This window comes from Sandarakinorhabdus sp. (assembly GCF_031430775.1).
In the GTDB taxonomy this organism is placed as follows: Bacteria; Pseudomonadota; Alphaproteobacteria; order Sphingomonadales; family Sphingomonadaceae; genus Sandarakinorhabdus.
In genome coordinates, this window is the sequence record NZ_JANPCD010000076.1 from 1 (window position 1) to 43,431 (window position 43,431).

The 43,431-nt window shown below is 61.7% G+C and carries 39 protein-coding genes, 1 tRNA gene and 1 pseudogene; 20 read left to right on the plus strand and 21 right to left on the minus strand.

Translation table 11 applies throughout. The features are described from left to right. Both RMQ73_RS04215 and RMQ73_RS04220 read left to right on the plus strand, forming a co-directional pair. Window positions 1–756 (plus strand): FAD-dependent oxidoreductase (locus tag RMQ73_RS04215; RefSeq protein ID WP_310496801.1); only part of this gene is annotated, 756 nt, incomplete at its 5' end. Between the two features lie 42 nt (window positions 757–798). Next, a complete protein-coding gene (locus tag RMQ73_RS04220) occupies window positions 799–2,175 on the plus strand; it encodes a class II 3-deoxy-7-phosphoheptulonate synthase (protein ID WP_310496803.1) in 1,377 nt (458 codons plus the stop codon). Between the two features lie 98 nt (window positions 2,176–2,273). Here the strand turns inward: RMQ73_RS04220 and RMQ73_RS04225 are convergent, their stop codons facing one another. Genes RMQ73_RS04225 through RMQ73_RS04235 form a run of 3 tightly spaced genes read right to left on the minus strand, consistent with a single transcriptional unit; the run spans window position 2,274 to window position 4,152 of the window. Continuing rightward, window positions 2,274–2,909, minus strand: a complete 636-nt coding sequence (locus RMQ73_RS04225; RefSeq protein ID WP_310496804.1) for a DUF1109 domain-containing protein — start codon at window positions 2,907–2,909, stop codon at window positions 2,274–2,276. Next, window positions 2,899–3,432 (minus strand): sigma-70 family RNA polymerase sigma factor, encoded by a 534-nt coding sequence (locus RMQ73_RS04230; protein WP_310496806.1) that lies wholly within the window; start codon window positions 3,430–3,432, stop codon window positions 2,899–2,901. Before RMQ73_RS04230 ends, RMQ73_RS04225 begins: the two co-directional genes overlap by 11 nt. Before the next feature lie 42 nt (window positions 3,433–3,474). Next, window positions 3,475–4,152 carry a DUF1223 domain-containing protein gene (locus RMQ73_RS04235; RefSeq protein WP_310496807.1) on the minus strand — a complete coding sequence of 226 codons (678 nt, stop codon included), beginning with the start codon at window positions 4,150–4,152 and terminating at the stop codon, window positions 3,475–3,477. Between the two features lie 141 nt (window positions 4,153–4,293). On the opposite strand from RMQ73_RS04235, the gene RMQ73_RS04240 reads away from it, so the two are divergent. Both RMQ73_RS04240 and RMQ73_RS04245 read left to right on the plus strand, forming a co-directional pair. After that, complete coding sequence (locus RMQ73_RS04240) at window positions 4,294–5,067, plus strand: SDR family NAD(P)-dependent oxidoreductase (RefSeq protein ID WP_310496808.1); 774 nt, start codon at window positions 4,294–4,296, stop codon at window positions 5,065–5,067. A gap of 9 nt (window positions 5,068–5,076) precedes the next feature. Next, window positions 5,077–5,868: an enoyl-CoA hydratase-related protein gene (locus RMQ73_RS04245; RefSeq protein WP_310496809.1), complete on the plus strand. Its 792-nt coding sequence runs from the start codon at window positions 5,077–5,079 to the stop codon at window positions 5,866–5,868. A gap of 37 nt (window positions 5,869–5,905) precedes the next feature. Here RMQ73_RS04245 and RMQ73_RS04250 read toward each other — a convergent pair whose 3' ends face one another. The 5 genes from RMQ73_RS04250 to RMQ73_RS04270 form a co-directional block, all read right to left on the minus strand. Continuing rightward, window positions 5,906–6,358 (minus strand): hypothetical protein, encoded by a 453-nt coding sequence (locus RMQ73_RS04250; RefSeq protein ID WP_310496810.1) that lies wholly within the window; start codon window positions 6,356–6,358, stop codon window positions 5,906–5,908. Window positions 6,359–6,369: 11 nt separating this feature from the next. Then, complete coding sequence (locus tag RMQ73_RS04255; protein ID WP_310496811.1) at window positions 6,370–6,780, minus strand: nuclear transport factor 2 family protein; 411 nt, start codon at window positions 6,778–6,780, stop codon at window positions 6,370–6,372. A gap of 89 nt (window positions 6,781–6,869) precedes the next feature. Further along, window positions 6,870–10,001 (minus strand): efflux RND transporter permease subunit, encoded by a 3,132-nt coding sequence (locus RMQ73_RS04260; protein ID WP_310496812.1) that lies wholly within the window; start codon window positions 9,999–10,001, stop codon window positions 6,870–6,872. Then, complete coding sequence (locus tag RMQ73_RS04265; protein WP_310496813.1) at window positions 9,998–11,206, minus strand: efflux RND transporter periplasmic adaptor subunit; 1,209 nt, start codon at window positions 11,204–11,206, stop codon at window positions 9,998–10,000. Before RMQ73_RS04265 ends, RMQ73_RS04260 begins: the two co-directional genes overlap by 4 nt. A gap of 103 nt (window positions 11,207–11,309) precedes the next feature. Continuing rightward, a complete protein-coding gene (locus RMQ73_RS04270) occupies window positions 11,310–12,143 on the minus strand; it encodes an ABC transporter permease (RefSeq protein WP_310496814.1) in 834 nt (277 codons plus the stop codon). 71 nt (window positions 12,144–12,214) lie between these two features. Here RMQ73_RS04270 and RMQ73_RS04275 point away from each other — a divergent pair, with 71 nt between their 5' ends. After that, a complete protein-coding gene (locus RMQ73_RS04275) occupies window positions 12,215–12,736 on the plus strand; it encodes a GcrA family cell cycle regulator (RefSeq protein ID WP_310496815.1) in 522 nt (173 codons plus the stop codon). A gap of 74 nt (window positions 12,737–12,810) precedes the next feature. After that, window positions 12,811–14,301 (plus strand): NAD(P)/FAD-dependent oxidoreductase, encoded by a 1,491-nt coding sequence (locus RMQ73_RS04280; protein ID WP_310496816.1) that lies wholly within the window; start codon window positions 12,811–12,813, stop codon window positions 14,299–14,301. 24 nt (window positions 14,302–14,325) lie between these two features. Here the strand turns inward: RMQ73_RS04280 and RMQ73_RS04285 are convergent, their stop codons facing one another. Then, window positions 14,326–15,645 (minus strand): acetamidase/formamidase family protein, encoded by a 1,320-nt coding sequence (locus RMQ73_RS04285; RefSeq protein ID WP_310496837.1) that lies wholly within the window; start codon window positions 15,643–15,645, stop codon window positions 14,326–14,328. 142 nt (window positions 15,646–15,787) lie between these two features. Here RMQ73_RS04285 and RMQ73_RS04290 point away from each other — a divergent pair, with 142 nt between their 5' ends. Beyond that, window positions 15,788–16,558, plus strand: a complete 771-nt coding sequence (locus RMQ73_RS04290; protein ID WP_310496817.1) for a DUF2189 domain-containing protein — start codon at window positions 15,788–15,790, stop codon at window positions 16,556–16,558. A gap of 9 nt (window positions 16,559–16,567) precedes the next feature. Here the strand turns inward: RMQ73_RS04290 and RMQ73_RS04295 are convergent, their stop codons facing one another. Continuing rightward, window positions 16,568–17,113 carry a hypothetical protein gene (locus RMQ73_RS04295; protein WP_310496818.1) on the minus strand — a complete coding sequence of 182 codons (546 nt, stop codon included), beginning with the start codon at window positions 17,111–17,113 and terminating at the stop codon, window positions 16,568–16,570. Next, window positions 17,113–18,873 carry a class I poly(R)-hydroxyalkanoic acid synthase gene (locus RMQ73_RS04300; RefSeq protein WP_310496819.1) on the minus strand — a complete coding sequence of 587 codons (1,761 nt, stop codon included), beginning with the start codon at window positions 18,871–18,873 and terminating at the stop codon, window positions 17,113–17,115. Before RMQ73_RS04300 ends, RMQ73_RS04295 begins: the two co-directional genes overlap by 1 nt. 129 nt (window positions 18,874–19,002) lie before the next feature. Between RMQ73_RS04300 and RMQ73_RS04305 the strand changes: the two genes are divergently transcribed. The 5 genes from RMQ73_RS04305 (at window position 19,003) to RMQ73_RS04325 (ending at window position 24,501) form a co-directional block, all read left to right on the plus strand. Continuing rightward, window positions 19,003–20,211: an LL-diaminopimelate aminotransferase gene (locus RMQ73_RS04305; RefSeq protein WP_310496820.1), complete on the plus strand. Its 1,209-nt coding sequence runs from the start codon at window positions 19,003–19,005 to the stop codon at window positions 20,209–20,211. A gap of 2 nt (window positions 20,212–20,213) precedes the next feature. Continuing rightward, window positions 20,214–21,503, plus strand: a complete 1,290-nt coding sequence (locus RMQ73_RS04310; protein ID WP_409049829.1) for a homoserine dehydrogenase — start codon at window positions 20,214–20,216, stop codon at window positions 21,501–21,503. A 62-nt stretch (window positions 21,504–21,565) separates the two neighbouring features. Further along, window positions 21,566–22,558 (plus strand): class II fructose-bisphosphatase, encoded by a 993-nt coding sequence (gene glpX / locus RMQ73_RS04315; protein ID WP_310496821.1) that lies wholly within the window; start codon window positions 21,566–21,568, stop codon window positions 22,556–22,558. 7 nt (window positions 22,559–22,565) lie between these two features. Beyond that, entirely contained in the window at window positions 22,566–24,341 is a 1,776-nt protein-coding gene (recJ, locus tag RMQ73_RS04320; RefSeq protein WP_310496840.1) for a single-stranded-DNA-specific exonuclease RecJ, read from the plus strand. Between the two features lie 84 nt (window positions 24,342–24,425). After that, window positions 24,426–24,501: transfer RNA gene (locus RMQ73_RS04325), tRNA-Glu, on the plus strand. A 157-nt stretch (window positions 24,502–24,658) separates the two neighbouring features. Here the strand turns inward: RMQ73_RS04325 and RMQ73_RS14225 are convergent. Beyond that, the gene (locus RMQ73_RS14225; RefSeq protein ID WP_409049830.1) at window positions 24,659–24,901 is read right to left on the minus strand and encodes an HGGxSTG domain-containing protein; all 243 of its coding nucleotides are present in this window, start codon (window positions 24,899–24,901) and stop codon (window positions 24,659–24,661) included. After that, complete coding sequence (locus RMQ73_RS04330; RefSeq protein WP_310496822.1) at window positions 24,801–25,535, minus strand: hypothetical protein; 735 nt, start codon at window positions 25,533–25,535, stop codon at window positions 24,801–24,803. The genes RMQ73_RS14225 and RMQ73_RS04330 overlap by 101 nt, the downstream gene beginning before the upstream one ends. A gap of 82 nt (window positions 25,536–25,617) precedes the next feature. On the opposite strand from RMQ73_RS04330, the gene RMQ73_RS04335 reads away from it, so the two are divergent. Next, window positions 25,618–25,908, plus strand: a complete 291-nt coding sequence (locus tag RMQ73_RS04335; RefSeq protein WP_310496823.1) for a hypothetical protein — start codon at window positions 25,618–25,620, stop codon at window positions 25,906–25,908. Between the two features lie 39 nt (window positions 25,909–25,947). Continuing rightward, a protein-coding gene (locus RMQ73_RS04340; RefSeq protein ID WP_310496824.1) for an IS5 family transposase occupies window positions 25,948–26,714 on the plus strand; the annotation gives its coding sequence in 2 pieces (ribosomal slippage) (window positions 25,948–26,272 and window positions 26,272–26,714; 768 coding nt in all). Between the two features lie 140 nt (window positions 26,715–26,854). Here RMQ73_RS04340 and RMQ73_RS04345 read toward each other — a convergent pair. From RMQ73_RS04345 to RMQ73_RS04355, 3 genes are read right to left on the minus strand one after another with little or no spacing between them, the layout of a single operon-like run. Beyond that, window positions 26,855–27,946 carry a JAB domain-containing protein gene (locus tag RMQ73_RS04345; protein WP_310496825.1) on the minus strand — a complete coding sequence of 364 codons (1,092 nt, stop codon included), beginning with the start codon at window positions 27,944–27,946 and terminating at the stop codon, window positions 26,855–26,857. A gap of 17 nt (window positions 27,947–27,963) precedes the next feature. After that, window positions 27,964–28,302 (minus strand): hypothetical protein, encoded by a 339-nt coding sequence (locus tag RMQ73_RS04350; protein ID WP_310496826.1) that lies wholly within the window; start codon window positions 28,300–28,302, stop codon window positions 27,964–27,966. 49 nt (window positions 28,303–28,351) lie between these two features. Next, the gene (locus RMQ73_RS04355; RefSeq protein WP_310496827.1) at window positions 28,352–28,849 is read right to left on the minus strand and encodes a hypothetical protein; all 498 of its coding nucleotides are present in this window, start codon (window positions 28,847–28,849) and stop codon (window positions 28,352–28,354) included. A gap of 582 nt (window positions 28,850–29,431) precedes the next feature. Between RMQ73_RS04355 and RMQ73_RS04360 the strand changes: the two genes are divergently transcribed. Beyond that, a complete protein-coding gene (locus RMQ73_RS04360; RefSeq protein WP_310496828.1) occupies window positions 29,432–32,062 on the plus strand; it encodes a hypothetical protein in 2,631 nt (876 codons plus the stop codon). A gap of 117 nt (window positions 32,063–32,179) precedes the next feature. Here RMQ73_RS04360 and RMQ73_RS04365 read toward each other — a convergent pair whose 3' ends face one another. The 5 genes from RMQ73_RS04365 to RMQ73_RS04385 form a co-directional block, all read right to left on the minus strand. Then, window positions 32,180–33,130 (minus strand): AAA family ATPase, encoded by a 951-nt coding sequence (locus RMQ73_RS04365; RefSeq protein ID WP_310496841.1) that lies wholly within the window; start codon window positions 33,128–33,130, stop codon window positions 32,180–32,182. Continuing rightward, window positions 33,123–34,064 (minus strand): toprim domain-containing protein, encoded by a 942-nt coding sequence (locus tag RMQ73_RS04370; protein WP_310496829.1) that lies wholly within the window; start codon window positions 34,062–34,064, stop codon window positions 33,123–33,125. The genes RMQ73_RS04365 and RMQ73_RS04370 overlap by 8 nt, the downstream gene beginning before the upstream one ends. Window positions 34,065–34,276: 212 nt before the next feature. After that, window positions 34,277–34,456, minus strand: coding sequence for a helix-turn-helix domain-containing protein (locus RMQ73_RS04375; RefSeq protein ID WP_310496830.1), 180 nt, complete (start codon window positions 34,454–34,456; stop codon window positions 34,277–34,279). Between the two features lie 108 nt (window positions 34,457–34,564). Further along, window positions 34,565–35,341, minus strand: a complete 777-nt coding sequence (locus RMQ73_RS04380; RefSeq protein WP_310496831.1) for a hypothetical protein — start codon at window positions 35,339–35,341, stop codon at window positions 34,565–34,567. 40 nt (window positions 35,342–35,381) lie between these two features. Further along, the gene (locus RMQ73_RS04385; RefSeq protein ID WP_310496832.1) at window positions 35,382–36,524 is read right to left on the minus strand and encodes a site-specific integrase; all 1,143 of its coding nucleotides are present in this window, start codon (window positions 36,522–36,524) and stop codon (window positions 35,382–35,384) included. Window positions 36,525–37,096: 572 nt separating this feature from the next. On the opposite strand from RMQ73_RS04385, the pseudogene RMQ73_RS14230 reads away from it, so the two are divergent. From RMQ73_RS14230 to RMQ73_RS04410, 5 genes and pseudogenes are all read left to right on the plus strand, one after another. Next, window positions 37,097–37,804, plus strand: a pseudogene (locus RMQ73_RS14230) (chemotaxis protein CheB); the annotation flags it as partial. A gap of 144 nt (window positions 37,805–37,948) precedes the next feature. Then, complete coding sequence (locus tag RMQ73_RS04395; protein ID WP_310496834.1) at window positions 37,949–40,618, plus strand: CheR family methyltransferase; 2,670 nt, start codon at window positions 37,949–37,951, stop codon at window positions 40,616–40,618. An 18-nt stretch (window positions 40,619–40,636) separates the two neighbouring features. Beyond that, entirely contained in the window at window positions 40,637–41,029 is a 393-nt protein-coding gene (locus tag RMQ73_RS04400) for a response regulator (protein WP_310496835.1), read from the plus strand. Between the two features lie 179 nt (window positions 41,030–41,208). Further along, window positions 41,209–41,871: a hypothetical protein gene (locus RMQ73_RS04405; protein ID WP_310496836.1), complete on the plus strand. Its 663-nt coding sequence runs from the start codon at window positions 41,209–41,211 to the stop codon at window positions 41,869–41,871. 20 nt (window positions 41,872–41,891) lie between these two features. After that, the coding region (locus tag RMQ73_RS04410; RefSeq protein ID WP_409049831.1) for a WD40/YVTN/BNR-like repeat-containing protein at window positions 41,892–43,431 on the plus strand (1,540 nt) is incomplete at its 3' end.

Below are 43,431 nucleotides of genomic sequence, written 5' to 3' on the forward strand. Positions count from 1 at the left end.
ATCAACCGCTCCGACACCATCCTGCGCGGCTGGGAACCGGCGCTGGCCGACCGTCTGCTGACCATCTCGATGGCCAAGGGCATAAATTTCCGTCTCAACTGCCGGCTTGAACGGCTTGAAAAACTTGACGACGGCATTCGCGTGCATTTCACCGACGGCAAGACACTGGACACCGATGTCTTCCTCTGGGCCGTGGGCCGCAGCCCCAACATCGAAGGGCTTGGCCTTGAGGCTGCCGGCATCGCGCTGACGCCCGGCGGCGCCATCGCCGTCGATGCCGACAGCCAGACCAATGTACCGCACATCCATGCCGTGGGCGATGTCACCGACCGCATCCAGCTGACGCCCATCGCCATCCGCGAAGGCCATGCATTGGCCGACCGGCTGTTCGGCACGCGGCAATGGCGCGTCGATCACAGCCAGGTGCCCAGCGCGGTGTTTTCCAACCCGCCATTGGGCAGCGTCGGCCTGACCGAGGCGCAGGCGCGCAACACTTACGGCCAGGTGCGAGTGTTCACATCGGATTTTCGGCCGATGAAGAACGTGCTCGCCGGCCGCAATGAACGCGCGCTCTATAAACTCATCGTCGATGCCGCATCGGACAAGGTTGTGGGCGCCCATATGATCGGCCCGGATGCGCCGGAAATCCTGCAAGCCGTCGCCATCGCCGTGCGCGCCGGCCTGACCAAGGAACAGTTCGACGATACCGTGGCGCTGCATCCGACCATGAGCGAGGAACTGGTGCTGATGCGCTGATGCTTGCATCGCAGCGTCAAACGCCGCAAGGAACGCCCCGTCATGACCAAAAACTGGACCCCCGATAGCTGGCGCGGCTTTGAGGCACGCCAGCTTCCGCAATATCCCGATGCGGCGGCATTAGCCGCCGTCGAGCAGGAACTGCGCTCCTACCCGCCGCTGGTGTTTGCCGGCGAGGCGCGCGACCTCATCACCAGCCTGGCGGACGTGGAGGCCGGCAAGTCGTTCCTGCTGCAAGGCGGCGACTGCGCCGAAAGCTTTGCCGAATTTCACCCGAACACCATCCGCGATACCTTCCGCGTGCTGCTGCAAATGGCGGTGGTGCTGACATTCGGCTCCAAGATGCCGGTGATCAAGGTCGGCCGCATGGCAGGCCAGTTCGCCAAGCCCCGTTCAGGCGATTTCGAGGAAATCGACGGCGTTTCGCTTCCCAGCTACCGGGGCGACAACGTCAACGACATCGAGTTCACGCCCGAAGCACGCACCCCCAACCCGCAGCGCATGATGCGCGGTTACCTGCAATCGGCCGCGACGCTCAATCTGCTGCGCGCCTTTGCCAGTGGCGGCTATGCCAATCTGCACCAGGTCCACAAATGGAACCTGGATTTCACCGGGCGTTCCTTGTGGTCCGACCAGTATCGCACGCTGGCCGACCGTATCGGCGAAGCGCTGGATTTCATGGAAGCCTGCGGGATTTCGCCCGAAACCGTGCCGCAGCTTAAAGGCACCAGCTTTTACACCAGCCATGAGGCGCTGCTGCTCGGCTACGAACAGGCGATGACGCGGCAGGATTCGCTGACCGGCGACTGGTACGACACATCGGCGCATATGTTGTGGATCGGCGACCGCACGCGCTTTGCAGGCTCGGCCCATGTCGAATTCCTGCGCGGCGTCGGCAATCCGCTTGGCCTGAAATGCGGCCCGACGACCGAGCCCGACGACCTTTTGCGCCTGATCGACATCCTCAACCCCGGCAATGTGCCCGGCAAGCTCACGCTCATCACACGCTTTGGCCATGACAAGGTGGAAGCGCATCTGCCGCGCCTGATCCGTGCCATCAAACGCGAAGGCAAGCGCGTCATCTGGTCATGCGATCCGATGCACGGCAACACCATCAAGGCAGTCGGCGGTCTCAAGACCCGGCCATTCGACCAGATACTGACCGAGGTGAAGGCGGTGTTTGCCGTGCACCGCGCCGAAGGTAGCCATGCCGGCGGCATCCATCTGGAAATGACCGGGCAGGATGTCACCGAATGCACCGGCGGCGCCATCGCCATTTCCGACGCTGGCCTGTCCGACCGTTATCAGACACAGTGCGATCCGCGCCTGAATGCCAGCCAAGCGCTGGAAATGGCGTTTCTGATTGCCGAGGCACTCAAGGGCGAGCGCGAAGCCCTCAAGGCGGCGCAAGCCGCCTGAGAAACAGGTGCAACAGGCGGCGCGGGGCCGCCTGAGAAACAGGCGCAACAGGCGGCGCAGGGCCGCCCAAACTTGGCGAGAGCGCGAGGCGGCGCGGGCTACCAGCGCAACAGGCGGGGCAACAGCCCCCAGCCGACCAGCGCCAGCAGCGCCATCGACCCGCCGTACCAGACAACGACATAAAGCGGGTCGTTGTGCGGGCAGGACAGCACAAAGGCCAGGCCGCCCGCCGCCGCCGCTGCCAGCCCGGCCGACAGCCCGGTACGCGCCAGCAGCGTCGGCGCACTCCGCCCCGCCAGCCAACCGACCAACACCAGCATCGGCAGCCCGGCCGTCAGCGTCTCCAGGACACAGCCCAGCCCCTCCGCCGGCATCAACCGCGCTGCAAGGTCGCCGCGACCTGCCGCATCGATCAGCCAGCCGCTCAGCAGCAGCGTGATCACCAGGCCAGCAAGACTGGCCCTGAAACGCGGCAGGCGACCCGCGGGGTACAGACCCATCACCAGCGCAGCGCCCGATAGCAGGAAAATCGCCAACAGTCCGGCCAGTTTCCACCAGAATGCCATGTCATGCGCCGCCAGCGGCATGTCGGGGCGCATGCCCAGCATCAGCACGACCAGTAGCAATTCCACTGCGCCAAAGCCCAGCAGCAGCAGCATGTCGCGCCGCCGCGACCGCGCGGAAACCGGTTTCAGGTCGCCGACAAGCGTATCGATGAACGGGTCACTGGCCATCCTGGCCTCCTTCGACCATGGCGGACAGGCGTCCCAGTCCGCGATGAATATTGACTTTGACAAGGCTGGGCGATTGGCCGCTGATCGACGCGGCTTCCTCGATGGAAAATCCCTGCAACTTCACCAGCCGAATCGCCTGCGCCTGCGCTGGTTTCAGCCGTTCCAGCAATGCCGTCAGCAGGGTCGCCGACATCACGGCAGCGCCATGGTCCGGCACGCCGTGGACATCGTTCAGTTCGCTTTCCGGCGCCCGGCCCATGGCGCGCAGCCGGTCGATCCAGCGATAGCGCGCAATCGCGGCCGCCCAGGGCAGGAATGGCCGGCCCGGTTCGAATGTGTGGCGCTTTGTGTGGATGGCCATCAGCACGTCCTGCACCGTGTCCTCGACCTGCGCAGGTGGCAGCCGCCGGCCAAGGAAGCGTACCAACCACGGGCGCAAAGCGGCAAGCAACTGGCGATAGGCAGCCGCATCGCCGCGCTGCGCCGCTGCCATCCACTCACCCCAAGGATCACCGTCGGCCAAATGCCAGATCCCTTCAAAGCCGCGCCAGACAGGGGTATCCCATCAGCCGCGCGCTGCCGCAAGGATGGGTCCACCCTTGCCCGACTGGACAATGGCCGCCGTCACCAGCCCAGCCGAAGGCGCCGCTGGCAGGACAAAGCGCACGGGCCTGCCGTTCCAACGGCCCAATTTGACCAGTTGCTTGACAATATTGCGGTGCGGCAACGTGCGGCCGCCATTTTCCCCGGCGCGGATCGGCACATTTTCGGACCTTGGGTCATAACGGACCAGCCAGACATCGCCGGTCCCTTTGCCCATGGCGACGGCAATCTCTCTGGACGTCACCTGAAGCTGCGGCGCGCCGGCCGCCGGCCGGGAGGCGGCAATCGCATCGCCGAACTCGCGTGCATCGCGGCCCACGACCGTCTTTCGGCCTCCCACATACACTTGCGGCGTCCAGACCTGGTCTCGGCCCTGGGCGCGGGCATAGTCCCATTGCCGCTGGGTAAATTGCGGCTTGGCAAAGCTGTCCTTCCAGCCAAGCTGGTCCCAATAGGTGACACTAAACGACAGCGGCAGCAGATCGGCACGATCGGCCACGGCATTCAGATTGGCATTGGCCGGCGGGCATGATGAGCAGCCCTGGCTCTGGTATAGCTCAACAACCACCAGAGGGGCGCTGGCCCATGCCGGTGCATTGGTCAGCAGCAACGCCGTCAGCAGGGGGAACAAACACTTCATGGCAGGCGTCCTTGCGAACTGTCTTGATGCCGGGAATACGCCGTCCGCATCATGCAGGTTACAAGCACCCTCTTCATTGCCACAGATGCGCACCGCCGAAGGCAGGCGCAGTCAAGTGCATCCAGAACCAAAGGTGCCGCAATGACCTATCCCCTGCCCAATGCCGCCCATGACCTGTCCGGACAGGTCGCGCTTGTTACCGGTGCATCATCGGGCCTTGGCGCCCGCTTTGCGCGGGTGCTCGCCGCTGCCGGTGCCCATGTCGCAGTCTGTGCGCGCCGCACCGACAAGCTGGACGCGCTGGTCGCAGACATTGCCGCTGCCGGCGGTACGGCGCAGGCCTTTGTGCTGGACGTTGCCGACCAGGACCAGTGCCTGACCATAATCGACAAGGTCGAAGCCGCACTCGGCCCCGTGACCATCCTCGTGAACAACGCCGGCATCCCCGATGCCCAGCGCGCCCATAAGATGACCCCCGAACTGGTCAATCAAGTGCTGGCGGTGAATTTCACCGGGCCATGGCTGTTGTCCACGGCGCTTGGCGCAAGGCGCATCGCCGATGGCAGGCCGGCGCGCATCGTCAACATCGCCTCGATGGCCGCCTATGAATATCAAGGGCATGGCGCGGCGCTGTATTCCACCACCAAGGCTGCCGTGGTGCGGATGACCGAGGCGCTGGCGGTCGAATGGGCGCGTTATCCGATCAACGTCAACGCTATCGCGCCGGGTGCCTTTTCATCGGAAATGATGGACGGCATGCTGGCGCGCATGGGCGACATCAGCCAGTCGTTCCGCCGCAAACGGCTGGGCGATCCGGCACAGATGGACTCGACCTTGCTCTATCTCGTCTCGCCAGCATCGGACGCGGTCACGGGCACTGTCATCAAGATCGATGATGGCCAAGGTAACAGGTAGGGGCCTGCAATGATTTATGAAACCATCACAATAGACCGCCAGGGCGCCGTCGAATGGCTGACGCTGAACCGTCCCGAAGCGCTGAACAGCATCAACTTGCAGATGGTGCATGATCTTGGCGACTATTTCGGCCGCAAGTTCAACGATGGCGACACGCGCATCATCGTCATGCGCGGCGCCGGCAAGGCCTATTGCGCCGGGCTGGATATCAAGGCGCAAGGCCGCGAAACGGCCCCGTTCGGCGGCGGCTTCGGATTTCAGGGCTATCTTGCCGATGTCTATGTCCGCATGCGCCGCTGCCCGCAGCCGATCATCAGCCTGATCCATGGCCCCGCCTGCGGTGGCGGGCTGGCGTTCGCACTGGCCAGCGATATCCGCATTGCCGGCGAAACTGCGCGGTTGAACGCCGCCTTCATCAAACTGGGCCTGTCATCCTGCGACATGGGCGTCAGCTACTTCCTGCCCCGCATCGTCGGGGCATCCGTGGCGGCCGAACTGATGATGACGGGGCGGTTCATCCATGCGCCGAGGGCGCTCGCCACCGGACTGGTCAGCGAAGTTGTCCCCGATGACCAGTTGGCGGCCGCGGTTCAACCCTATCTTGAGGAGATGCTGGCGGCTTCGCCCATCGGGCTGCGCATGACCAAGGAAGGACTGGCCATGGCGATCGACGCCTCCAGCCTTGAAGCGGCCATGGCCATCGAAAATCGCAACCAGTTGATGTGCGCAGCATCGGAGGATTTTCGCGAAGGGCTGCGCGCTTTCCTGGAAAAACGCCCGCCGGTCTGGAGCGGCCGCTGAGCAAGCAGTCGCACCGCGTGGAAACACTCTGGCCGGACTATTCGGGAAGCTGATTCGGCAGCCGGGCCGCTAGGCCGATCGGGTCATTGGCCGACAGGCGCTGCCAGCGCTCCGTCGCATAGGCCGTGCAGAACCGGCGCTCGCCCAAATCGGGCGAGATTCGCTGCTGGCTGGCAGGGCGTCCGCTGCGGACGGTGCCGGCGGCGAAGTCCGCAACAATCCGCACTGGGCCTTTGCGGGTTTCGACCACGCCGCACAGGCCAAGGCGGCCTTCGCTGTCCACCCCCATGATCGGCGCGAGAATGGCGCCATCGCCGATGCCGGCGCGGGCCACCAGATCACCGGCGATCGTCAAGGCGCGGCGTTCCGGCGCAGCATCATCGGCGCAACCGGACAGGCATGACAGGATCAGCAGGGAAGCAAGGCCAAAGCGCATCATGGAGCCGGCATAATGCGCGCCGCGCCTGCCCGCCGCGTGGCGCAAAGTCACATCCAGCCGGCTCAGCCAGACATCTCCGCCAGCATTTCGCCCATCATCTGGTGGACCAACTGGATGGCCTTGAGCGGCCGCACCATCACCTTGAAATGCGTGATCTGGCCATCGTCATTCCAGGTGATCATGTCGATGCCATTGACCTTGATCCCGCGCACGACATTCTCGAACTCGATGATCGCCGAATTGTTACCCAGCCACTCGCCAGTGTAGGCAAACCCTGGCCCGCCCAGCACCTTGTCGGCGCTGGCCAGATATTTGAACACGATGTCCCTGCCCCTTTGCTGCGTGTGGACAACCGGGCTTTCGAACACCGCATCCGGATGCAACATTTCCCACAGCGTCTTGTGGTCTGGCGCCGCCACATAGGCATGCCAACGGGCCAGATTGGCATCAGACGAAGACAGTTCATCAGGCATGGGCGACACTCCGGACCGTGTTGCCGCACATTAGCGCGAAACACCGGGCATTGGCCCCTGCTGCTTGCGGGAGGGGCACCGCACCGGCGTTATTCGGCCGCCTCTGATCGAAATGCTGTCCCGCCCGGAAGTTCCGCCACATCGCCGGCACCGCGCCGGACACGCAGCCGCGCCGACAGGCCTTCGATGCCGAGATACACAACCGGCGTGATGAACAAAGTCAGCACCTGGCTGATGACCAGGCCGCCAAGCACGGCGATACCCAAAGGCTGGCGCAATTCGGCGCCCGCGCCAACGCCGAGCGCCAGCGGCGCCGCGCCTGCCATGGCGGCAAAAGTCGTCATCATGATCGGCCGGAAGCGTTTCTCGGCAGCTTCGCGGATGGCGTGCACGGGAGTCCAGCCATGCTTGCGCTGCCCGGCAAGTGCGAAATCGATCATCATGATGGCGTTCTTCTTGACGATACCGATGAGCAACACGACACCGATGATGCCGATGACATCCAGCGGCATGCCAAACAGCCACAAGAACGCCACCGCACCAATGCCGGCCGCCGGCAGGCCGGACAGGATGGTCAGCGGATGTGCGAAGCTTTCGTACAGAACGCCCAACACGATATAGATGACGATGATTGCTGCCAGGAACAGGATCGGCATCGAACTGGTCGATGCTTCGAATTGCTGGGCATTGCCGCCAAGCGCACCGTTGATGCTCGCAGGCTTGCCCAGTTCTTCGGACGCCTGCTCGATCAGCGGCTTGGCCTGCGAAAGTGCCAGGCTCTTTGCAAGGTTGAACGACAGTGTCACGGCCGGCAACTGGCTCTGATGCGACACCACTGTCGGTGCGCCGCGAATAGTCACGCTGGTCACGGCCGATAGCGGCACCAGATTGCCCGACCGGTCGTTGCTGCCATTGCCGCGCACCAGCAGGCGCCCGATACCATCAGGGGTCATCTGCTCCGACGGGCTGATTTCCATGATGACCTGATAGTCTTCGGCATCGGTATAGATGGTCGAGATCTGCTGGTTGCCATAGGCGGCATAGATCGTCTCGCGGATGGTCTGCACGGGCACGCCCAGCCGGGCAGCGGCATCGCGGTCGATTTCGACAAAGGCCTCGCGCGCGCCTTTTTGATAGTCGGTGGACACATCCTCGAAGCCGGGGACAGTGCGCAACTTCGCCTCCAGCCGAGGTGCGAAATCATACAGCACGTCCTTGTCGACCGCAGACAATGTGTACTGGTAGTTGGTGGAACTGGGCCGGCCGCCGAACTGCAAATTCTGCGGGGCATTGGGATAGACCGCAAAACCCGGAATGCCCGACAATTTCTTGCGCAACCGGGCCTGCACGACATCGATGTCATCGCGCTCGGCGCGTGGTTTCAGCGGTGCGAACATGCGGCCACGACTGGCCCCCTCACCGCCCACAATCGAGTTCACCCGCTCTACCGCCGGGTCGGCGAGCAGGATCTTCGCGGCCTGATCCTGCTTTGCCAGCATGGCGGAATAGGTGATATCGGGTGCCGATTCCGTCCCGATGAAGATCAGTCCGGTATCCTCGGTCGGGAAAAAGCCCTTTGGTACCGAAACAAAGCCCCAGATCGCGACAAACACCGATGCCACCGTCAAAAAGCCGATGGTGCGCCGGTGTTGCAACGTCCAGTCGAATGCCGCCATGTAACGCCGCGTCAGCCGGGCAAAGGCTCTGGTGGACATCTGCGCGACCCGGCTGTGCTCATGCTCGCCGGATTTCAGAATTCGCGCCGCGATCATCGGTATCAGCGTCAGCGACAACACGGCCGACACCGCGATTGCGATGGTCATGGTGACAGCAAATTCAAAAAACAATCGCCCGATGATGCCGCCCATGAACAACAGCGGGATGAACACCGCCACCAGGCTGACCGAGATGGACAGGACCGTGAAACTGATTTCATTGGCGCCGGTCACTGCCGCGCTGCGCGGCGCTTCGCCGTTCTCGACGTGACTGACGATGTTCTCCAGCACGACAATGGCATCATCGACGACAAAGCCGGTCGCCAGCGTCAGGGCCAACAGCGACAGATTGTCGAGGTTGAAGCCGAACATGTACATGCCGGCAAAGGTGCCGATGGCCGCCACCGGCAACACGACTGCGGGGATGGCCGTGGCGCGCGCATCGCCAAGCACCAGATAGATGACCAAAATGACCAGCAGCGCCGTGCCAAGCAGCGTGAACTGCGCATCGAATACGGAATCGCGCACGGATTCCGAACGGTCGACGATTTCGGTGATGTCGACAGACGTCGGCATGGCTTCGCTGACACTGGGCAATACCTTGCGCACGGCATCGACCAGCTTGACGACATTGGCACCCGGCTGGCGGTTGACAGCAACTGTCAGCGACGGCTCCCCATTGTATTTTGCCTGACCGCGCAGGTTTTCATAACTGCTGAACACCGAGGCAATATCGCCGAGCCGGACAGGCTGCCCGCCGCGCGTCGATATGATGATGTCGGCAAATTCTTCCGGACGTTCGAGATTGCCACTGGCCTCAAGGGTATAGGTCCGGTCGCCGCCGGTAATGGCGCCGACGGCCGCGTTGCTGTTGGCGGCGGCCACGGCGGCACGCACATCCTGCACGGTCAGCCCGCGCGCCGCCAGCGCCTCCGGCGTGAACTGGATACGGATGGCATACCGGCGGCTGCCATAGGTCTGCACCTGGCCGGCACCCGGCAAGGTCGAAATGCGCGGCACCATCAGGGTGTCGACAAGCGTCTGCAGCTCATTCATCGGGCGCATCTTGTCGCGTACCGAGAATATGATCACCGCCTGGTCAGCCGGGTTCAGCTTGCTGAAGCTGGGCGGGTTCGGCATCTCGCGCGGCAGGCGGCGCTGCACCGCCGACAAGGCAGACTGCACATCCAGCGCGGCGGCGTCGATATCGCGGTCAAGGCTGAACTGGATGGTGATCTGGGTCGAGCCTGTGGATGACGACGAAATCACCTGGTCGATGCCGGAAATCGTCGACAATTGCCGCTCGATAGGCGTGGCCACGGATGTCGCCATGGTCGACGGATTGGCGCCCGGCAGGCTGGCCTGGATCTGGATCGTCGGCAGATCGACCTCGGGCAGCGCCGATACCGGCAGCTGGCGATAACCGAACAGCCCGGCAAACAGGATCGCAAAGGTCAGCAGCACAGTCGCCACCGGCCGCTCGACAAAGATGCGAACGAGGCTCATCCGCCTTTGCCTTGCGCAGGCGCCGAAGCAGCAGCAGTCACCGGCGCACGGCCTGGTCCATCTTTCAGGCGGACCTTGTCACCTTCCTTGATCCGCAGCAGCGTGTCGGTGATGATTTTTTCGCCGGGGCTGACACCGCTGGCCAGATAGACCTTGCCAGCGAGGCGCCCGGCGATGGCAACAGGCCGCATGGCGACCTCGCCGCCCTTGCCCACTGTCCAGACAAAGGGCGTGTCACGTCCGGTCTGCACCGCCGATTCCGGCAGCGCGACATGCGGCATGGCCTGGCCGAGCGGCAATTCGACATTCAGGATCGCGCCGGGCCAGAGCTGGTCGGAGCCATTGGCGAATTCGGCCTTGGCCGCAACGGCGCCGTTGCCGGCGTCGACATTGTTGTCGAGGAACACCAGCCGCCCGGTGGCCAGCACGGCACCGGCGCCCGGCGCTGTCCCCTGCTTGCGAACCGTGACCGAGGCGGCATTGCCGCGCAGCGCCGCACGCGCGGCCATGATCTGCTGCGCCGGCACCAGGAAGCGCACATCGATAGGCGAGATCTGGTTGATGGTGACCAGCGGCGCTGCATCGGCGGCGCGAACAACGGCGCCAAGCCGAAAGCCGATTTCACCGGTGCGTCCAGATACCGGCGCCGACACACTCAGGAAACTGAGCTGGGTTTCGGCGACACGCAATTGTGCGGCCGCCGCAGCAACCGCAGCGTCAGCGGCATCGGCCAGAGCGCGGCGCTGGTCCAAAATGGCCTGCGAAATGAAACCCTTGCCGACCAGTGCCTTGGCGCGTTCGAAATCACCCTTCGCCTGCACCAGCGTCGCCCGCGCACTCGCCAGATTCGCCCGCGCCTGGGCTGTGCCGGCGCGCGCCTGCCGATCATCAAGCCGGAACAACGGCTGGCCGGCGCGAACGAAATCGCCCTCCCGAAACAGCACGGCCATGATCTCACCATCCGCGCGGGTACGCACGGCCACGGTCTGGCGCGGCGTTACCGTGCCCAGAGCCAGCAAGGTCGGCGCAAAGGATTCCGTGGCGGCCGACATGGCAGCCACCAGCATGGGCGGCCGCTTGCCGCCGGGGCCACCTGCCTTGCCGTCACTGCCGTCGCCGCATGCGGCCAGCGCTGCAATGGCAGCAATGCCCAGACCAGCCCTGATGAAATAGCCATTGGCCATGATGTATATTCTAACCTTCATTGGCCGCGCCGGATACCGGCAGGCCGTTCATTCCCGAGGCGCATGGAACTGCCTGGACCGGCGAGGAACACGTCATTGGCACGCACTCCCGCCGCCAGCCCAATCAGGCCTTCAGCCGCCAGCCGGAGCGCAACACGCGCCAGCAAACAAACCATAGCACGACGTTTACGACCAAAAGGGTCAAAATCCCCTGCGGCAAAAGACCATCGGATACGCCGATGAACCCGCTGCGGAAGCCGTCGATGATATAAAAGAACGGATTGAGATGGCTGATCGTCGCCATCAGCGGGCTGACCCGGTCGATGGCGTAGAATGTGCCGGACAGCAGCGTCAGCGGCTGGATGACAAAATTGGTCGCAGCGGCCGCATGATCGAACTTGTCGGCCCAGATCCCCGTCAGCACCCCCAGCAACGCCAGCATCACCGAGCCCATGGTGCCAAAATACAGCACCAGCAGCGGGTTCCTGATCGGCACATCGACGCCGGGCGCAACCGCCATCACCAGCCAGACCGCAATCCCGACCAGCCAGGCGCGAGTCAATGCGCCGGCAACATAGGCAAACACCAGCTCGCCAGCCGATAATGGCGGCATCAGCACATCGATGATCGATCCCTGCACCTTGGCGACCAGAATCGACGAGGACGAATTGGCAAAGGCGTTCTGGATCATGCCCATGACAATCAGGCCCGGCCCTAGAAAATCGGCATAGCGCACGCCCAGCACTTCGCCGCGGCTGCCGCCCAGCGCCAGGCTGAAAATCACCAGAAACATCAAGGTCGTGATGGCCGGCGCCCAGACAGTCTGGAGCTGCACCTTGAAAAAGCGGCGCACCTCCTTCAAATAAAGGGTACGCAGCCCCTGCCAGTTGACCGACGGAATGACGATGACTCCGGGCTCTGGGTGCGGCGGAAGCGGGTTGTTATCGGCGGGCATCATGCTAGTGGCTTAGGCGACGGGCGGGCCAAAGCCAAGGCGGGCCGCATTTGAAATAGCAGAAGCGAAATATTATGGCCTGGACCGACGAACGAATTGCAAAGCTCAAGCAGGGCTGGGAAGGCGGCATGACCGCCAGCCAGATCGCCGAAATGCTGGGCGAAGGCGTGTCGCGCAACGCCGTGATCGGCAAGGCGCATCGCCTCGGGCTGGAAAGCCGCCCCTCGCCGGTCAAGGCCGGCGAAGACACGGCGCCTGCCGCTGCGCCGGCGCCGGTTGCTGCGGCAAAAGCCGCGACCATCACGCCGCAGCCTGTCCCGGCGCCTGCTCCGATCGCTGTCAAGCCGGCCGCTCGCAAGCCGGTCAAAACCGGCAAGGCGGCGCGCACGACCTTGCTCGATCTCAACGACAAGGTCTGCAAATGGCCGATCGGTCATCCCGGCGATGCCGACTTTCATTTTTGCGGTCAGCCATCGCAGGCAGGGTTCCCATATTGCACCGAACATTGCCTTGTTGCCTATCAGGCGCAGTTGCCGCGCCGTGACCGTGACCGCCGCCCGCCGGTGCAGATGCCCGGGATGCCTCGTCGCGTCTGAGGCGCATTTGACGCGGGGCGCTTGCGTCACTCACATCTCCCACTTACCGTAAGCGTCAACCGGGAGAATTGACGATGACCAAGGCGCCTGATTTCGATGTTGTGATCGTGGGGGCCGGCCTGTCGGGCATTGGCGCCGCCGTGCATTTGCAGCGCGACTGCCCCGACCGCAGCTTTGTCATCCTCGAAGGGCGCGGCGCCATCGGCGGCACCTGGGACCTGTTCCGCTATCCGGGCATCCGGTCCGACAGCGACATGTACACGCTTGGCTATCGGTTCAAGCCGTGGAAAGCCGCCAAGGCCATTGCCGACGGCCCCAGCATCCGCAATTACATCTGCGAAACCGCTGCGGAGAATGATGTCGAAAAACATATTCGGCTTGGTCACAAGGTCAAGGCTGCTGCGTGGGATTCCGCCGCCGCGCGCTGGACGCTGACCGCCGCTCTGTCCGATGGCACCACAACGACGCTGACCTGCAATTTCCTGTACATGTGCTCGGGCTATTACAGTTATTCCAGCGGCTACAAGCCTGATTGGCCGGGCGAAGCCAGTTTCAAGGGCGAAGTGATCCAGCCGCAATTCTGGCCCGAGACGCTGGATTATACCGGCAAGAAAGTCGTCATCATCGGGTCGGGCGCCACCGCCGTGACGCTGGTGCCGGAAATGGCCAAAAAGGCCGCGCACGTCACCATGCTGCAACGCTCGCCGACCTATGTCGTCAGCCGCCCGTCCAGCGATGTCATCGCCAATGTCCTCAAGGCCGTGCTGCCCGCACAGATGGCCTATGATCTGGTGCGCTGGAAGAATGTCACCATGGGCATGTGGTTCTATGGCCAGACCCGCAAGAACCCCGAGCGCGTACAGCAGAACCTGCTTGGCCGGCTCGAAAAACTGTTGCCCAAAGGCTATGACATGGCCCGGCATTTCAACCCGAAATACAACCCCTGGGACCAGCGGCTTTGCCTGGTGCCCGATGCCGATCTGTTTGACGCCATTTCGTCCGGCAAGGCCGATGTTGTCACTGACACCATCACTGGATTTGAACCCGAAGGCATCCGCCTGACGTCAGGCGCACTGCTGGAAGCAGACATCATCGTGGCTGCGACCGGCCTCAAGCTGGAGGCGCTGGGCGGCATGGCGGTCACCGTCGATGGCGAGCCGCGCCGCACCGCCGACAGCCTCGCCTACAAGGGCATGATGTTCTCGGGTATTCCCAACATGGCGGTCAGCTTTGGCTATATCAACGCCAGCTGGACGCTGCGGTCAGACCTGATCGCCGAGTATGTCGGCCGCATCCTCAACCATATGAAGGCGACCGGTACCAGCATTGCCACGCCGACGCCGTCAGCAGATGTGCACGCCGAACGCCTCGCGATGGACCTGTCGTCAGGCTATGTGCAGCGCGGCGCCGACGCCCTGCCCCGTTCCGGCAACCGCGCCCCCTGGGTGGTGACGGCGAACTACAAGCTCGACCGCGCCGAACTTCGGGAAGGCGATGTGACCCAGGAAATGCTGTTCATCAATCCGCAGGCCGAACAGACAAAAATGCTGGAGGCTGCTGAATGAAGCAGCGCGGCGCCGCCCGGCTGTTCAGTTGCCGAGAGCCTTAAGCGGCTGCGGCAAAAGCGCCTTGTCGATCCGCGCCGCGACACCGACGCTGCGTCCGGCAAGATTGGGCACGCTGAAACGCACGGCCGTTCCCATTACCTGCGCCGTCTCTGACAGGGTGAGACCATAGTCCTGCCTCAGCCATGAAATCAGGCCGGTGCTGGCGGCCTTCAATGCCTCGTCAAGCGATCCGGCCTGGCCAAGCACCATCAATTCCGTCGGCGATTCCACACGCGGCATCGGCACTGTTTGACTTTTGATGAGATCGACCGTGAATTCGACGTCGAGCGACGTTTCAAGACCATATTGGCTGGTCTCGCCGTCCCCTTGCAGGGCATGGCCATCCCCCAGATACAGCAGCGCGCCGGGCTGCTGCACAGGCAGATACACTGTGTTGCCTTCAATAACCTCCGGGAAATCCATATTGCCGCCAGCCCGCCCGGTATCTCCGGTTGACATCGCGGGCGCCCCAAAACCGCTGGCAAGCCCTAGCCCGCCAAGCATGGGTCGTACCGGCACTTTGTAGTCCTTGAGCCGCCCGGCGGCCAATTCAGGGGACGCCATGCCTGTCGAACGGTCCAACCGCCAACGGACCGGCTTGCCGAGGTCAGTGCCGTCGGCAACCAGCCGGCTTCCCAGTGCCCGGCCAACGATGCTGTCGAGACTGTCCGCCCAATCTCGGTTCAAACGCAGTTTTCGGATATGCACCACCAGCGTGTCGCCTTGCGCCGCGCCCGCTACAAAGAACGGCCCGGTTTGCGGGTTGCCAAATAACGCCCGCGTCTGGCCCTTCGCATCCACGCCGCCGGAATCGATCGTGCTTGTCCGAACAGTGTCGCCGGGCCATATGGTAAGCACCGGCGGCCGCTCGGCCGAAAAGCTGTTGGCGTAGTCCGCCGGCAAAAAATCATGAACTTGGGCCGCGTTGCTGGCTCTTGCAGGCACGCGCCGCGCCGTGAAGCGATATTGCAGGCGCTGCGACGGATTGTTGTTGTCGGGGAAGTCGGCGACGCCAGAGAGCGTATCAGCCGCGCGCTTAGCCCGGAATTCGTAAACTCCGCCTTGGCCGTCCGTGGTCGAAACCATGATTGCACGCTCGCCAACGGTACCCTTGACCGGGTCTCCATCCCAATCGCCCGACAGCGTCCGATCGTTTTCGCGCAGGTTCAATACCGAGTATTCCGGGTTTCCCCAGCGGTCCAGCGTGACGATCCATTGGCCGGTCATGGCTGCTGTGGCGGCCTGCCGCGCCGTGGCCAGCGAAGGCATAGCAAGCGCCAGCACGAGAATGATCGTTCGCATCACGACAGGTGCGCCTTCTTTGACTACATCTGTAATCGATAACGGCTTGCCGCAGCCAGTCAAGCAATTGCAGTCCCGGCCCCGCTTGATGGCAACGGCTATCTGAGGCAAGCTGAGTCAGCTAGTCGAGGGATGCTGCATCATGAACACGGTTCATCAAGCCCCCGTTGCCCCGACAATGGTAGCGCACGACCTGAGGGCCAGCGACTTGCGCGCCGCGCTCGCTGCTGGCTGGAGCGATTTCACGGCATTCCCCGCGTTCGGGCTGTTCTTTGCCGCCATTTATGTCGTGGCCGGGTTGTGCCTGACGCTTGTCCTGTCCGGTCGCAGCGAAACACGCTGGCTGGTCACGGCGGCAGCCGGCTTTCCGCTGTTTGCGCCCTTTGCCGCCGTCGGGCTTTATGAAGTCAGCCGCCGCCGCGAGGCCGGCCTGCCGATGACCTGGCGGTCCATCCTCGGGGCCATGCGCGGGCACGGCGACGAACAGATATTGAGCATGGGCGTCATCATATTCGTCGCCTTTGCCTTTTGGCTGATGGTCGCACACGGGATTTTCGCGGTGTTCATGGCCGGTGCCGGGCACGGCGCAGACACGCTTGCCATTCTGCTGACAGGGCCGGGCATAGCCATGCTGCTTGTCGGCAGCCTGGCGGGTGCGCTGATGGCGCTGGCGTTCTATGCGGTCACGGTTATCAGCCTGCCATTGCTCGTCGACCGCGAAATCGACTTCATCACCGCCATTATCACCAGCCTCGCGACCGTGCGTTCAAATGGCCGCATCATGCTGGCATGGGCCATGGTGATTGCGGTCTCGCTTTTTGCCGCGATGGTGCCGCTTTTTCTGGGCCTTCTGGTCGTGTTGCCGGTGCTCGGCCACGCGACCTGGCATCTTTATCGGCGCGCGGTCAGCTAGGCCAACGCCTTACATCACGGCCCTGTCGATCAGCACCGCCAGCAACACCGCCGGGCCACCATGCGCAACCCAGGCATGGTTGGTGGCACGCTGGATAACGACCTGACCGGGTTTGACGCGGGTTTCGCTGCCTTCGAGGATCAGGGAGACATCACCCTGCAACAGGCAGATCACATCAATGGAATGCGTCTCGTGCATCGCCGGATGGCGGCTCTGGTCGATGATGTGGCGCTCGCCATCAAAACCCGCGAACACAGTGCGCACCATCGTGTCCAGTTCGGGCTTGGGCACGCCTTCGGGCAATGGCGACACGACGAACCAGCGCACCTGGACATTGCCGGCACGTGGCCCGAGCACGGCGCGGGTGGCACCCAGATCGGCGTGATCGCGCGGGTCCAGTGGCCCGGACGCGGCGTCCTCCCAGATTTCAAACAGCCCGCCCAGGTTCGGATCGCCGTTGAACACCGATGGGCCACCGTCGATGATGACCACCGATTGCCCGCTGGCATCGTCGCCGGTGATGACCCGGCGCATCGCTTCGCGGAAATCGGCCATCAAATGCGCTCCTTCACATAACGGCCGGGCGCGTCCTCGATGGCAGCAAAGGGGCCTTCGCCGGGAATGCGCGCCTTGACCTGGCTGCCCGACCGGGGCGTCAACCATTTGATCCAGTCCGGCCACCAGCTGCCCTTGGTTTCGGTGGCCGTTTGCACAAAATCGTCAAACGTCGCGGGCAGTTTGTCACTGGTCCAAAACTGGTATTTGTTCGCTGACGGCGGGTTGACCACGCCGGCAATATGCCCCGATCCGGCCAGCACAAAGCGCGTATCGCCCTTGAAATGACTTGTCAGCTTGTAGGCGCTGCGGGCCGGCGCGATATGATCTTCCTTGCCGCCCTGGATATAGGCCGGGGTGTGAACCGTGGTGAGGTCGATCGGCACACCCAGCACCGACAGGCCGCCCGGTTGCGCCAGCTTGTTGTCGCGGTAAATGTCTTCGAGATATTGGCGATGCCATTTTGCCGGCACATTGGTCGCGTCGCTGTTCCAATACAGCAGATCGAACGGGAAATAATCTTTTCCCATCAGATAATTGTTGACGACATAGTTCCAGATGAGATCGTTTGACCGCAGCATGTTGAACGTGCTGGCCATGATGCGGCCATCCAGAACCGGCTTGTCGGCGGTTATTCGCTCGACGGCCTCAAGGCCCGGTTCGTCAATGAATATTGCCAGTTCGCCGCATTCGCTCATGTCCACCTGCGCGGTGAAGAATGTGGCGGATGCGATTTTTTCCGCCTCCCCGCGCGCCGCAAGCACAGCCAGCGCGGCAGCCAGGTTCGTGCCGGCCACGCAATAACCGATGGTGTGGGTGCTTTTGGTGCCGCAAATCTCCAGCACGCGCTCCAGCGCCGTCAGCAGCCCTTCGCCGACATAGGTGTCCATCGTGGCATCGGCCAGTGTCTCGTCGGCGTTCTTCCAACTGGTCACGAACACCGTCAGGCCCTGCTCCACCGCCCAACGGATGAAGCTTTTTTCCGCTGTCAGATCGAGGATATAGAATTTGTTGATCCAGGGCGGAAAGATCAGCAGCGGCACCGCGTGCACCTTTGGCGTTGCCGGCGCATATTGGATAAGCTGGAACAAGCGGTTTTCCCACACGACCTTGCCGGGCGTGATGGCGACGTTGCGGCCGACTTCAAAGGCGTTTTCGTCCGTCATCCGCATCCGGCCTGATTTCAGGTCATCCAGCAGGAATTCCAAGCCTTTGAGCAGGTTGCTGCCGCCGGTTTCGACGGTTTTTTTCATCACCTCGGGATTTGTCAGGGCGAAATTCGACGGACTGATGGCGTCGACATATTGCTTGATGAGGAACTGCGCCTTGGCCTTTTCATGGTCGTCCAGCCCTTCGAGGTCGCGGCTGCCCTCCATCACATAGCTGGCGGCGAGCAGGTAGGACTGGCGCAGGAAGTCAAAGGCCGGGGTCTCGCGCCACGCCTCGCCGGCGAAGCGCTTGTCCTTGACGCCGGCAACCGGGCTGGTGGCGGAACCGGGCGACAGAAAACTCTGCCACAGCGTCATGGCATCTTTCAGGTACCGCGATTGCAGGTCGAACAGCTTGGCAGGGTCGGTCATCGCCGCATTCATCGCCCGGCCCCATGTCGCCATGATACCCAAGGGATCGGCCGCTGGCAGGCTGGTTTGCTCCTTGCTCATGAATTCCAGCATCATCTGCTGGCCGCGCCCCATAAGCTCGGTCCATTTCTGGAACTGTTCGATGGGTTGGGGGTCGATGGGTGTCGGCGCGTCGGGCATTTTGGTTCCCTTGATGGCTGGAAATACCATGGCCCCAGAAGCCTGCCGCGCCAAGCCCGGATGCGCGGGGCCAGTATCCTTTTGCAGTGCAGCGCACACGGCGTTATTGCAGGCATCGGAGACACGAACATGACCGAAGAATTCTACCGCATCCGCCGCCTGCCGCCCTATGTCATCGCAGAAGTGAACGCGATGCGGGCAGCGGCGCGCGCACGCGGTGAGGACATCATCGATCTCGGCATGGGCAATCCGGATTCGCCGCCGCCCCAGCATGTCATCGACAAGCTGGCCGAAGTGGCCGCCAAACCCGACGCCCATGGCTATTCGGCGTCCAAGGGCATTCCCGGCCTGCGCCGTGCCCAGGCCGATTATTATGCCCGGCGGTTCGGTGTGGACGTCGATCCCGAAACCGAGGTCGTGGTGACGCTCGGTTCCAAGGAAGGGCTCGCCAATCTGGCGCAGGCGATCACCGCGCCCGGCGATGTCGTGCTGGCCCCCAATCCCAGCTACCCCATCCATACCTTCGGCTTCATCATCGCCGGCGCAACCATCCGCAGCGTGCCGACAACGCCGGACGAAGCGTATTTCGAGGCCCTTGAGCGCGCGATGCGCTTTACTGTGCCCAAGCCGTCGATCCTGGTGATGGGTTATCCGTCCAATCCGACCGCCGAAACGGTCGATCTGGCATTCTATGAGCGCGTCGTTGCATTTGCGAAAAAACACCAGATCTGGGTGCTGTCCGACCTTGCCTATTCGGAAATTTATTTCGACGGCATGCCCACCCCGTCGATCCTGCAAGTGCCGGGCGCCAAGGATGTGGCCATCGAGTTCACTTCGATGTCGAAAACCTATTCCATGGCCGGTTGGCGCATCGGTTTTGCCGTCGGCAACAAGACGCTGATCAGCGCGCTGACCCGGGTGAAATCCTATCTGGATTACGGCGGCTTCACGCCCATACAGGCGGCAGCGGTCGCGGCGCTCAACGGCCCGCAAGATATCGTCCAGCAGAACCGCGAACTGTATCATCGCCGCCGCGACGTGCTGGTCGAAAGCTTTGCCCGCGCTGGCTGGGAAATCCCGCCGCCGCGCGCCAGCATGTTCTGCTGGGCACCGTTGCCGCCGGCACTGGCGCATCTGGGTAGCCTCGAATTCTCCAAGCAATTGCTCATCCATGCCGGAGTCGCCGTGGCACCGGGCGTTGGCTATGGCGAGGACGGCGAAGGCTTTGTCCGCATCGCACTGGTCGAAAACGAACAGCGACTGCGCCAGGCGGCGCGCAATATCCGCAAGTATCTGCAATCCATGGGTGTCAACACGCCGGCCAAGGTCGCAGGCTGATCATGACACCATTGCGGGTTGGCCTGGCCGGGCTGGGCAATGTCGGCGCGGGCGTCGTCAAGGTTCTCGAACAGAACGCAGAACTGATTGCGCGGCGTGCCGGGCGGGCGATTGTCGTCACCGCTGTGTCGGCGCGCGACCGCAGCCGCGAACGCGGCGTGGACCTGTCGCGCTGTGCCTGGGTCGATGATGCCGCCGAACTGGCGGCGCGCGATGACGTCGATGTGGTCGTCGAACTCATCGGCGGCTCGGACGGCCCTGCCCTGACGCTGGCGCGGCGCACGCTGGCGGCCGGCAAGCCGCTGGTCACTGCCAACAAGGCCATGCTGGCTCATCACGGGCTTGATCTCGCCGGCATCGCCGAAGCAGCCGGGCTGGCACTGAAATACGAAGCCGCTGTCGCTGGCGGTATCCCCATCATCAAGGCGCTGAGCGAAGGTGCGGCGGCCAACAGCATCGCGCGCGTCTATGGCCTGATGAACGGCACCTGCAATTACATCCTGACGCGCATGGATGCCGAGGGCCTCGATTTCGACGACGTGCTCGCCGATGCGCAGGCGGCGGGCTATGCCGAGGCAGATCCCAGCTTTGACGTGGACGGCATCGACACGGCGCACAAACTGTCGATTCTGGCGGCGCTGGCGTTCGGCAGCCGCATCGATTTTGCCGGCGTGGCCTGCGAAGGCATCCGCGCCATCGCTGCGGCTGACTTTGTGCAGGCCGCGGCATTGGGCTTCAGAATCAAGTTGGTCGGCCTGGCCGAGGCATCGGGCGGCCAGTTGTTCCAGCGCGTCCACCCTGCCCTGCTGCCTGCCGAACATCCGCTGGCCACAACGTCCGGCGCCCTGAACGCCGTGGTCGTCGAAGGCGACTTTGCCGGGCGGCTGTTCTTTCAGGGGCGCGGCGCTGGCGAAGGACCGACCGCCAGCGCAGTTGTCGCCGATCTGATCGACATAGCGCGCGGCGATATCCGCCAGCCGTTCGGAATGCCCGTGGCCGATCTGGCGCAGTTGCCGCCGGCTGACCCTGCCGTGCGGCGCGGGCGCTATTATCTGCGCTTGGCGGTTGCCGACCGTGCCGGCGTGCTGGCCGAAATTACGGCGGCGCTGCGCGATCACGGCGTGTCGATCGAAAGCCTGGTGCAACGCGGGCCGGCAGAGAACGGCGACGCGATGGTCGTCATGGTCACCCATGACACCAGCGAGGCGCAGGTCGTCGCCAGCCTGGCCCAGATGGAGGCATCCCCCGCCGTCACCGGCAAGCCAGTGAAGATGCACATATTGGACTTCTGACGCCTTCCCTCGGGCGCCCAAACCGCTTATGCCCCAGCCATTCACAGATTGAGGCGACAGGCATGACGGAGCGGAGTTCGGTCCTTGACCGGGTGTTGGTGCTGGAAATGGTGCGCGTCACCGAACATGCTGCCGTGGCTGCATCGCGGCTGATCGGGCGCGGCGATGAAAAGGCCGCCGATGCCGCTGCTGTCGAAGCGATGCGCGAAGCCCTGAACGAACTGGATTTCGACGGCACCGTGGTCATAGGAGAAGGCGAGCGCGACGAAGCCCCGATGCTGTTCATCGGCGAAAAGGTCGGTCGCGGCGCCGCCATGGGTACCCCCGCCGGCCCGCGCATCGATATTGCGCTCGACCCTCTCGAAGGCACCACCATCACCGCAAAGGCCGGCCCCAACGCGCTGGCCGTGCTGGCAATTTCCGAAGAGGGCGGGCTGCTCAACGCGCCTGACGTCTATATGGACAAGATTGCTGTCGGCCCCGGTTATCCGGACGGCGTCATCAGCCTGGCGAAATCGCCCAGCGACAATGTCCGCGCCGTTGCCGCTGCCAAGGGCGTGGCGCCAGCCGACCTTATCGTCTGCGTGCTCGATCGGCCCCGCCACGAGGCGTTGATTGCCGAACTGCGCGGCCTTGGCTGTGGCATCATGCTGATCCCCGACGGCGATGTCGCCGGCGTCATCGCCACCACCAACCCCGACACCGGCATCGATATCTACATGGGTTCAGGCGGCGCACCCGAAGGCGTGCTGGCGGCGGCGGCCTTGCGCTGCGTCGGTGGTCAGCTCCAGGGCCGACTGGTGTTCCGCAACGATGACGAACGTGGCCGCGCCCGCCGCTGGGGCATCACCGATCTCGACCGGATTTACGGCCTGACCGACCTGGCAAAGGGCGACGTCATCTTCGCTGCCACGGGCGTGACCGACGGTTCGATGCTCAAGGGCGTCAAGCGCCGCAAGGACGGGCTGATCACGACGCAAAGTGTCGTCATGCGCGCCTCGTCGGGCACCATCCGCTGGGTTGACGGCGAGCACCGCGACCATCGTTACCGCTGACGCCGCCATGGCGCATGTCTTTCAGGTTTCTGCGTCCATCCTCGGCCAGCCTTGGGCGTGGCGCGGCGGCCTGGCGCCGGGCGGCGAACTTGGCGGGGCGCTTGATGGACGCGGGCAGGACGAACTGCTGCACCATCTGTTTCGGGCGCGCGGCGCTGTGCAGGCCGATTTTGCCCGTCTGGCAGCGCCAACACTTCGGGACTGGCTGCCCGACCCATCGGTGTTTGCCGACATGGACGTCGCCGCCGCCCGCATCATAACGGCGCTGGACCGGGGCGAATCCATTGTAGTGTTTGGCGATTATGACGTCGACGGCGCCACCTCGGCGGCGGTGCTGATCCGCTATCTGCGCGGGGTCGGCGCCGCTGTCGGCCATTACATCCCCGACCGACTGCTCGAAGGCTATGGGCCATCGGCGGATGCCCTTGTGGCGCTCAAGGCCGCTGGCGCTGATCTGGTCATAACGGTCGATTGCGGCACGCAAGGGTTCGAGGCGCTGGCCGCCGCACGCGCCGCCGGCCTGGATGTCATTGTCGTCGACCACCACAAGGCCGCCACCGCGCTGCCTGTCACCGTGGCGCTGGTCAATCCCAACCGGTTGGATGAAAGCGCCATCGGCGCGGCGCACGGCCATCTGGCCGCCGTCGGCATGGCGTTCCTGACCGTGGTGGCCATCAACCGGGGTCTACGGAGCCGGGGCTGGTTCGCCGCCCGGCCCGAACCGAAGCTGACTGAACTGCTCGATATCGTCGCGCTTGGCACGGTCGCCGATGTGGTCCCCCTGACCGGCCTCAACCGCGCCTTTATCACACAGGGCCTCAAGGTCATGCGCGGCCGCCGCAACATCGGCCTGGCGGCGCTGGCCGATGTTGCGGGGCTGAAAGCCGCACCCACAGCGCGCGATCTGGGCTTTGCGCTCGGCCCGCGTGTCAATGCCGGCGGGCGGGTGGGCCAGGCAGATCTGGGCGTGCGGCTGCTGACCAGTGATGAGCCGGGCGAAGTCACCGCCATCGCCGCCGAACTTGACCGCCTGAACACCGAACGCCGCGCCATCGAGACTGCCGTCACCGAGGAAGCGCTGGCGGCATCGGCCAGCGCCGCCAACATGGCCTGCGCGGTCGTGTCCGGTGCCGGCTGGCACCCCGGCGTCATCGGCATCGTCGCCTCGCGCCTCAAGGACCAGTGGCAGCGCCCGGCCATCGTCATCGCCATCGGCGACGATGGCACCGCCAAGGGCTCGGGACGCTCTATCGCCGGCGTCGATCTGGGCGCTGCCATTTTGGCCGCAAAGGACCATGGCCTGCTCATCGCCGGTGGCGGCCATGCCATGGCAGCCGGGTTGACGGTGGCGGCGGACGGAATCGATGCGCTGGCGGCGTTCCTCAATGACCGGCTTGGCGCCGCCGTGGACGGCGCGTCACATGGCCGCTTGCTGTCCATCGACACGGCCGTTGCGCCGCGCGGCGTCAGCCTTGAATTGGTGGAAACGCTGGAGGTTGCTGGCCCCTATGGCCAGGGCTGGTCTTCGCCGCGCGTCGCATCGGGGCCGTGGACCATCGTCGATTGCCGGGTTGTCGGCACCAATCACCTGAAGCTCGTGCTGTCCGGGGCCGACGGCGCCCGGGTCAAGGCTATCGCGTTTCGCCATGCCGACAGCGTGCTGGGCGCAGCGCTGGCCGGCGCACGCGGACGCCCGGTTTATGTGGCCGGCCGCATCAAGCGCGACGACTGGGGCAACACGCAGGCGGCGGAAATCGAAGTGGATGACGCCGCCTTTGCCTGAGGCTGGGCCTGAAACTGTCGCCCATTCGCAATGAACATGTTGACGGCAGCCGCCCCAGCCTCTAGCAGGCCTTTCTCCCGCAGCGGTCCCTTCGTCTAGCGGTCTAGGACGTCGCCCTTTCACGGCGAAAACACGGGTTCGATTCCCGTAGGGATCACCAACCTTATCATAAGGTTGCATATAGCGAGACGCCCCAGAACTTGGAATTCGGCAACAACCCAGCAATAAGCACGTCTGGACAGGCACGAACTCGTGCGGATTTCGGCATGAAAGTGCCCTGAGCAATCACTCGGTACGATTGCGCCCCCGTAGCTCAATCAGTCCGGCCCGATTCGCATCAGTTGCCGCGCCTCTGCTTTTAAGGCCTGCCACTCTTCTCCATACAGCCCATGCTTGAAGGCGTTCTGATTGCCACGCGGCGCACCAGGCGACTTTCCGCCGTGCATCCTGCACCGGCCATTAGGCATCGCTGGCGCGCAGCACTCGCTCGCGCACCGGGTGCGCGCGCCGCAGCGGGGTGAGAGGTGCATCTGCAACCGTATTGGCATCTTGCTTTGCATGGGGTTGATCCTCACTTTTCAAACCTGCCCCACCCCCCGGTGCAACGTTGCCGACAATCGCCTGCCCGCCGGCGTGCACATGGACATGTTCAACACGGACGGTCTGACCACCGCCGCGCCGCATCTTGGCCAGCGCTTCGGCTTGTAGGGCGAATGTTCGGAGCAACTTCACCGCCAGCCCGCCTTGAGCTTCCAGTTGGTTCAACTGTTCGACGCGGCGCGCCCGGCCCAACATGACCATGGCCAGTGAGTGCGTTGCCGCCATCTGCACAGCAATCAACGCCTCGACTTCATTGGCCGGCTCGGCTCCGCCGATCATCGCCAAGGCCGCATTGATCTCACTTTCATCTGGCGCCGCGTTTGCACGGTTGGTGATCGTAGTAACCAACTGGGAAAACGTTGCCGTCATGAAATCAGCCGACGGGGTGCCGAACGCGTCAAGCATCTGGCGATGATGCCCCGACAAGTCCGTGTGGGGCGGGGCAACGCTCAGGCTGCCCGCTTCGCCCTCAACGTCGACGGAGGCGCGCTTATGGCGCTGCAGGACGCGCGCAGAGGCACGCGCAATCGCCGCTTTGTCACGGCCATTTGGAGCAGGCCGATCAGTATCTCCGGCTTTCATTCCTGTCGTCATGAAAAATCCTCCGCGCCTAGGTCGTGAACCCATAAACGTTGCCAGCCTGTGAGGCTGTCTGCATGATGTGCGGGGAGGCACGATGCTGACAGATACGATTGAAGCGGTAGGGATTGATGAAGGCGGGTCGCTGTGGGTGAAACCTGCGGCGGCGACCTTCCCACTGATCTACCGCGAGGCGATGGAGGTGCATTGGGATGCGGAGCGCCTTCGCCTCTACAGTCCCAAGCCACGCGAATGGTCGTATGGTGCTTGGTTCAAGCAAATCAGAGCTGCTGCGCGCGAACAGGGCGTCGAGTTGCAGCTTGGGCCAGCCACGACGTGGTCAGGTATCGATCCCGAGTTGCAGCAGGCTTTCGCTGGTGGAGATTGAGGCCTTTCGCCGGACGACGAAAGCTGATTCAGGATCGGCATGAGCCGATATGACCTGACCGACTTCGAGTGGCGCGTGATCGAGCCGTTGTTGCCCAACAAGCCGCGAGGCGTGCCGCGCGTCGATGATCGCCGCGTGCTGAACGGTATCTTTTGGGTGCTGCGATCCGGGGCGCCGTGGCGCGATCTGCCCGAGCGCTACGGGCCACCAACGACCTGCTACAATCGTTTCAATCGATGGCGGCAGGCAGGCGTATGGGACCGGCTGATGGACGCCATCAGCGCCGCGCACGACGGTGAAATCCAGATGATCGACAGCACTTCCATCCGGGCGCACCAGCAGGCTGCGACGGCAAAAAGGGGGGTCTAGATCATTGTCTCGGTCGCAGCCGAGGCGGGCTCACAACCAAGATCCACGTCGTCGTCGATGCGCAGGGTCTCCCGATCCGGCTCGGCCTTACCGCAGGGCAGACGCACGACGGGCAGATCGTAGACCGCCTGCTCGATCACCTCGGTCCGCGCACCATTGTATTGGCGGACAAGGCCTACGACGCCGACCGCATCCGGGAGCTGATCCAGGACCAGGGCGCCACGCCCAACATCCCCCCGAAGAGCAATCGCAAGTGGAAGCCCTGCTTCAGCAAGCGGCTCTACCGTGAGCGCAACCTGATCGAGCGGTTCTTCTCCAAGCTGAAGCACTTCCGCCGCGTCGCCACCCGCTACGACAAGCTCGCCGCCAACTTCCTCGCCATGGTCCAGCTCGCCTCAATGAGGCTGTGGCTCCGCGCTTATGAGTCTACGGCCTAGGAGAACATATCATAAACAATCCTACTTGTCGTTTCCGTCGCGCAATTGCAGCCAATTTATAAGTCGATCGGCAAATCAGTTGATTTCGCGCGGCGATCTTATTGCTTGGCCGAAAAGTCCGCTGAAAGCCCTCTTCCTGCTCAGATTAGGCCAACCGAACGCATGCTCACATGGCCTGCAGCGCTGATCACGAAATGATCAACGACCGTAATACCCATCGCGCGGCCCGCTGTTGAGATTGTCCGTGTGATATCGATGTCATTCCGCGAAGGCGTCGGGTCCCCGCCCGGGTGATTGTGCGCTAGAATCAAGTACACTGCACCCGCCTCAAGTGCTGTCTTCACGACCTCACGTGGAAATACGGGCGCCTCCGCTACGGAACCATCACTGTGCACTTGGTCGTAGATCAAACGGAACCGCGAATTAAGATAAAGCACGCGAAATTGCTCGTGCTGAAGGTGGGCTAGTTCAAAGTGGAGATAGTCGATCGCTTCTTTCCCCGTTGCAAGGCTTTGCCGGGTCTCAAGTTTCCGCTTCAGCGAAGTGCGGGTTGTGCTCCGCGCAAAGGCGAGCGCTTCGACTGCGCGGTCGTCGATTCTCCAAGAGCGAAGGAGCGCCGGAGATGCAGCCGTCGCTGCGGCAAAACTCCCCGCATACCTGATCAATTTATCTGCAAGGACCGCGCTTTCGGTATCAAGTCCGTGGAGATTTAGCAACTTTTCGAGCAACAGTGTGTCGTTCGCCGCCGGAACCGGCCGGCGCCCCGACAAGGGAGCATCTTCGAATGCTGCCATATGGTCCTCAGGCATGTAACGCTCGCTTGCCGTGCTGACGACACGCTTTGTCTCGATCAAAGCCCCCAAGAGCAGTGAGAGCACGACAGGGTAAGACCAAACTACAAGCATCGAGGCGTAAACGTCGCCTTGGACGGGGCCAACGATCAGACGTGCGACGTGGGTCAGAACGCACACGAATTGGAACGCAGCCGCAAATTTTGGCCAGATCCGATGGCCCGTCAAGGCGACGGCGACAAGCGCCAGCAGCAGCAACACATCGACAATGGCGATGCCCACTTCCACTTCGCCAAACCTGCTCGACTGCACGGCGGGTGAAGCCAATGCCGCCACGATCAATAGGATACCACCGGCACGCTCCGGGCGGCCACCGCTGCTAAACGCAGCAGTTAACGCCGCGATCATAACAGCCAAAAAGACAATTTGCGCTAAAGGCAAGACAGATCCCGGAGCATTTAAGCTGCTTTGCTTTCAGTTACGATCTGAAGTTCCGCATGTGGTTGCTGGCTTGGCTTGTCGACAAAGCCGCCGAAGTTCCGCGACGGAATATTGGCTTGCCGGCCACTCTCGGCCAGAGATTTGTGAGCTTCGACCATCTGACTCCGTGCCTCTGCGAGCATCGACATCGTTGCAATCACTTGTTTGAACGCGGGCTGTCCAACTGCCGTCGAAACGTTCGCTCCAAGTCTTGCAACGGGCATGTAGCCAACAAGCGCTGCCGCACAGACGATGGCGTTATCAATAGCCTCCTCGGTTGCCAACAAGCGCGCTGCGACAGTGCGGGCGATTTCCATTTTCTCAGACAAATTCAATCTCCATGACCAGACCAAGCCCGAGGCTCATTCACGGCATAGTGATAAGTTCGAAGTTCTGCATAGCTGACACGAGCACGCTCAAGGTCAGCGCGGATGCAAAAGAAATTACCAATATCATCACGATTACCTGACCACAATGATACATAGAAATGTACTTCGAAAAATTCACCATCCTGATAAAGCTGACAAGCATATCAGTACAGCCTTCTGCAAAAAACCGATGGCCACCGATTTCAGAAAGGTAAGGATGATGACGAAACATTTCTCTATTTTTTCGGACCAATACCATACCTTCTTTTAAATTTTTCGAGCCGAAATGGATGGCGCCTGTCGATTTATGTCGGGTAGGTGTCGCAGCAGTTTTTTTTGTCCAGCCATAGTGCTGTGCAATGATAGCTGCCGCTTCACGACGGCCCTCAGTACCAAGTTGCCGACAAGTCTTCCTAATAATTCGTTCAACCTTTGCGGGCGCCATTCCAAGACAGCTTGCAACCCTGGGGCCAGACTTGCCTTCAAAGATTTCCATGAAGATGCGCCGTTGCTCATCGTCGAGCCTAGCTAGAAAAACCCCGCGGCGCATTGCGTCGCTCCCGTAAATGAATCGGCGACCCTGATGCCAACAACATGGCATTCGGTACGGTTAACGCAAGGTCAAACCGGCGGTTCTGGCAATTATATTATCTCCAATTTTTCATTGTAGCTAATTTTCTATAAAATTGAATGCATGCGCTCCTCCAGCCATTGATGTTTTCAAGGATCATATATCTAAATATTTTATTAATTTGGGAGTCGACTCCGATTGCGCGGCCGGTACTGACAGGCAGGCGTCATGTTGATAATCTGTTAATATCGAAACAGGTGTGCTAGCCGCACGCGGCGTGATCTGGCTGCAAATTACATTCGTTCTGGACCTCGATCTTCAAGACTCCGCGCTTTCGGCCGTAAATAGTTGTCCATAGGACTACTTAGGGGCGAGGCTAAGGTTATGGGAACTACAATAAACAGAATTGGACGACGGACCTTTCTTCTCGGCGGTGCGGCTACCGCCTCGTTTGCAACCGGAGTGACAGTACTAAATCGCGTCTTACCCATTGGAGCAGAGAGCAGATTGGGAATCCTCGAGCCGGTCGACACAGCTAAACCCCTGCTCAATGGGAGTGACATCATTACCGAGATTGCAGTCGAGAACGATATCGTTGTGCCGCTGAACAACCCGACGTTGATCAATGTTCCGATGCAAACAAATGGCAATGTCCTTCGCATCGACCTCAATCAGGCAAAATCAACGCTAAATCTCAGCAAAATTATTGTTGAAGTTGCCGATAATGGCCACACCTCTGAGGGTGGCGTGACAGAAGTCACCAGAAGGATAGTTGTAACGCGAGAGTTGGTTGGCCCTCTTGGGATTGATCTAACGAACGTTTATGGCGGCCAACGCCTGTTGCTTGTTCTGTCGGATAGTATTTTTTATCAAGACAGCCAGTGGCAGTCGCGTGTCGTTCAGGTTAGCTTCCTGGAAGGATGGATGGCGGGCGCACTTCCCACGACGATCAGCGGCGGGCGGCTGATCCGGAATGACTCGCTTCGGTATCCGCCTTTCCCGGTAAAGCCGGTGACTGCTCCATTTCGTCGCTCCACCCCGATTACAGGAATGCGCTTCGAGGTCACGGGAGCCAATGAGTTTGGCCGGGAGCGCAAGATGTTTGCCCGGGTCGAAGCTTGGGCGCACGTGGCTGGAGTCGATGGGCCTGCTTCGATTGCAACCGTTATGGAACCTTCCTTCAGTTCGCCGGCCGACAATTCACCGTCCCGCCTGACCGTGCCTATCTACGGTGTAACCGTTCATACTGACAGTTTGCCCGAGGGCGTAGGTGAAATCAGATATCGTGCATTTCCTTTTATCGGTCCGCCTTGGCAAAGCATGACCCATGGCGAGCCGTTTCCGACATTGTCTGCGCCGCGCGGCCTCCCATTCTGCAATGACAAGAGCGAAAGCTGGGCGCCAATTTTCGGCGTCGTTAGTCAAAGTGGCTCCGGCCTTGCCGGCACAGACACGTCAGGCCTCGCGCCCACCCTCGCAGCTGCAGTCGCAAGCGGCGTAACGTACCGAGACTGTGCGGCCCTTGCTTCCGCTGTGCGCCTCTTCAACCGCGCAGCATTGCCCGTGAATACACTTGTAGGCCCACTCCGACGCATTATGCCACACGACGATATCGCATCTGGCGTTGCGGTTCTCCGGCCGGTCGCAGGATCTGTGCCGGGGTCGAATTTTGGTTGCTATACGCTCAGATCCGCAATGTCGAACCAGGCTAACTTCCCTCCAGGCGCCACATGTTTCGAGATTCGCGGCGAAATGGGCACTGCGGACCCTGCGGTCAGGTTGCGCGGCGTTGACAGCACGGGCGTGGCAGTTTCCAGCGGCGCAAAGGGTCTGCCGTCGCGGGTTATTTTGCGAGGCATGTGGCTTGATGGCGGCGGCCTTTCTGGCACGGCCCACATCATTGCCGATGGAACGGCCGCGGCGGGCGCAACGACCACCAACCTGCACCCCAACAACTTTGCTTACATGGTAACAGAAGACTGCGCCATTACGGAAAACCCGGCAGCCGGGACGGCCGCGCCAGCGCGTTGGCGGTGTGGGTTCGTTTGGGACTATCGGCTGAGACACGAGGGAATCACGGGGCAAGCCGCCATGGGCACCGTGACAACGTTTGGCGGAATCGTCTGTAGCGTCGGCAGCTCATACAGCAGGCCGACCATGCTCAACGGCATGCCACTTACCACCTTGCTCGCCGCGAAAATGCGCAACGTCGGTGTGCGCGATCAGGAGCGTACAGCTCCCCAGTTGGCAAGCGGGCGCATTCTGATGAACGTTCGCTTTGATTATGATGTGCCATTCACCTCACCGATGATCAGCCTCGCAATGCAAAGGCAAAGCGTTGGGGGGCTGGCTGTCGTCAACGTATTTTGCCGTGGCACCGTGACCAGCGGCGGCCCTGCAGTGCAAATAAGCGCAGACGGGTCATTTCAGGCGGTCGACAACCTCATCATGCGCTATTTCTCGCACGATCTGTCGTCCGCCAACCCTAGCGATGGGCGTTGCAACATCCTGTATCAAGATCAGGGATATGTCCGGGTCGAAAAAATCGGTACAATGGCATTCTGCGCCTTTCGGTCTTACAATATTAAAGGCGATAACTTCATGGCACAGCAGAGACCTGGCTCTGCATCACAGACATATGTCGCTACCAACAGTTACGGACAAGGCGCACTTGTCCATGATTCCGCCGGGGCGGCCACTTCTACTTCATCTTTTTTTCAGGCGATCAGGCAAGTTAACGCCAACGCGAGCGATTGGGCTCCATTGCGCGACGCAAGTGCCTGGCTGTCTATCGGACAAGTCTTTGGTCAAGCCTACGGCCAGCAGCCTCGCCGTCAGGGTAACGCGCGGTTCCGCTATCATATTGGGTCAAAGGGCAATGTTGCAGCAACAACATACAATGGGGCGGTTCCCGGAGTGAACTCAGGCTACGGATTTGCTTGGAGTGCTGACGGCACAGTCCAGACCAGCTTCGATGCCTTCTTTTCCAATCGGGCAGGGGACAACTACCGCCCCTCCGGCAACAGCCCTCTCTTGAACCGCGTTCAAGCCGGCCAAGCCTGCATGCCCTTCGATCTTTCTGGCAACGCCCGGCTGGACAATGGCAGTGGTGCCGCCGGGGCTTATGAGAGGATCTAACGATCATTAATGGTATCATGCAGCTGCCGAGAAGACCCCGTTCCACTGTTCCCGCCCCCGTCAGTGGGACAGGTGAACGCGCATGTTCAACCGTTCCGATCTTGGTTCAACAGGCGTTCAGTCGTTGTCGTCAGTTATGGCACCAGCTTTGTAGGCTTTGATCACCCGGTTGACCGTGCCCAAGCTAGTGCCGACATCCTTGGCGATATCGCGCTGCGACATGCCCTCCATATGCAGGGCAACAATGCCCTCGTCACGGGCATTGGATGCGCTGCGTTCCGCCCATGTGTCATCTTTCAACTGCGCTTCGAACGCCTCGGCATCGTTGCCCATAAGGCCCCGTGCCTTGGTGAATTCGACGATCATGCGCGCTCCTTCGGTCGCCTTGTAATCGGCTGGCCGTGACAGCTTGATCACAGTGTCCATGATATCCTCGCGCCGGCTGGTGCCGCGCTGGTCACCACCCTTGCCGGCATGGTGCAGGAACAGGACCGAACCCCCGGCGCGCCGCTGCCCCAAGGCCCACCCTTGCAGGGCACTCCAGCTATCGGCCTCGTTCTCTTTACCCGTACGGCACAGCGTGGAAATGTTATCGACGATTATCAGGTCAAAGCCTTCGAGGCAGGGGGCGAAGCGCGCCTGTCCTTCGGCAGTCGAAAGATCGGGAAGCCCGTCGGGGCGCAAATCGGATGCCAAAATGGAAAGGTTTATCTCTGCAAGCCTGAAGTTCGCGACACCGGCTGTTGCCGCCTTGAAGCGCTCAATCAGCGCAGCGCCGGGCATCTCGCCGTCGATATAAAGGACGCGTCGCGGGGTTTCGGCTTCCCACCGCAGGAACCGCGTGCCCGTCGCCACCGCCACTGCCATGCCCACGCCAAGCTGCGCCTTTCCGCAGCTGCGCGGCCCGAACAGCATGTTGATCGATTTCTCGGCCAGGATCGGCGACAGCAGGTTCCGCCGTGGCGGAATATCGAGGCGCAGAAACTCCGACAATCCCAACGGGCACAGCGGCACCGGAGCTTCAAGGTCAATAGCCACTTGGATGGCACCCGGAATGGGATCAGTCATGTTGCGTGTCCTTGAACAGATCGTTGAAATCCGCGCCTTCGTGCGATGGAGTTTCAATTCCGCATTGTCGGCCCGCAACGCGCCACCGGCTTGCCGCTTCCCGCGCCGCAGCAAGGCCGGGCGGATCGTTGTCAGCATAGATCGTCAGCCGCTCGACACCGTGCAGCACCGGCACTTTTGAAAGCAGGCCCGCAGGGCAGGCCCAAACCGTCGCGCCAGTCATCGCCATGACGGAAAGCCCGGATTCCACGCCTTCACAAAGCCCCAAAACGGCTGGTGGCGCAGTCCCGCCCGCCAGACGGGCAACAGCGCCCCTCGCCCGCCCCAGCACCTTGTGAGGCAGCTTGCGGCCCTCATCATCACACGCGCGTTCGCCCTTTGGCGTCAAAGCCGTTCGCCTGATTCCCACCGTTTCGCCGCTCATCAGGTCCGACAACATCGCAAGCATGGCAGGCCGGCGATTACCCGGTCCGAAAGGGCAAGCCGGCGCAAACCGAATGCGATCGGCCGGCATCATACCCAGCAGCGACAGACGAAGGCCCCTGCCTTTAAGATAGGTAGCGACCGGCGAGCGCTCTGGCGACAACGCACCGTCCCAGATCGCCAGCGCCGCGCGAACACGGTCGTGATCGTTGGTCAACTTGGGCCGGTCAGCGACAGGCCTGCCCGCACTGTTCGGCACAAAGATTGGCCCGTCACCAAGCCATCGAAGCGCCGCCGCCATATCGCCGCCGCGCTGGCGCTGGATCAATGCGATCACCCCGCCGCCTGTGCCTGCCTCATGATCACGCCAAAGCCCACGCGCGATATCGATCGAAAGTGACCCGCGCCGGCCGTAACGCCATTCCGTCGCCGTGCTCAATGCACGCACCGGTTCGCCAAGCAACGCCAGGGCAATGCCCGGCATCGCCGAAGCGATGTTGTCGCCGGTCATGGCGCACCGCCGATTCGCGCCAATTCGGCGACAACATTGGCGGGGCCATCCGTAACGCCCCGGCGCATCAGCCATGCACGGACAAGCGCTTCACGCGGCCCGCAAATGCTGTTAGTTTTGAGCTGGAGAGATGTGCTGTCCGCAACAATCTCAAACGGCCCCGTTCCCGGCCTGCCAGCCGGGGCGGGGTTTCGTTTGTATCGCCTCAACGTTCAAGCGCCCGGCTTTGCAAGGCTGTCCGAAAACGCCTCGATGCTCGACACGCGCACCAACGTGCGACGCCCGATCTTCACCGTATCGAGCAACCCGGCGTTTATCAGCTCATAGGTTTTCGACCGCCCGATGCCCAAGACATTCGCCGCAACGACAATTGATGTGTTGATAGGTTTCATGATGGCCTCGCCATTGACCGCCGGACCGTCCCGGCCGCCAGGAACTGGTACCGAATCCCACCGTGATGATAGACGCCAAAAGGAACAAAAAGGTTTCGAAACTCCTTCCTATTCTTTTTGTTCAGCCCTTAAGGCTCTGACCTCGCGAAGCAATTTGTGTGCCCGCTGCAGCGCGACGAAAGGGGTTTCCCCTATTTCGATGTGAGCGAGGGACATGCATTCCTGCACATACACTCCAACAACTCGTTTGAAATCTGCATCAGAAAGGCCCATCAAAGTGGCCTTCACACGATCGGCAACTTCTTGATGTGACTTAGACGGTGGCCGACCCACCTTCGGTAACGCTGCATTGGACGATGAAATCGTCGTCGGTTCGTTAACTGGTGCGGCAGTGCTGAGGGCCGGCTCTGATGCCGACGCCGAAATTTTGCCATCGCTTGTGCGATATTCAGGCAGATCATCGAAGTCGAATTCAGCGAGAGATACGTATGCCCCAACTCTGCGTGACCAGCTCGCTATTAGCACCTCTAGAGCTTTACGATTTTCATCAGTAAGTCTTCCGTATCGAGAAGCTGGTGGCGCAATTACGCTCTCCCACCCGTCAAATGATACAGTCTCTACATCAATTATGTATTTAAACCATTCATCAAAACACTCTCTGCTTTTACAAATTTTGGTAACTTCATGGTGGGTTTCTTTCACAAAACTTTCGAGGCACTCTCCAATCGTATCAACAATTGCCTTTTCATAGGAATGACTACCCATCCGGTTGTTGATGCTAAATCGCGTCATCACCGCATCAAGTCTCGAAACTCGAGTTCTCATTGCCTCGTCGGCAAAGTATTTCAGTGCCGTGTTGAGCCGTTGCCGTGCGCGATCGTCCATGACGGCGTTATGCAGCGCTACGCAGCAGTTTCAAAGGATTTCACGCTGCTGAAAGGCTAACGACGTTTTCCTTCTCGACGATACCAAGCCCGGCTGCATATTGCCGGATCGCAGCCGACACATGCGACGGCGCCAGATGCGCATAATGCTTCAACGTGATGCGCTGGTCGGCCTGCCCCAAGGCCTGTGCGATGATCGCCATCGGCACACCTTGCCGTGCCAATCGCGCACCAAACGTCCGGCGCAGGTCATGAAAGGTGGCCCGCTCGATGTTGGCGCGCAAGCTGGCAGCATCAAGCTTGCGTCCCTGCTCACTCGCGCCCCATGACTTGTTTTCCACCTTAGGGAACAACAGGTCGCCGGGCTGCTTGCCCATGGCCGCACGCTTGAACAGCGCCGCGCCTTCTTCTTCAAGATAGACGATGTGCGCCCGCCCGCCCTTGGTCGTCTCGAAGCCCAAGGTTTTTGCCTCCGGGTCAAAATTGCGAACCGTCGACTTCACGATGTTGCCATAACGTGCGCCCGTCAGCAGCGCAGCTTGCACAACCGGCCGGAAATCCGCGTCTGTTGCGTTCACCAGCCGCTTCAATTCATCGTCGGTCAAGAACCGCAACTTTGCACTGTCCACATTCTTGAACGGCTTGACCTTGCGCCACGCATGGTCGCTGGCGATATGGCCATCTCGAAACGCCACATTCAGCGCAGCCTTCAAAACAGTGAAATCCCGGTTCGCCGTCGATCGGCGACGCCTGATTCCTTCGTCCCCGACCGTCACTCTCGTCTTTGCCTTTGTGGCACCACTTGCCGTCCGCACCCGCGCCGGCGCTTCAGACCTTTTGCGCAGCCATGCCGTCAGCAATCCGACCGTCAGCTTGGCGGTATCCACATCGCTAAGCTCCGGACGGATGATCACGTCGACACGTGACCGGGTTGCGGCAACTGACTTGCCGGTGAATTGCTCCATGTAATCATCAAGCGCTTTCCCGACCGTGTAAGGCTCGGCCGGCACCCTTGAGGGCCGATCGCCCGCCGTGACAAGATAGAACCACACGCGCGCCGCCGTCTGCGCCTGCTTGAAGTCGAGAATGCGTTCGCCGTCAGCATCGCTTGTATCGTCGGCTTCACCCAAACCCGATTTGACATAGCCCTTGGTTGAATGACCGCTCGCCCGAAACCGCGCCACCCAGCGTCCGCCGCGCTTGCCCTTGGCATAGCCCAGGTGCGCCCCTTCCGAGATCAACCGCCAATAGGGTTCCGTCCGGACCAAAAGCCGTTCCCGCGCCGCCCGCGTATCAATCCGAGCATCCTTGACCGTCCGCGCCATCGCCTTGCCTCCAACCTCGTTGCTGATTTCCGAAATCCGGCAACAACTCGGCAATATCTATGGGCGAACGTCGGCAAACATTCAAGAACTAAGCATTGATTTACAAAGTGGTTATGCATCACCAGCACACTTCAGCGGACAGAATATACCGCCCTTTCACGGCGAAAACACGGGTTCGATTCCCGTAGGGATCACCACTCTTTCAAGATGGGTGCGCTGGCGGTCAGAGACAGAAATCGCTGCCAGGCACGATGGGACTCGCTACTTGTCGTCATCGTGCTACGCTCCGCATGCGATCTGTTGCGCTGCTGGTTGCGGGCGGCATAACTGCGAATACTGAAACGCCGGCTTTGGCCTGAATTCAAATTGATCGTGCGCGCCAAGTCATTTGGGAGGCGAAGTCGAAAATGGCTCAAGCCAAGGAAACGGCCATGTTTCTGACTGTCGGGATAGGCGCTTCGGCGGGCGGCCTCGAGGCGTTCAAAAGCTTTTTCGCTGCCCTGCCATCCGATTCCGGCATGGCTTTCGTGCTTGTCCAACATCTCTCGCCCGATCACAAAAGCATGCTGGCAGAGCTGGTCGGCAAATTCACCACCATGGACGTGATCGAGGCGACAGACGGCGTGGCGGTCAAGCCTGACTGCGTGTTCGTCATCCCGCCCGATGCCACCATGACCATCAGCGGCGGTTGTCTCAGGGTCGTCCATCCCGCGCCGCCGCGCGATCGCCGCCGGCCGATCGACACCTTTTTCCAGTCGCTGGCCGAAGATCAAGGCGAGAGCGCGATTTGCATCATCCTTTCTGGCACTGGCAGCGATGGCTCGCTCGGCCTGACCGCTGTCAAGGAACACGGCGGCCTCACGCTCGCGCAGGCCGAATTTGACAGCCACGCCATGGCCGGAATGCCGGAAAGCGCGGCGAACACCGGCCTGGTCGACGACGTGCTGGCGGTAGGGGATATGCCCGCGCGGATCATCTCGCACCAGCGCCACCTGGCCGGCATCGCTGGGGGCAAGGACGAAGACGGGATCCATTTGGAGACCGCGTCCCAACTTACCGCGATCTTGCGTGCGCTTCATGCGCGCACCGGCCACGACTTCAGTGAATACAAGGAAAAGACACTCGTACGCCGGCTCCAGCGCCGGATGCAGGTGCTTCAGGTCGAAACGCCCCAGGCCTATCGGGAACGATTGAAGGAATTCCCCGAAGAGCTTGATCTCTTGCTCCGAGAACTGCTCATCAGCGTCACGCATTTTTTCCGTGATCCTGCCGCTTTTGACGCCTTGAACGAAACAGTCCTCAAGGGATTGATGGCATCGCGCGACGCCACCGACGAGATACGCATCTGGGTGCCGGGATGCGCCACGGGGGAGGAAGCCTATACGATCGCGATTCTGCTGCGCGAGGCGATGGACACGCGGCGCCCCCGGCCCAAGATACATATCTTCGGCACCGATCTCGACGAGCGCGCCATAGCGAAAGCGAGGGTCGGCCACTATCGCAAGCCCATTGCCGGGCTGTCTGCCGAACGGCTTGAACGCTGGTTCACGGTTGATGGCGACGGCTATTGCGTGGCTCCGGAAATCCGCGAAATGTGTGTCTTTTCAGCACATAGTGTCATCAAGCATCCGCCCTTTTCAAAACTCGACCTGGTGTCATGCCGGAACCTGCTGATCTATCTCGATGCCCCGATGCAGGACCGGGTCATCCGAACGTTTCATTACGCCCTCAAGCCAGGCGGCAAGTTGTTCCTCGGGCTATCCGAATCGGTAAGCCGCGCCACCAAGCTGTTCGGCACCTGCGACAAACGTCACCGCATCTTCGAACGCCGCGATGTCCTCACACCATCGCTTCCCCCCTTCTCGGCAGGACACCGGACGGCGGAACGCGCCGCGGTCGACACCGGGCGACTGGCCACAGACGAACAGATGGACAAGGATGTCCGCCGGATCATGGAGAAGCATTCTCCGCCCTATCTGCTGCTGGACCGCGCCAACAAGATTGTCCGGTTTTCCGGTGGCGCCGCCGGGCCTTATCTGGAGCCATCACCGGGTCCGGCAAGTTTTGCGCTGCTGGATATCCTGCGCAAGTCGCTCAGGCCTGCCGCGCGCGAAGTGTTGCAGCAAGTGCGGAGCGCAGGCGAGCCGGTGCGGCGCGACGAAGTGCCGATCCGCATCGATGGCAAGCCGCGCCTGGTCAGCATCGTTGCCGAACGGCTTGCCGCCAGCGGTCCGGAATCCGACTATGTCGTGCTGGCATTGCATGACGCGGGGCCGGGCCACGCCCGCGCCAAGGCTGGCGACGATGGCGCGAAATCGACCGAGGACCTGCATGCGCTGGAGCAGGAACTGCGCACGACGCGCACCCAGCTGCAATCGACGATCGACGAGCTGGAAACCACCAACGAAGAAATGAAATCGTCGAACGAGGAATATCAGTCGGTCAATGAGGAACTGCAATCTTCCAACGAGGAACTGGAAACCGCCAAGGAGGAGATGCAGTCGGTCAACGAGGAATTGCAGACGATCAACGGCGAGATCGGCAGCAAGAACGAGCAGCTGACACTGCTCAACAGCGATCTGTCGAACTTTCTCGAAAGCACGGAAATCGCTACGCTGTTCCTCGACCAAGGCTTGCGCGTCCGGCGCTTCACGCGCGGCGTCAACGAGGTTTTTCATCTCCGCGATGCCGACATCGGCCGGCCCATTACCGAAATCGTCAACCTGTTGGATTATCGGGAGCTGCAACGCGATGTGAAGGCCGTGCTGCGCAATCTTTCGACCGTGGAGCGCCAGGTCGCGGTCGAAGGCGCCAAAACCACCTACACGCTGCGCATCCGCCCCTATCGCACTGTCGCCAATGTCATCGACGGGGTGGTCATGACATTCGTCGATATCACGGGTCGTCAAGCTGCAGACGAGGCCATGCGCATCAGCGAGGCCAAATTCCGGATGCTCTTCGACGTCATCGACGAAGGCTTCTGCACCATGGAAAAGATCGATACCCGTCCCGGCGCGCCATCCGACTATCGCTATCTGAGCGCCAATCCCGGCCTCGTGAAGCAGAGCGGCGTTACGGACATCGTTGGCAAGACGATCCAGGAAGTTGCCCCGAACGAATCGCAGGGCTGGTGCGATATCTATGACAAGGTCTGGGAAACCGGCGAGCCGGTGCGCTTCGAGCGGGAGTTCATCTCGCAAGGGCGTTTCCTGGGCGTTTATGCCTTCCGGTTCGACGAAGCCGGCCAGCGCAGACTGGGCACGATCTTTCTCGATATCAGCGACCGCAGGCGTCATGAAGACCAACAGGAACTGCTGCTGAAGGAGATGGATCACCGCATCAAGAACCTGTTTGCAGTCACCGGCAGCATCGTGTCCCTGAGTGTGCGGTCGGCAAAATCGCCGAAAGACATGGCCGAGACGATCCAGGGTCGGTTGCGTGCAATGGCGGCTTCGCATGACCTGGTTCGGCCTCGGGGCATGTTTTCAGGGGTCGCAGCAACCAAAACGAGCCTGGCCGAAATTTTGGAAACCATCTTGCGGCCCCATGTCGGGGCCAGCGATGTCGAGGGCAGTGTCCGCGTTCTCACCAGCGGTCCCGCGGTTACCGTGAGCGGCGATGCCGTCACCAGCCTGTCGATGGTCCTCCACGAACTTGCGACCAACGCCACCAAATATGGCGCATTGTCGGCGCCCGGCGGCCGTGTCGAAATCCTGTGGGAAATCCGCAAGCAGCGCCTTGAGCTGACATGGACGGAGCACGGCGGGCCGCGCATCGATGGCCCGCCTGAACACAAGGGGTTTGGCACCATGCTTGCCCGCAACAGCATCGCGGGCCAGCTTGACGGCCAGATACGCCATGACTGGAATTCTGCCGGGCTGGTCGTGCATCTTTCGGTTGCTTCGGAACGACTTGCCCCGCCGATGGTTGAGGCACGGCAAGATACCCCGTAACATAATCAAGGCCCTGATTTGCTGAACAACGCCTCCATTCTCGTCGTCGAAGACGAACCCATCATCGGCATGGCGCTGGCGTTTGCCATCGAAGACGCAGGTGGCCAGGTGGTCGGGCCAGTCGCCAGCATCAAGTCGGCGCTAGCGCTGTTGGAAACGCAGGGCGTCGCGGCGGCAATCATGGATGTGAACCTGACAGACGGGGTCATTTCACCCGTGGTGGACTATCTGATGCAACGCGGCGTGCCGTTGATTCTGCAAACCGGCGTCGGCATTCCGGCCGATCTTGCCGCGCGTTATCCCGACCTTGTCGTGCGGATCAAGCCGGTCGTTGCAGATGTGCTGGTGGCAGAACTTGCGGCGCTGATCGTCAAGGGATTGATGGCCGAGAAATCAGTTCCGGGTTACTGACAAGGCCGCCATTGGCCGCAGTATTAGTTTGACAATACACCATGACCCTCGGCACACATGCGCATTGTCGAAATGCGTGGGGAGAGCCGAACATGCGCAATACCGGATTGGGCGCAGTACTTCTGATGGCAGGTGCTGTGCAAAGCGTGGGCGCCCTTGCCCAAAGCGCGGATGAACTCGTGGCAAAAAACCTTGCCGCGCGGGGCGGTCCAGCCGCCATTGCAGCGCTGGGTTCGGTCGGTTTCGATGGCAGGCTCGTGTTCCCCGGCGGCTTTGAGCTCACCTACAAGGAAACCCGCAGCAATGCCGGCGCCGTGCGTGTCGATGCGGCGTTGCAGGGGCTGACGCTGGTGCAGGCCTATGACGGCAAGTCCGGCTGGCGCATCAATCCGTTCCAGGGCCGCAAGGATGCGGAACGGATGAGCGACGATGAAGCGCGCAGCATTGCCGATACCGGCTCCATTGCCGGGCCGCTGCTTTCGGCCAGCAAGGATGGCAGCACGCTGACCTATCTGGGCCGGGAGGATTTCGACGGCACCGATACCTACAAGATCAAGGTCAGCCAGAAGGACGGCGACGAATTCGTCTATTTCCTCGACCCCGATTCGATGCTGGAAGTGAAGATGACCGAAACCCGGCGCATTCGCGGCACCCAGACAGTGTCGGAATATGAATTCGGCGATTACGAGGCCGTAGGCGGCGTCATGTTCCCGATGTCGGTCGAAACCGGACCGCCGGGCGCCAGCGAGCGGCAGCGCACCATCATCGCCGCCGGCACCGCAAACGCTGCGGCACCGGCAAGCCTGTTCGCCCAGCCGGCCAGCCCGGCTGCCGTCAAGTGATCACAGGGAAGGATATCGCCATGAAGACCCTTCTTCTCGCTGGCTCCATGCTGGCACTCGCTGCGCCTGCCCTTGGGCAGGTGGCCCCGTCCGGCATTTCCGGGCTTGGTGTGCGCAACATCGGTTCGGCCAGCATGTCCGGCCGCATCGCCGCTCTTGCTGCCCGCGCTGAAAAGGACGGCAAGGTGACGCTGTTCGTCGGCGCTGCATCCGGCGGCGTCTGGAAATCCGAAGACGGCGGCACCAGCTTCACCCCCAAATTCGACCGTCAGCCGGTGCAGTCCATCGGCGACATCGCGCTTGATCCGACCAACCCGCAGACCGTCTGGGTCGGCACTGGCGAAACCTGGACGCGAAATTCGGTGTCGCTGGGCGACGGTGTCTACAAATCCACCGATGGCGGCGACAATTGGACCAAGATGCCGCTGCCCGATGTCGAACGCGTTGCCAGCATCGTCGTGCACCCGGCCAACGGCAACATCGTCTATGTCTGCGCTGCCGGTGCGCTGTGGTCCGACAGTGCCGATCGCGGTGTCTATAAAACCGGCGATGGCGGCAAGACCTGGGCCAAGGTGCTGGTGGGCACCAACCTGTCCACCGGCTGCGCCTCGCTCAGCCTCGATCCGGCCAACCCGGAACGCCTGATGGTCGGGCTGTGGGATTTCCGCCGCAAGGGCTGGACCTTCCGTTCTGGCGGCGAAGGCCCCGATGCCCCGTCGGGCAGCGCCATGATGGTGTCGGACAATGGCGGCGCAGTGTGGAAAAAACTGGATGCCACCAACACCAAGGGCCTGCCCAAGGGCCCCTGGGGCCGCATCGAGGTGGTGCATGCACCAAGCAACGCCAAGCGGGTTTATGCCTTTGTCGAACATGTGCGCTCGGCGCTTTATGTTTCGGACGATGGCGGACTGAGCTTTGAGGAGCGCGACCGCAGCCAGAACATGGTGTGGCGGCCGTTCTACTTCTCCAAGATGGTCGTCGACCCGCTGAATGCCGACCGCGTGTTCAAGATGAACCTGCGCATGATCGTGTCGGACGACGCGGGCAAAAGCTTTTCCGATACCGCCGGTGGCAGCCATGCCGACTGGCACGATGTCTGGGTCAATCCGACCAACACCAGGCATCTGATCGGCGCCGATGATGGCGGTTTGTGGATCAGCCATGACGGGGGGAGCAAATGGTGGAAGGGCAACAACCTGCCCATCAGCCAATTCTATCATGTCGCGGTGGACGAGCGTGACCCTTATCAGGTCTATGGCGGCTTGCAGGACAACAGTTCCTGGGTCGGTGACAGCGAATATCCGGGCGGTATCACCAACGCCCGCTGGGAAAATCTGTACGGCGGCGATGGTTTCTGGGTGCTGCCCGATCCGGTCAACCCCGATCATGTCTATGCCGAATATCAGGGCGGCAACCTGGCGTGGATCAACCGCAAGACACTGGAGCAAAAGGCCATCCAGCCCAAGCCCGGCTACAAGGAAAAACTGCGTTTCAACTGGAACACGCCGCTGGCGCTGTCGGCCCATGAAAAGGGTACGCTGTACATGGGCAGCCAGTTCC

Bases quoted from the DNA above. Each gene is read 5' to 3' on its own strand.
- RMQ73_RS04220 (WP_310496803.1), top strand. From the start codon at position 799: ATGACCAAAAACTGGACCCCCGATAGCTGGCGCGGCTTTGAGGCACGC.
- RMQ73_RS04225 (WP_310496804.1), bottom strand. From the start codon at position 2,909: ATGGCCAGTGACCCGTTCATCGATACGCTTGTCGGCGACCTGAAACCG.
- RMQ73_RS04235 (WP_310496807.1), bottom strand. From the start codon at position 4,152: ATGAAGTGTTTGTTCCCCCTGCTGACGGCGTTGCTGCTGACCAATGCA.
- RMQ73_RS04240 (WP_310496808.1), top strand. From the start codon at position 4,294: ATGACCTATCCCCTGCCCAATGCCGCCCATGACCTGTCCGGACAGGTC.
- RMQ73_RS04245 (WP_310496809.1), top strand. From the start codon at position 5,077: ATGATTTATGAAACCATCACAATAGACCGCCAGGGCGCCGTCGAATGG.
- RMQ73_RS04255 (WP_310496811.1), bottom strand. From the start codon at position 6,780: ATGCCTGATGAACTGTCTTCGTCTGATGCCAATCTGGCCCGTTGGCAT.
- RMQ73_RS04260 (WP_310496812.1), bottom strand. From the start codon at position 10,001: ATGAGCCTCGTTCGCATCTTTGTCGAGCGGCCGGTGGCGACTGTGCTG.
- RMQ73_RS04265 (WP_310496813.1), bottom strand. From the start codon at position 11,206: ATGAAGGTTAGAATATACATCATGGCCAATGGCTATTTCATCAGGGCT.
- RMQ73_RS04270 (WP_310496814.1), bottom strand. From the start codon at position 12,143: ATGATGCCCGCCGATAACAACCCGCTTCCGCCGCACCCAGAGCCCGGA.
- RMQ73_RS04275 (WP_310496815.1), top strand. From the start codon at position 12,215: ATGGCCTGGACCGACGAACGAATTGCAAAGCTCAAGCAGGGCTGGGAA.
- RMQ73_RS04280 (WP_310496816.1), top strand. From the start codon at position 12,811: ATGACCAAGGCGCCTGATTTCGATGTTGTGATCGTGGGGGCCGGCCTG.
- RMQ73_RS04285 (WP_310496837.1), bottom strand. From the start codon at position 15,645: ATGCGAACGATCATTCTCGTGCTGGCGCTTGCTATGCCTTCGCTGGCC.
- RMQ73_RS04290 (WP_310496817.1), top strand. From the start codon at position 15,788: ATGAACACGGTTCATCAAGCCCCCGTTGCCCCGACAATGGTAGCGCAC.
- RMQ73_RS04295 (WP_310496818.1), bottom strand. From the start codon at position 17,113: ATGGCCGATTTCCGCGAAGCGATGCGCCGGGTCATCACCGGCGACGAT.
- RMQ73_RS04300 (WP_310496819.1), bottom strand. From the start codon at position 18,873: ATGCCCGACGCGCCGACACCCATCGACCCCCAACCCATCGAACAGTTC.
- RMQ73_RS04305 (WP_310496820.1), top strand. From the start codon at position 19,003: ATGACCGAAGAATTCTACCGCATCCGCCGCCTGCCGCCCTATGTCATC.
- RMQ73_RS04310 (WP_409049829.1), top strand. From the start codon at position 20,214: ATGACACCATTGCGGGTTGGCCTGGCCGGGCTGGGCAATGTCGGCGCG.
- glpX (WP_310496821.1), top strand. From the start codon at position 21,566: ATGACGGAGCGGAGTTCGGTCCTTGACCGGGTGTTGGTGCTGGAAATG.
- recJ (WP_310496840.1), top strand. From the start codon at position 22,566: ATGGCGCATGTCTTTCAGGTTTCTGCGTCCATCCTCGGCCAGCCTTGG.
- RMQ73_RS14225 (WP_409049830.1), bottom strand. From the start codon at position 24,901: ATGCAAAGCAAGATGCCAATACGGTTGCAGATGCACCTCTCACCCCGC.
- RMQ73_RS04330 (WP_310496822.1), bottom strand. From the start codon at position 25,535: ATGACGACAGGAATGAAAGCCGGAGATACTGATCGGCCTGCTCCAAAT.
- RMQ73_RS04335 (WP_310496823.1), top strand. From the start codon at position 25,618: ATGCTGACAGATACGATTGAAGCGGTAGGGATTGATGAAGGCGGGTCG.
- RMQ73_RS04350 (WP_310496826.1), bottom strand. From the start codon at position 28,302: ATGGAAATCGCCCGCACTGTCGCAGCGCGCTTGTTGGCAACCGAGGAG.
- RMQ73_RS04355 (WP_310496827.1), bottom strand. From the start codon at position 28,849: ATGGAAATCTTTGAAGGCAAGTCTGGCCCCAGGGTTGCAAGCTGTCTT.
- RMQ73_RS04365 (WP_310496841.1), bottom strand. From the start codon at position 33,130: ATGACTGATCCCATTCCGGGTGCCATCCAAGTGGCTATTGACCTTGAA.
- RMQ73_RS04370 (WP_310496829.1), bottom strand. From the start codon at position 34,064: ATGACCGGCGACAACATCGCTTCGGCGATGCCGGGCATTGCCCTGGCG.
- RMQ73_RS04375 (WP_310496830.1), bottom strand. From the start codon at position 34,456: ATGAAACCTATCAACACATCAATTGTCGTTGCGGCGAATGTCTTGGGC.
- RMQ73_RS04380 (WP_310496831.1), bottom strand. From the start codon at position 35,341: ATGGACGATCGCGCACGGCAACGGCTCAACACGGCACTGAAATACTTT.